Annotated in this window: 57 protein-coding genes, 4 tRNA genes and 1 riboswitch (1 of these 62 running past the window's edge); of the genes, 32 read left to right on the top strand and 29 right to left on the bottom strand. The window is 68.1% G+C overall.

From position 1 onward, the window contains the following. The 6 genes in view from IEX93_RS02430 to IEX93_RS02405 are tightly spaced (at most 28 nt apart) and all read left to right on the top strand, a layout consistent with a single transcriptional unit that may run on beyond the window. A protein-coding gene (locus tag IEX93_RS02430) for a 23S rRNA (cytosine(1962)-C(5))-methyltransferase (RefSeq protein ID WP_188846094.1) crosses the window boundary here: on the top strand, positions 1 to 486 show its final stretch. Its footprint begins 663 nt before the window's first position; only the last 486 of its 1149 coding nucleotides appear in the window; the start codon falls outside the window, past its left edge; it ends in the stop codon at positions 484 to 486. Between the two features lie 4 nt (positions 487 to 490). Continuing rightward, on the top strand, positions 491 to 700 hold the full coding sequence (locus IEX93_RS02425; protein ID WP_188846092.1) for a DUF3248 domain-containing protein: 210 nt from the start codon (positions 491 to 493) through the stop codon (positions 698 to 700). After that, complete coding sequence (locus tag IEX93_RS02420) at positions 697 to 1056, top strand: DUF3809 family protein (RefSeq protein ID WP_188846090.1); 360 nt, start codon at positions 697 to 699, stop codon at positions 1054 to 1056. Before IEX93_RS02425 ends, IEX93_RS02420 begins: the two co-directional genes overlap by 4 nt. 21 nt (positions 1057 to 1077) lie before the next feature. Next, positions 1078 to 1752, top strand: coding sequence for a metal-dependent hydrolase (locus tag IEX93_RS02415; RefSeq protein WP_188846088.1), 675 nt, complete (start codon positions 1078 to 1080; stop codon positions 1750 to 1752). A 28-nt stretch (positions 1753 to 1780) separates the two neighbouring features. Then, positions 1781 to 2569 carry a serine/threonine-protein kinase gene (locus IEX93_RS02410; protein WP_188846216.1) on the top strand — a complete coding sequence of 263 codons (789 nt, stop codon included), beginning with the start codon at positions 1781 to 1783 and terminating at the stop codon, positions 2567 to 2569. After that, positions 2569 to 4461, top strand: a complete 1893-nt coding sequence (locus IEX93_RS02405) for an AMP-binding protein (protein ID WP_188846086.1) — start codon at positions 2569 to 2571, stop codon at positions 4459 to 4461. The genes IEX93_RS02410 and IEX93_RS02405 overlap by 1 nt, the downstream gene beginning before the upstream one ends. Before the next feature lie 41 nt (positions 4462 to 4502). Here the strand turns inward: IEX93_RS02405 and murJ are convergent, their stop codons facing one another. From murJ to IEX93_RS02360, 9 genes are all read right to left on the bottom strand, one after another. Beyond that, positions 4503 to 5969, bottom strand: a complete 1467-nt coding sequence (murJ, locus tag IEX93_RS02400) for a murein biosynthesis integral membrane protein MurJ (protein ID WP_188846084.1) — start codon at positions 5967 to 5969, stop codon at positions 4503 to 4505. Next, on the bottom strand, positions 5959 to 7020 hold the full coding sequence (locus tag IEX93_RS02395; RefSeq protein WP_188846082.1) for a PDDEXK family nuclease: 1062 nt from the start codon (positions 7018 to 7020) through the stop codon (positions 5959 to 5961). Before IEX93_RS02395 ends, murJ begins: the two co-directional genes overlap by 11 nt. Positions 7021 to 7051: 31 nt before the next feature. Next, a tRNA-Leu gene (locus IEX93_RS02390) sits at positions 7052 to 7139 on the bottom strand. A 14-nt stretch (positions 7140 to 7153) separates the two neighbouring features. After that, on the bottom strand, positions 7154 to 8305 hold the full coding sequence (locus IEX93_RS02385; protein ID WP_188846080.1) for an LCP family protein: 1152 nt from the start codon (positions 8303 to 8305) through the stop codon (positions 7154 to 7156). A 35-nt stretch (positions 8306 to 8340) separates the two neighbouring features. Further along, positions 8341 to 9669 carry a S8 family peptidase gene (locus IEX93_RS02380; protein ID WP_188846078.1) on the bottom strand — a complete coding sequence of 443 codons (1329 nt, stop codon included), beginning with the start codon at positions 9667 to 9669 and terminating at the stop codon, positions 8341 to 8343. 35 nt (positions 9670 to 9704) lie between these two features. After that, the gene (locus IEX93_RS02375; RefSeq protein WP_188846077.1) at positions 9705 to 10502 is read right to left on the bottom strand and encodes an ABC transporter substrate-binding protein; all 798 of its coding nucleotides are present in this window, start codon (positions 10500 to 10502) and stop codon (positions 9705 to 9707) included. Next, entirely contained in the window at positions 10499 to 11737 is a 1239-nt protein-coding gene (gene hisD, locus IEX93_RS02370; protein WP_188846074.1) for a histidinol dehydrogenase, read from the bottom strand. Before hisD ends, IEX93_RS02375 begins: the two co-directional genes overlap by 4 nt. A gap of 7 nt (positions 11738 to 11744) precedes the next feature. Beyond that, positions 11745 to 12338, bottom strand: coding sequence for a DUF3108 domain-containing protein (locus tag IEX93_RS02365; protein WP_188846073.1), 594 nt, complete (start codon positions 12336 to 12338; stop codon positions 11745 to 11747). Positions 12339 to 12342: 4 nt separating this feature from the next. Continuing rightward, positions 12343 to 13365 (bottom strand): hypothetical protein, encoded by a 1023-nt coding sequence (locus IEX93_RS02360; protein WP_188846071.1) that lies wholly within the window; start codon positions 13363 to 13365, stop codon positions 12343 to 12345. 85 nt (positions 13366 to 13450) lie between these two features. Here IEX93_RS02360 and IEX93_RS02355 point away from each other — a divergent pair, with 85 nt between their 5' ends. The 5 genes from IEX93_RS02355 to IEX93_RS02335 all read left to right on the top strand — a co-directional run bounded on the left by IEX93_RS02355 (position 13451) and on the right by IEX93_RS02335 (position 17130). Beyond that, entirely contained in the window at positions 13451 to 13819 is a 369-nt protein-coding gene (locus IEX93_RS02355; RefSeq protein WP_188846068.1) for a hypothetical protein, read from the top strand. Further along, entirely contained in the window at positions 13816 to 14433 is a 618-nt protein-coding gene (locus IEX93_RS02350) for a uracil-DNA glycosylase (RefSeq protein WP_188846066.1), read from the top strand. Before IEX93_RS02355 ends, IEX93_RS02350 begins: the two co-directional genes overlap by 4 nt. Before the next feature lie 52 nt (positions 14434 to 14485). Continuing rightward, positions 14486 to 14610: riboswitch (molybdenum cofactor riboswitch) on the top strand. Further along, positions 14601 to 15467, top strand: coding sequence for a molybdate ABC transporter substrate-binding protein (modA, locus tag IEX93_RS02345; RefSeq protein WP_188846064.1), 867 nt, complete (start codon positions 14601 to 14603; stop codon positions 15465 to 15467). Its footprint overlaps the riboswitch before it by 10 nt. Continuing rightward, positions 15467 to 16141: a molybdate ABC transporter permease subunit gene (modB, locus tag IEX93_RS02340; protein ID WP_188846062.1), complete on the top strand. Its 675-nt coding sequence runs from the start codon at positions 15467 to 15469 to the stop codon at positions 16139 to 16141. The genes modA and modB overlap by 1 nt, the downstream gene beginning before the upstream one ends. Next, positions 16111 to 17130, top strand: coding sequence for an ABC transporter ATP-binding protein (locus IEX93_RS02335; protein WP_188846054.1), 1020 nt, complete (start codon positions 16111 to 16113; stop codon positions 17128 to 17130). The genes modB and IEX93_RS02335 overlap by 31 nt, the downstream gene beginning before the upstream one ends. A gap of 451 nt (positions 17131 to 17581) precedes the next feature. On the opposite strand, the gene IEX93_RS02330 is transcribed toward IEX93_RS02335, so the two are convergent. Continuing rightward, positions 17582 to 17902: a hypothetical protein gene (locus tag IEX93_RS02330; protein ID WP_188846053.1), complete on the bottom strand. Its 321-nt coding sequence runs from the start codon at positions 17900 to 17902 to the stop codon at positions 17582 to 17584. 47 nt (positions 17903 to 17949) lie between these two features. Between IEX93_RS02330 and hisS the strand changes: the two genes are divergently transcribed. From hisS to asnS, 5 genes are read left to right on the top strand one after another with little or no spacing between them, the layout of a single operon-like run. After that, positions 17950 to 19206: a histidine--tRNA ligase gene (gene hisS, locus IEX93_RS02325; protein ID WP_188846050.1), complete on the top strand. Its 1257-nt coding sequence runs from the start codon at positions 17950 to 17952 to the stop codon at positions 19204 to 19206. Positions 19207 to 19230: 24 nt separating this feature from the next. Continuing rightward, positions 19231 to 20976 carry an aspartate--tRNA ligase gene (gene aspS, locus IEX93_RS02320; protein WP_188846048.1) on the top strand — a complete coding sequence of 582 codons (1746 nt, stop codon included), beginning with the start codon at positions 19231 to 19233 and terminating at the stop codon, positions 20974 to 20976. Continuing rightward, complete coding sequence (locus tag IEX93_RS02315) at positions 20969 to 21862, top strand: PhzF family phenazine biosynthesis protein (RefSeq protein ID WP_188846046.1); 894 nt, start codon at positions 20969 to 20971, stop codon at positions 21860 to 21862. Before aspS ends, IEX93_RS02315 begins: the two co-directional genes overlap by 8 nt. After that, on the top strand, positions 21859 to 22677 hold the full coding sequence (locus IEX93_RS02310) for an HAD family hydrolase (protein ID WP_188846044.1): 819 nt from the start codon (positions 21859 to 21861) through the stop codon (positions 22675 to 22677). The genes IEX93_RS02315 and IEX93_RS02310 overlap by 4 nt, the downstream gene beginning before the upstream one ends. A 10-nt stretch (positions 22678 to 22687) precedes the next feature. After that, positions 22688 to 24007, top strand: a complete 1320-nt coding sequence (gene asnS, locus IEX93_RS02305) for an asparagine--tRNA ligase (protein WP_188846042.1) — start codon at positions 22688 to 22690, stop codon at positions 24005 to 24007. Here the strand turns inward: asnS and pdxT are convergent. The 7 genes from pdxT to fsa all read right to left on the bottom strand — a co-directional run bounded on the left by pdxT (position 24004) and on the right by fsa (position 31443). Beyond that, entirely contained in the window at positions 24004 to 24582 is a 579-nt protein-coding gene (gene pdxT / locus IEX93_RS02300) for a pyridoxal 5'-phosphate synthase glutaminase subunit PdxT (protein ID WP_188846040.1), read from the bottom strand. The two genes, asnS and pdxT, sit on opposite strands and share 4 nt — an antisense overlap. Positions 24583 to 24714: 132 nt before the next feature. After that, a complete protein-coding gene (locus IEX93_RS02295; RefSeq protein WP_188846038.1) occupies positions 24715 to 26772 on the bottom strand; it encodes a heavy metal translocating P-type ATPase in 2058 nt (685 codons plus the stop codon). Between the two features lie 31 nt (positions 26773 to 26803). Then, positions 26804 to 27175 carry an ArsR/SmtB family transcription factor gene (locus IEX93_RS02290; protein WP_188846036.1) on the bottom strand — a complete coding sequence of 124 codons (372 nt, stop codon included), beginning with the start codon at positions 27173 to 27175 and terminating at the stop codon, positions 26804 to 26806. Next, positions 27156 to 28037: a pyridoxal 5'-phosphate synthase lyase subunit PdxS gene (gene pdxS / locus IEX93_RS02285; protein WP_188846035.1), complete on the bottom strand. Its 882-nt coding sequence runs from the start codon at positions 28035 to 28037 to the stop codon at positions 27156 to 27158. Before pdxS ends, IEX93_RS02290 begins: the two co-directional genes overlap by 20 nt. A 95-nt stretch (positions 28038 to 28132) precedes the next feature. After that, entirely contained in the window at positions 28133 to 29257 is a 1125-nt protein-coding gene (locus IEX93_RS02280) for a M23 family metallopeptidase (protein WP_229906076.1), read from the bottom strand. Between the two features lie 237 nt (positions 29258 to 29494). Then, the gene (gene rho / locus IEX93_RS02275) at positions 29495 to 30775 is read right to left on the bottom strand and encodes a transcription termination factor Rho (RefSeq protein WP_188846031.1); all 1281 of its coding nucleotides are present in this window, start codon (positions 30773 to 30775) and stop codon (positions 29495 to 29497) included. Further along, positions 30772 to 31443 carry a fructose-6-phosphate aldolase gene (fsa, locus tag IEX93_RS02270; protein ID WP_188846029.1) on the bottom strand — a complete coding sequence of 224 codons (672 nt, stop codon included), beginning with the start codon at positions 31441 to 31443 and terminating at the stop codon, positions 30772 to 30774. The genes rho and fsa overlap by 4 nt, the downstream gene beginning before the upstream one ends. 408 nt (positions 31444 to 31851) lie before the next feature. On the opposite strand from fsa, the gene ileS reads away from it, so the two are divergent. Genes ileS through nfo form a run of 4 tightly spaced genes read left to right on the top strand, consistent with a single transcriptional unit; the run spans position 31852 to position 37351 of the window. After that, entirely contained in the window at positions 31852 to 34992 is a 3141-nt protein-coding gene (gene ileS / locus IEX93_RS02265; protein WP_188846027.1) for an isoleucine--tRNA ligase, read from the top strand. Positions 34993 to 35000: 8 nt separating this feature from the next. Further along, positions 35001 to 36038: a M24 family metallopeptidase gene (locus tag IEX93_RS02260; protein WP_188846025.1), complete on the top strand. Its 1038-nt coding sequence runs from the start codon at positions 35001 to 35003 to the stop codon at positions 36036 to 36038. After that, on the top strand, positions 36039 to 36530 hold the full coding sequence (locus tag IEX93_RS02255; RefSeq protein ID WP_188846023.1) for a septal ring lytic transglycosylase RlpA family protein: 492 nt from the start codon (positions 36039 to 36041) through the stop codon (positions 36528 to 36530). Further along, on the top strand, positions 36527 to 37351 hold the full coding sequence (gene nfo / locus IEX93_RS02250) for an endonuclease IV (RefSeq protein WP_188846021.1): 825 nt from the start codon (positions 36527 to 36529) through the stop codon (positions 37349 to 37351). Before IEX93_RS02255 ends, nfo begins: the two co-directional genes overlap by 4 nt. Here the strand turns inward: nfo and IEX93_RS02245 are convergent. From IEX93_RS02245 to IEX93_RS02230, 4 genes are read right to left on the bottom strand one after another with little or no spacing between them, the layout of a single operon-like run. Next, positions 37325 to 37543, bottom strand: a complete 219-nt coding sequence (locus tag IEX93_RS02245) for a hypothetical protein (RefSeq protein ID WP_188846019.1) — start codon at positions 37541 to 37543, stop codon at positions 37325 to 37327. The two genes, nfo and IEX93_RS02245, sit on opposite strands and share 27 nt — an antisense overlap. A gap of 9 nt (positions 37544 to 37552) precedes the next feature. Further along, positions 37553 to 38212 carry a site-2 protease family protein gene (locus tag IEX93_RS02240; protein WP_188846016.1) on the bottom strand — a complete coding sequence of 220 codons (660 nt, stop codon included), beginning with the start codon at positions 38210 to 38212 and terminating at the stop codon, positions 37553 to 37555. Continuing rightward, complete coding sequence (locus tag IEX93_RS02235; RefSeq protein WP_188846014.1) at positions 38209 to 38814, bottom strand: zinc metalloprotease; 606 nt, start codon at positions 38812 to 38814, stop codon at positions 38209 to 38211. Before IEX93_RS02235 ends, IEX93_RS02240 begins: the two co-directional genes overlap by 4 nt. Continuing rightward, positions 38789 to 41254: a CBS domain-containing protein gene (locus IEX93_RS02230; protein ID WP_188846012.1), complete on the bottom strand. Its 2466-nt coding sequence runs from the start codon at positions 41252 to 41254 to the stop codon at positions 38789 to 38791. Before IEX93_RS02230 ends, IEX93_RS02235 begins: the two co-directional genes overlap by 26 nt. A 57-nt stretch (positions 41255 to 41311) precedes the next feature. Between IEX93_RS02230 and IEX93_RS02225 the strand changes: the two genes are divergently transcribed. Further along, positions 41312 to 41405: transfer RNA gene (locus tag IEX93_RS02225), tRNA-Ser, on the top strand. On the opposite strand, the gene IEX93_RS02220 is transcribed toward IEX93_RS02225, so the two are convergent. Both IEX93_RS02220 and IEX93_RS02215 read right to left on the bottom strand, forming a co-directional pair. Beyond that, positions 41327 to 41418 (bottom strand) — tRNA-Arg (locus tag IEX93_RS02220). The two genes, IEX93_RS02225 and IEX93_RS02220, sit on opposite strands and share 79 nt — an antisense overlap. A 56-nt stretch (positions 41419 to 41474) precedes the next feature. Continuing rightward, a tRNA-Ala gene (locus tag IEX93_RS02215) sits at positions 41475 to 41549 on the bottom strand. Positions 41550 to 41714: 165 nt separating this feature from the next. Here IEX93_RS02215 and rpsB point away from each other — a divergent pair. From rpsB to IEX93_RS02175, 8 genes are read left to right on the top strand one after another with little or no spacing between them, the layout of a single operon-like run. After that, complete coding sequence (gene rpsB / locus IEX93_RS02210) at positions 41715 to 42479, top strand: 30S ribosomal protein S2 (protein WP_188846002.1); 765 nt, start codon at positions 41715 to 41717, stop codon at positions 42477 to 42479. Continuing rightward, entirely contained in the window at positions 42476 to 43066 is a 591-nt protein-coding gene (gene tsf, locus IEX93_RS02205; protein ID WP_188846000.1) for a translation elongation factor Ts, read from the top strand. Before rpsB ends, tsf begins: the two co-directional genes overlap by 4 nt. A 53-nt stretch (positions 43067 to 43119) precedes the next feature. Further along, positions 43120 to 43821 (top strand): UMP kinase, encoded by a 702-nt coding sequence (pyrH, locus tag IEX93_RS02200; protein WP_188845997.1) that lies wholly within the window; start codon positions 43120 to 43122, stop codon positions 43819 to 43821. Positions 43822 to 43833: 12 nt separating this feature from the next. After that, entirely contained in the window at positions 43834 to 44391 is a 558-nt protein-coding gene (frr, locus tag IEX93_RS02195; RefSeq protein ID WP_188845995.1) for a ribosome recycling factor, read from the top strand. A 2-nt stretch (positions 44392 to 44393) separates the two neighbouring features. Beyond that, on the top strand, positions 44394 to 45242 hold the full coding sequence (locus tag IEX93_RS02190; RefSeq protein WP_188845993.1) for a phosphatidate cytidylyltransferase: 849 nt from the start codon (positions 44394 to 44396) through the stop codon (positions 45240 to 45242). Continuing rightward, positions 45239 to 46342 carry a 1-deoxy-D-xylulose-5-phosphate reductoisomerase gene (dxr, locus tag IEX93_RS02185; protein ID WP_188845991.1) on the top strand — a complete coding sequence of 368 codons (1104 nt, stop codon included), beginning with the start codon at positions 45239 to 45241 and terminating at the stop codon, positions 46340 to 46342. The genes IEX93_RS02190 and dxr overlap by 4 nt, the downstream gene beginning before the upstream one ends. After that, positions 46339 to 47352 (top strand): M50 family metallopeptidase, encoded by a 1014-nt coding sequence (locus IEX93_RS02180; protein WP_188845989.1) that lies wholly within the window; start codon positions 46339 to 46341, stop codon positions 47350 to 47352. Before dxr ends, IEX93_RS02180 begins: the two co-directional genes overlap by 4 nt. Next, positions 47349 to 47981 carry a glycosyltransferase family 2 protein gene (locus tag IEX93_RS02175; protein ID WP_188845987.1) on the top strand — a complete coding sequence of 211 codons (633 nt, stop codon included), beginning with the start codon at positions 47349 to 47351 and terminating at the stop codon, positions 47979 to 47981. The genes IEX93_RS02180 and IEX93_RS02175 overlap by 4 nt, the downstream gene beginning before the upstream one ends. Here IEX93_RS02175 and IEX93_RS02170 read toward each other — a convergent pair. From IEX93_RS02170 to IEX93_RS02145, 6 genes are all read right to left on the bottom strand, one after another. After that, the gene (locus IEX93_RS02170; protein ID WP_188845985.1) at positions 47962 to 48489 is read right to left on the bottom strand and encodes a hypothetical protein; all 528 of its coding nucleotides are present in this window, start codon (positions 48487 to 48489) and stop codon (positions 47962 to 47964) included. The two genes, IEX93_RS02175 and IEX93_RS02170, sit on opposite strands and share 20 nt — an antisense overlap. Continuing rightward, on the bottom strand, positions 48489 to 49274 hold the full coding sequence (proC, locus tag IEX93_RS02165; RefSeq protein WP_188845983.1) for a pyrroline-5-carboxylate reductase: 786 nt from the start codon (positions 49272 to 49274) through the stop codon (positions 48489 to 48491). Before proC ends, IEX93_RS02170 begins: the two co-directional genes overlap by 1 nt. Continuing rightward, positions 49271 to 50470, bottom strand: coding sequence for an RsmB/NOP family class I SAM-dependent RNA methyltransferase (locus IEX93_RS02160; RefSeq protein WP_188845981.1), 1200 nt, complete (start codon positions 50468 to 50470; stop codon positions 49271 to 49273). The genes proC and IEX93_RS02160 overlap by 4 nt, the downstream gene beginning before the upstream one ends. Beyond that, the gene (locus tag IEX93_RS02155) at positions 50467 to 50739 is read right to left on the bottom strand and encodes a stage V sporulation protein S (RefSeq protein ID WP_188845979.1); all 273 of its coding nucleotides are present in this window, start codon (positions 50737 to 50739) and stop codon (positions 50467 to 50469) included. Before IEX93_RS02155 ends, IEX93_RS02160 begins: the two co-directional genes overlap by 4 nt. 92 nt (positions 50740 to 50831) lie before the next feature. Then, positions 50832 to 51269, bottom strand: a complete 438-nt coding sequence (locus tag IEX93_RS02150; RefSeq protein ID WP_188845977.1) for a type II toxin-antitoxin system RatA family toxin — start codon at positions 51267 to 51269, stop codon at positions 50832 to 50834. A gap of 9 nt (positions 51270 to 51278) precedes the next feature. Then, complete coding sequence (locus tag IEX93_RS02145) at positions 51279 to 51713, bottom strand: regulatory protein RecX (RefSeq protein WP_188845975.1); 435 nt, start codon at positions 51711 to 51713, stop codon at positions 51279 to 51281. A 23-nt stretch (positions 51714 to 51736) separates the two neighbouring features. Between IEX93_RS02145 and IEX93_RS02140 the strand changes: the two genes are divergently transcribed. From IEX93_RS02140 to IEX93_RS02130, 3 genes are all read left to right on the top strand, one after another. Further along, positions 51737 to 52420: a metallophosphoesterase gene (locus IEX93_RS02140; protein WP_188845973.1), complete on the top strand. Its 684-nt coding sequence runs from the start codon at positions 51737 to 51739 to the stop codon at positions 52418 to 52420. Positions 52421 to 52427: 7 nt separating this feature from the next. Further along, on the top strand, positions 52428 to 52706 hold the full coding sequence (locus IEX93_RS02135) for an Lrp/AsnC family transcriptional regulator (RefSeq protein WP_188845971.1): 279 nt from the start codon (positions 52428 to 52430) through the stop codon (positions 52704 to 52706). A gap of 65 nt (positions 52707 to 52771) precedes the next feature. Further along, complete coding sequence (locus IEX93_RS02130; RefSeq protein WP_188846214.1) at positions 52772 to 53260, top strand: CPBP family intramembrane glutamic endopeptidase; 489 nt, start codon at positions 52772 to 52774, stop codon at positions 53258 to 53260. The last annotated feature ends 190 nt before the right edge of the window (positions 53261 to 53450 follow it).

The following is a 53450-nucleotide window of genomic DNA, read 5'->3' as shown; positions in this document are numbered from 1 at the left end:
GGCTTCGGCCTCCACCTGGCCTTGGGCTTCCAGGAGGTGATCAGCGTGGACTCCTCCGCCGAGGCCCTCAAGCGGGCTGAGGAGAACGCCCGGCTCAACGGGCTTTCCCTGAAGACCCTCGAGGCCAACGCCTTTGACCTCCTGAGGGAGCTGGAAAGGGCGGGGGAGCGGTTTGACCTCATCGTCCTGGACCCCCCGGCCTTCGCCAAGGGGAAGAAGGACGTGGAACGGGCCTACCGGGCCTACAAGGAAGTGAACCTGCGGGCCATGAAGCTCCTAAAGCCGCAAGGAGTCTTGGCCACGGCTAGCTGCAGCCACCACATGACCGAGCCCCTCTTCTACCAGATGCTCCTGGAAGCGGCCCAGGACGCCCACCGCGCCTTCCGGGTCCTGGAAAAGCGGGGCCAGCCCTTTGACCACCCCGTCCTCCTCACCCACCCGGAGACCCACTACCTGAAGTTCGCCCTCCTGGAAGCCGTAGACTGAAGGGGTGGAGCGGGACCTCTTGGACACCTTAGGCCAGCACCTGGTCTGGCGGATCGGCCGGGCCGAGGAGGAGGAGGTTTTGGTGGTGCGGGTAGGCCTGGCCTCGGCCACCCCCCGCTTCGGGGAACTCCCCCGGCTTCTCAACGTCTCCGACCTGGAAGCCCGCCGCCTCCTGGAGGCGGGACGGATCCGGGTGGAGTGGGTGGAGGGATGAGGCTAAGGCTTCCCCTCACGGGCCTATCCGGCCTCCCCCTGGAGCTTGCCCTGGAAGGGGAAAGGTTAAAGGGGGTTTTGCGCCAGGAAAACCCGGTACTGGGCCTTTTGGAGCTTCCCTTCGCCTCGAGGCTGGAGGGAAACCGCCTTAAGCCCCTCCCCCTCCCACCCCCCTCCCTCCGGGTGGCGGGCCGGCTCTGGCCCGGGGAGGGGGGCGCGGTGCTGGAGCTGGAACTCAGCCTCTCCCTCCCCCCCGGGGAAAAATGGGGGGAGAGGGCCTTTGGCCGCATCCTGGAAGGCGTCTTTTTCCTCCTTTTGGAGCGCGCCCTTTCCCAAGGGGCCAGACCTCCGGTATAGTGGCCCTTAAAGGAGGTGTCCATGTTGGAAGTCCGGTATCTTGGCCACTCGGCGGTCTGGCTTTCCGACGGGAAGACCAAGGTCATCATAGATCCCTTCCTCACCGGCAACCCCCTGGCGGCGGCCTCGGTGGCGGAGGTGGAGGCCGACCTGATCCTGGTCACCCACGCCCACGGGGACCACTTCGGGGACGCCGTGGCCCTTTCCAAGAAGGGGGGCGTGGTGGTCTCCACCTTTGAGATCGCCACCTACGCCGAGAAGCACGGGGCGAAGAGCGTCTCCATGAATATCGGCGGCACCCACCGCTTTGAGGGGGGCTGGCTCAAGTGGACCCCCGCCTGGCACTCCTCTAGCTTCCCCGACGGCACCTACGGGGGGATGCCCATGGGGGTGGTGGTGGAGCTTGGGGGCAAGCGCATCTACCACGCCGGGGACACGGCCCTCTTCTCGGACATGCGCCTCATCGGCGAGGTGGGCCTGGACCTGGCCTTTTTGCCCATCGGGGACCACTTCACCATGGGCCCCGAGGATGCCCTGAAGGCCCTGGACCTCCTCAAGCCCAAGAAGGTGGTGCCCATCCACTACAACACCCTCCCCCCCATCCAGCAAGACGGGGAGGCCTTCGCCGCCAAGGCCCGGGAAAAGGGCGTGGAGGGGCACGCCCTGAAGCCGGGAGAGGTCTTGGTCCTTGAGTAGGGTAAGCCGCAAGGACTTCAAGCTGGAGATGCTCCTGGGCCTCGGGCAGACGGCCCAGGTCTACCTGGCCCTCGGGCCCAAGGGGGAGCGGGTCGCCCTGAAGATCCCCAAGAAGGAGGTGCGGGAGGACCCCAGGCTTTCCGAGCGCTTCGGGCGGGAGGTCTCCTTCTCCCTCTCCCTCCGCCACCCCCACCTGGTCCGGGGGCTTTGGGGGGTTCCCTTCGGGGAGGAAGCCTTCCTGGCCCTGGAGTACTTCCCCCAAGGGACCCTGGAGGAGAGGCTGCAAAAGGGCCCCCTCCCCCGGGAGGAGGCCCTCAAGGCCCTCCGCCAGGTGGGCGAGGCCCTGGTCTTCCTCCACGGCAAAGGGCTTCTCCACCAGGACGTGAAGCCCTCCAACGTCTTCGTGGGGGAAGGGGGGTACAAGCTCGGGGACCTGGGGACCCTGAGGGCCAAGGAGGACCCCTCCCCCGAGTACGCGGGAAGCCCCCCCTACCTGGCCCCGGAGCTTTTCTTGGGGGAGAGGCCCTCGGAGAAGAGCGACGCCTACAGCTTCGGGGTCATGGCCTACGAGCTTTTGGTGGGCCGGAGGCCCTTCCACGGAAAAACCTTGGAGGCCCTCCGCAACGCCCACCTCCTCCTCCCCCCACCCCCCACCGCCCAGCCCCCCAGGCTGGACCGGGCCCTGAGGGGCCTCCTGGCCAAAAAGCCCGGGGAGCGCCTCTCCGTGGGGGCGTTCTTGGAGCTTCTAGAGGAAAAGCCCCAGGAAACCCTCCCCGAGAAGCCCAAGGGCAGGCGGTTTTTCTTCTGGAGGAAGTGATGGAACCCGTCTGGTACCCCAAGGAGCCCGAAGGGACGCGGCTTTACCGCTTCATGGCAGCCCTGGGCTTTGAAGACTACGGGGCCTTCCACCGCTACAGCGTGGAGGCGCCCGAGGACTTTTACCGCGCCCTTTTCAACCACCTCCCCTTCCCCTGGCGCACCCCCTACGGGAAGGCCATAGAGGGGGGTTTCCCCTTCCCCAAGTTCTTCGTGGGGGGGAGGCTAAACCTGGTGGAGGCCGCCTTGGACCACCCCAAGGAGGCCTTGGCCCTCATCCACGAGACCGAGGACGGCCACCTCCGGGCCCTCACCTACGAGGAGCTCCGGCGGGAGGTGGCCCGGGTGGCGGCGGGGCTAAGGGCCCTGGGGGTGGGGCGGCAAGACCGGGTGGGGATCTGGATGCCCATGGGCCTCGAGGCCGCCACCCTTCTTCTCGCGGCAAGCTGGCTTGGGGCCATCGCCATCCCCATCTTCTCGGGCTACGCCGCCGAGGCGGCGGCGGTGCGGCTAAAGGACGCGGGGGCCAAGCTCCTTGCCGTCCAGGACGGGTTTTTCAGGCGGGGCAGGCGGGTGGAGCTCCTCCCCGAGGCACGGAAGACCCAGGCCCTTTCGGGGACGGAAAAGCTCCTGGTGGTCCAAAGGCTCGGCCTGCCCCTGGAGGCGGGGGAGGTGGCCTACGAGGCCCTTTCCGGGGAGGCCCCGCCCCCAGAGGCCATGGAGAGCATGGCCCCCTTTATGCTCATCTACACCTCGGGGACCACGGGCCGCCCCAAGGGCACGGTCCACTACCACGCGGGCTTCCCCCTGAAGGCGGCCTTGGACCTGGCCCTCTTCTTTGACCTGAGGGAGGGGGACCGGCTCTTCTGGTTCACCGATCTGGGCTGGATGATGGGGCCTTGGGCCATCCTGGGGGGGCTCATCCTTGGGGGCACGGTCTTCCTCTACGACGGGGCCCCCGACCACCCGGGCCCCGAGCGCCTTTGGCGCATGGTGGAGGCCCACCGCATCACCCACCTGGGCCTCTCCCCCACCCTGGTGCGGGCTCTGATCCCCTTCGGGGAAGAGCCCGTGCGGGCCTTTGACCGCTCCTCTCTGAGGGTCTTGGGCTCCACCGGGGAGCCTTGGAACCTCGAGGCCTACCTCTGGTTCTTCCGGGTGGTGGGGGAGGAGGCCTTGCCCATCGTCAACTACTCGGGGGGCACGGAGGTCTCGGGGGGCATCCTGGGCAACGTTTTGGTGCGGCCCATCAAGCCCATGGGCTTCAACGCCCCCGCCCCGGGGATACGGGTGGCGGTTTTGGACGAGGCGGGGAAGCCCGTGCGGGGGAAGGTGGGGGAGCTCGCCGTCCTCAACCCCTGGCCGGGGATGACCAAGGGGTTCTGGCAGGACGAGGCCCGCTACCTGGAGACCTACTTCGCCAAGGTCCCGGGGGTCTGGGTCCACGGGGACCTGGCCCTGGAGGACGAGGAGGGGCACTTCTTCATCCTAGGGCGCTCCGACGACACCCTGAAGGTGGCGGGCAAGCGGGTGGGGCCGGCGGAGGTGGAGACTGCCGCCACCCGCCACCCAGCCCTGAGGGAGGCCGCCGCCATCGGGGTGCCCCACCCGGTGAAGGGGGAGGCCATCGTCCTCTTCGCCGTGCTCCGTCCGGGCTTCGCCCCAAGCCCCGCCCTGGCGGAGGAGGTGGCGGAAAGGGTGGCCGAGGCCTTGGGGAAGCCCCTAAGGCCGGAGAAGGTCCTCTTCGTCCCCGACCTTCCCAAGACCCGAAACGCCAAGGTGATGCGCCGGGTGATCCGGGCGGCCTTTTTGGGCCAGGACCCCGGGGATCTCTCCGCCCTGGAGAACCCGGAGGCGGTGGCGGCCATCCGGGAGGCGGCCCAGGGTGGTTAGGGCGATCTCGCCGAGGTCCTAGCCCTCAGACCCCGGCCCCTCTAAAGCCCTTTGGGGAGGAGGGCCCTAAGGGGAAGGCCCAGGAAGTGCCCCGCAAGCAGGAAGGCCAAAACCCCCCCCGCCCCGCCCAGGGCCAAGGGGAGGAGGGCCTCGAGGGGAGTTGCCGCCGGGAAGCGCCCGGCGAGGGCGAGGCCGGGAAGGGCCGCAAGAAGCCCCGCCCCGTAGGCCCGGAGGAGGTAGCCCAAAAGGAAGGAAAGCCCCACCCCCTCCCGGGCAAGCCGCGCACGGTAGAGGCCAAACCCTACCCACCCCGCCAAGGCGGTGGCCAGGTTCAGGGCGAAAAGCCCGGCGTCCCGAAGGAGCCAGTAGCCCAGGGTGTTCAGGAGAAAGACAAGGGCGCTCGCCAAAACCGCCTCCCGCACCCGCCCCAGGGCGTAAAGCCCCCGGAGGAGGAGGGTGTTCACCCCCCAGGGCAGCACGGCAAGCCCCATGGCCGCCAGGACCTCCCCGCTATAGGCCCGGTTCTCCGGGGTCAAGGGGCCGAAAAGGCCGAAGAGGAGGACCACCACGTAAGGGGCAAGGCCCAGAAGGAGCCCCCCAAGGAGGGCCAAAAGGAGGGCAAGCCGCTTGAGGGGGCCTTCCAAAAAGCGGGCGAGCTTGCTTCCCCTTAGGGCGCTCATTCTGGGGAAAAGGGCGATGGCGGGGCTCGTAGCGAAGAGGCCTAAGACCATCTGGAAGACCACCTCGGCGTTGTAAAAACCGGTGACCGCGGCTGGGGGGTAGCGGGTGAGGATGTGGGTGAGGACCAGGTTCAAAAACTGCCGCAAGGAAGTGGTGAAGGCGAAGGGCCCCATGCGGAGAAGGGCCGTGGCCATGGCGGGGTGGAGGCGCCACTCCAGGCGGAAACCCCTAAGGAAGGGCACCTGCACCAAAGCCTGGAAAAGCCCCCCCAAAGCCACGGAAAGCCCCAAGAAGGTGGGGTCCCCGGGGAAGAGGGCCATGAGGAGGATGGCCACCAGGTTGAAGGCGATGGGCCCCAGGGCGTAGGGCAAAAAGCGCTCCTCCGCCTGGAGGAAGGCGGAGAAGAGGGCGGCCATGGAGATGCCGAGGAGGAAGGGAAGGAGAAGCCGCGTGAGCCAGACCACCTGGGCGAAGGCCTCAGGGGCCCTTAGGTGGCTTCCCTCCGCCACCAAAAGCCCCGCCACCCAAGGGGCGAGCAGGTAGCCCAGGCCCAGGACCAGGAGGTTCACCCCGAGGAGGAAGGCGGCGAAGCGGCGGGCGAAGGCCTGGGCCTCTTCCGGGGGGAGGTTTTTCAGGATGGGGATGAGGGCGTTTTGCACCGCCCCTTCCGCCAGGAGTTCCCGAAGGAGGTTCGGCACCCGGTAGGCCACGTTGAAGGCGTCCTTGAGGACGTCGGGGTAAAGGGCGTTGAAGACCGCCTGGCGGACGAGGCCCAGGACCCTCGAGGCCAGGGTCCCCCCCATGACCAGGAGGACCTTACGGAGCATGGGCCTCCAGGACCTCCTGGAAAGCCTCCACAAAGTTCGCCTGGTTGACCACGGTGAGGCCGTGAAGGGCGGAAAGTTCCTTGGCTCGGGCCTTGTCCATGCCCAAAAGGACCAGGAAGCTTTCCCGGGCGGAAAGGCCCAGCACCTTCTTGAGCCCGGCGTACTTGGCGATGTGGGCCTGGAAATCCCCGGTCTTGGCCTCAAACCAATAGACCCGCTCCCCCACCCGCACCAAGACGTCCAGCTCCATGGCCTCCCCGTTGGGCAGCGTCACCTGGTAGCCCTGGGCCACCTCGTGGGGAAGGTTTCTGGAGCGGAGGAGCTTCCTAAGCTTCTCCGCCACGTACCGCTCCAGCCACCCCCCGGTGAGGAAGTTCTGCACCCAGCCCTCGGTGCTGGCCTTGGCCCTAAGGAGCCGGTCCTCGCTCTTGTAGCGGTAGCTGGTGAGGAGGGCGTACTGCTTGAGGAGGGTGCAGAACTGGGTGGTGTTGGCGATCTCCTCCGGGGGGGCCTCACTCAGGGAAAGCTCAAACTGCCGCTTGGTGGAGAGGCTCTGCTTTAACCGCTCGTAAAGGCGCTCCAGGCTGGGGTAGCGGTCCCCCAGGTAAAGGGCAAGCCGGGTGAGGACCCGCTCCTTCTCCTCCTCCTCGGGCTCGGGCTTGCGCAAGAGCTGGATGCCCCGCTCCTTCAGCCACTCCTCCAGGGTGAAGGCCCGCTTGGGCTTTGCGGGCTCCTTGGCCTCGGGAAGGGGCTTGGGGGCCTCCCGCAAAAGCCGCCACATCTCCCCCGCCAGGGCGAAGAAGCGGGCCCGGACGGGGTCTTCCTGGAGCTCAAGCCCCGGGGGCACGAGCCCCGAGCGCAAGGCTTCCACCAGCCAGGCCTCCAGGGCCTCCTTGAGGGCCTCCCGGGCAGCCTCGAGGTGGGAAGCCTCCACCTTCAGGCCGAGCTCGGGGAGCTCGGCGGAAAACCGCCCCGGGCCTAAAAGGTCGTAGCGGGCCTGAGCCAGGGTCCTTTCCAGATAACGGGTGAGCACGCCCACGGGGCTAAGCATACAAAAATCCCCGGGAAAGCCCCAGGGAAAGTGGTGCCGGGGACGGGACTCGAACCCGTACGGGGGTTACCCCCCAGCGGATTTTAAGTCCGCAGCGTCTACCGTTCCGCCACCCCGGCGGACCTTCCTTATGCTAGCGGGGAAGCCCCTCCCTGCCAAGGCGGAGGGTGAGGTCCGCCCCCAAGACCGCCTCCCCCGAAACCCGGTAGGGCACCCCAAGGGCCTCCCCCAAGGCCTCGGCCAGGGCCCCGGGGCCGTTTTCCAGGACCTCGGTGCGCTCGGGAACCAGGTCCACGGGGTGAAGGAGGACCCTAAGGCCTAAGGCGCGAAGCCTCTCCTTGGCCCCCTCCACCAAAGCCTCCTGCCCAGGGCCATAGACCAGGGCCACGAGCCGGCCCTCCAAGGTGGCCTCCTCCCCCAGGGCTTCCCCTTGGAAGTAGAGGGCCAAGAGCCTCCCCAAGGCCTCCCGGTCCACCGCCCAGCCCCCACCCCCAAAGCGGCCGGGAAGGAGGAGGCTCACAAGCCCGGGCCGCTTCATGGCGAAGCCCAAAACCGCCCCTCGCTCCTCACGGGTGAGATCGGTGCGCACGTAAGGCTCCACCGCCGCCACCGCCCGGGGCAGGCGCCAGATCCCCGCCGGGGAGAGGACCTGTTCCCTTAGGGCGTGGAAGAAGGCCTGCTGCCTTTGGATGCGGCCGATATCCCCCAGGGCGTCCTTGCGGAAGCGGAGGTACCCTTCCGCCTCCTCCCCGTTTAAGACCTGGCAGCCAGGCTTTAAGTCTATGGCAAGCCCTGCCGCCCTATCCTGGTAGCGCATGGGCTTTTCCACGCAGACCCGCACGCCCCCCAGGGCGTCCACCGCCTTGCGCAAAGCCTCCGTGCTCACCACCACGTAGCGCTCGGGCCGCACCCCCACCAGCTGCTCCACCGCCTGCTTCATGAGCTCGGGGCCGCCCAAGGGGCTATAGGCGTTCACCTTGTGCCAGCCGTACCCCGGCAGGGCCACCCAGGTGTCCCGGGGGATGGAGAGGACCACCGCCCGGTTCGCCTTGGGGTCCAGGCGCACGAGGAGGATGGCATCCGCCAGGCCCCTAAAGCGCTCCGGGGCCCTTTTGTGGTAGCCGGAATACTCGGGGCTAGAGCCGTAGACGAGAAGGGTCAGGGGCTCCTTGAGGCCAAAAGGGTTGGGGAAAGCCCCCTGGCGGAGAAGGGGCCCCAAAAGAGGAAAGGCCCAGACCCCAAAAAGCAGGGCCAGGGCTAGAAGGAAAAGCGCCACCCGACGCACGAAGACCTAGTGTAGCCCCCTTTGGGTGAGGCGGATTAGGGGAAGCAGGAGGTGGTGTCGGTCATCACCCGGTCGGCCCGGACGAGGCCGAAGCCGTAGCCGGTGTCGTGCCCCGGGGGGCCCAGGTCCTCGGCGGTGGCGGTGAGGCACTGGTAGACCTGGTCCGGGCTGGGCCAGGCCTTGCGCTCGCTGGCGTACTTGCTCATGTAGAGGGCCACCACACCGGCCACCATAGGGCTGGCGAAGGAGGTGCCGCTGGCCTGGCCGTCGTCATCGTTCGGGAAAAGCACGGTCACGCCTTCCCCCGGGGCCACCAGGTCCAGCTCGGGGCCGCAGTTGGAGAACTTGGACTTGGCCTTGCTGTTGTTCACGGAGCCCACGGCGATCACCGCCGGGGAGGAAGCGGGATAAAGCACCCCGTCCACCCCATCGTTGCCCGCCGCCGCCACCAGGACCACCCCTTGGGAGCGGGCCTGCCGCAGAGACTGCTCCAACTCGGAGTCTTGCCTTAGACGTCCCAGGGAGATATTGATCACCTTTGCCCCCTGCTGGACCGCAAGGTCCACGGCGTCTTTTATGTCAGCCGTGGTAATACTTCCGTCAGCCAAGCGGGCCACCTTGAGGGGAAGAAGCCTCCCGTGCCAGGTGACCCCAGCCATGAACTGACGGTTATCGGTCTCGGCTCCCAGGACCGAGGCCACAGCCAGGCCGTGGCTAAAGGGGTTTTGCGTATCCCGGGCGCTAGGGGTGTCGTCGGTAGGGTCCGGATCCCCGTCAGCGACATCCAGGTTCACCCCGGGCGGGAGGTACCAGCGGCTGGAAAGGTCCTGGTGAAGCAGGTAGCCCGTGTCCACCACGGCCACGATGAGGTTGGCGTCGCCCGTGGAGTAATCCCAAGCCCCTTCCAGACCCACAAGGCCGTTGAGCTGGCTCTTTTGTTGCAAGCGGTACAAGGGGTCCGATGGAATCCTGAGAGGGAAGTAGAGATAGTTGGGCTGCACCCACCGGGCCCCCGCCCGCAATAAGGCCTCGGCCTTCGCCCGCTCCTCTCCTGGAGGCACCCGCACAAGGAGGGACCCCCCACGCAAGCGACGCAAGGGCTCTACCCCCTGGACCCGCACGGATAGCGCCTGAGGGGAAAGCCCTTCTCCGGCAACCAAAAGCTCCCCCGGCACATGGGGGGCGGAGAAGTCGCCGAGGCCTTGGGGAAGGGTCCAGGAGGCCTCGAGGCCTTGGGTCTTGAAGCCCTGCCCCGTGGCCGTGGGGGTGCAGGTGTCCGCTGAGGAAGGAGGGGGCGGGCTTTGCATGCAGGCCCCCAAAAGCAAGGCCAAGGCCGCGCCCAGGCCAAAGAGGTAGCGCCTCATGGGGCTTACTCTACCCCATTCCCAGGGGGGCGGCCTTAAGCCTGGGCTAAGGTTTCCTCCACCCTCTGGGCGAGCTTCTCCAGGAAGCCGAAGAACATGGGCCCGTAGTGGGCGAGCTCGTCCCCGTCCGTGGCGGCCACAAGGAGGTCCCAGCCCCTTTCTTGCGCCAGGGCCCTGGCCTTCTCCAAAGGGTTTTTGCCCCAGGGCTTGGGCTCGTAGAGGAAGAGGTCGGGCTTCCGGCGCTTGACCTCCTCCAGGTCGGGCGGGAAGTAAGCCTGGGGCACGTCCAGGAAGATGGGCTTCAGGCCCAGGTGCAAGAGGGCCTGGGCGATGTAGCTTCCCCGGCCCACGGTGATGGGCCCGCCCAGGTCCATCTCAAAGTAGACGGTGAGGTCAAAGCGGCCCCTTAGGGCGGCGTAGCGGACCGAAAGCTCCTGGGCCAGGGCCACGGCCCTTTCCTCCAGGTCCAGGAGGTGGCCCAGGGTGGAGAGGTTTTCCAGGATGCCGTAGGGGCTCGTGGGAAGGGGCACGGCGTAGACGGGGAAGCCCTCCTCCTTGAGCCTAAGGGCCTGCTCCCGCTGCACCCCCGTGGAGAGGAGGACGAGGTCGGGCTTTAGGCTCTTTAGGAGCTCGGTGCGGGTCTTGGTGTAGGAGGCCACCACGGGGAGGGAAAGCACGGGGGCCGGGCGGTGGCAAAAGGCGCTCCGGCCCACAAGCCTTTCCCCCACCCCCAGGGCGAAGAGGGCGTCGGTGAGGTTCGGGGCCAGGGAGACGATGCGCAAAAAGCGGTCGGGAAGCTCCAGGGGGCCCAAAAGCTCGTGGAAAAGCCTCATCGCCTGAGGTCCAGGGAACGGGCGTGGCCCTCCAAGCCCTCCGCCCGGGCCAAAAGCGCCCCTTTCTTGGCGAGCTCCCGGGCCGCGCCCTCGGAGAGCCCCACCACCGGGATCACCTTAAGAAAGTCCCGCACCGCCACCCCCCCCTGGAAGCGGGCGGTGCCCGAGGTGGGCATCACGTGGCTGGGCCCGGCGATGTAGTCCCCCAAGGCCTCGGGGCTTCCCTCCCCCAGGAAAACGCCGCCTGCGTTTTCCACCCGGCCGAGCCAAGGAAGGGGGTCGGCCAGGGCCAGGCAGAGGTGCTCGGGGGCGTAGAGGTTGGCGAGTTCCAAGGCCTCTTCCAGGTCCCGGGTGAGGACGAGCCCCCCCCGCTCCAGGGCCTTTTTGGCGATCTCCGCCCGGGGCAGGTCCTGAAGCTGGCGGTAAAGCTCCGCCTCCACCCGCTCCAAAAGGGGCAGGTCCGGGGAGAGGAGCCAGGGCTCGGAGTCGGGGCCGTGCTCCGCCTGGGCCAGGAGGTCGGCGGCGAGGAGCCTGGGGGAGGCGGAGCCGTCCGCCACGATGAGGGTTTCCGTGGGGCCCGCCAGGCCGTCTAGGCCCACCACCCCGTAGACCAGGCGCTTGGCCGCCACCACGTAGGCGTTCCCCGGGCCCACGATCTTGTCCACCCGGGGAACGCGCCCCGTGCCGTAGGCCAGAGCGGCGATGGCCTGGGCCCCCCCCATGGCGAAAAGCCGGTCCGCCCCCGCCACCCAGGCGGCGGCCAGGATCCCGGGGTGGACCCTGGGGGGGCTTGCCACGATGACCTCCCGCACCCCGGCCACCTTGGCGGGGACCACGGTCATGAGGAGGGTGGAAAGGAGGGGAGCGCTGCCCCCGGGGACGTAGACCCCCACCCGGGCCAGGGGCCGGACCAGCTGGCCCAAGACCCCGCCCTCCTCGGCCCTCAAAAACCCTCCCCGGGCCTCTTCTCGGTAGAAGGCCTCAATCCTCTCTTTGGCCGTCTCCAAGGCGTCCCGGAGGTCCGGGTCCAGGTCCTCGTAGGCCTCCCGCCAGGCCCTTTTGGGGATCTCCTCCACGGGGTGGCCGTCCAGGTCCAGGCTCAGGCGGTTCAAGGCGGCGTCCCCCTCCTCCCGGACCGCCTCGAGGATCCCCCGGACGATCTCCTCCACCGTGGGGTCAAAGGCGAGCCCCCGGCGGGCGAAGCGCTCCCTCACCTCCTCGGCGCGGTAGATCATGCCTCCACTATACCCAGCGGTGGCGCTTCCTAACCTCTTCCACGCCCTCCAAAACCGCTTCAAACACGTGGTCCCCCACCTGCTGGGCCACCCGCACGGGAAGCCCCTCCTCCAGCTGGACCAGGGAGAGGCCCGGGCGGAGGCGGAAGTGGGCGCGAAGCCTCCCCTCCACCTCCACGTCCGCCAGGCGCTCCACATAAGCCCGCCCCCCCGGCATGGGAAAGCGGGCCACCTCCCCCGGCGCCAAGGAAAGCCGGGGGAGGTAGAGGAAAAGGGAAAGGGGATCGTGGTAGGGGGTGAGGTAGGGCAGGGCCAGGCTCTCCTGCCCCTGGCTCACCAGGACCACCCCCTCCTCCTCCAGGCGCTCCACGGTGAAGACCCGCACCTCCCGCCCCTCCACCCGCTCGGCGAAGTAGCGGGAGTAGCCCTCGAGGTCGGTCTCCGTCTGCCAGCGGATCCGCACCTTGGGCAGGGGCAGCCGCACCTCCGCCTGCAAAACCGCCCTCACCCCCTCCCCCCAAGGGCGCACCTCCAGGCGCCCCTCCCCAGCGGCCTCCCCGGCGAAGAGGTAGCGGTAGCGGTAAAGGACGGGCCCCGTCATGCCCCTAGCGTACCTTGATGGTAAGGGGGGGGCCGGGCACCTCCAGGAGGTAGTCCACGGGCTCCCGCCCCGGGACCCGGATCCGCAGGCGGTAGACCCCCGGGCGGTCAAACTCCACCCGGCCCGGGGCGGTGAGGAGAACCCCGGGGGCCATGCGGGAGCCCTCGGGGGCTTCCAGGAGCTCCACCACCGCTTCCTCGGTGGGGGGGTCGGTGCGGAACTCCATGGTGTAGACCTCGGGGGAGGCCCCGGGCCCCGGCCAGGCCAGGAAGTAGGCGGCCACGCCCAAAAGGGCGAGGAGGAGGACCACCCCAAGGCCCATCCCCCGCCCCCTTCGCCGGGGCGGCTCCACCACCGGGTAGGGGGGCTCGGGATCCTCCTCTATCCGGATCACCTTGGGGCGGCTTTGGGGCAGGGGGGGCTCCTCGGGAAGGGCCTTCTCCTCGGGCTCCACGGGGAGGGTCTTGGGGGCCTCCGCGTGGACCTCGAGGACCTTGGGGCCCTCGGCCTCTTCCTGCAGGGCCTCCAGGGGAGCCTCCCCCCGGGCCACCCTTTCCAGGACCTCCTTTAGGGGAAACTGGGGGAACCTCTCCCCCGCCAAGGCCTCCGCCAGGCGCAAAAGGGCAGGCCCCGGCTCCCCCTCCAAGGCCTTGGCCCCCACCCCAGCCAGCCAAACCCGCTTCCCCTTGACCAAAACCAGCTCCGGGATGGGGGCGTGACGCACCCCCTTTTGGGCCAAGGAAGCGAGGGTCTTGGCCAAGGCCTGGACCCAGACCCTAAGCCGGTCCAGGTCCGCTACCCCCAGGTACTGGCTCAGGGGCACGGCCCCGATGGGCCAGTCCAAAACCCACCCCCCCTCCGTCCGTTCCACCAGGGCCAGGAGGCCTTCTCCCTCCAAAGGCTCCCCCTCGGCCCCTTTGAGCACCATCACGGGCATACCCGTGCGGGTATCCTGCCCCTCGTAGGCGATCAAGGTTGCGTGGCGCACCAGCACCCGGCGCAACCAATAGTGGCCCAAAACCTCCATCCCTCCAAGTATACGCAGCCCCCCATGAGGAGGCTTATAATCCTGCAAAGGAGCAAGGCCTGCGTGGGCCGGAAAGGAGCGGGGCATGGAGTTCAAGATCACGCTGACCACGGAGGAGATCGTTCGGGGCTTGAAGCACTACCGCCGCATCGCCAAGCAGGACATCCTTAGGGCGCCGGAGACGCCGAACCCCGAGGTCTTCCGCCGCCACGCGGAGGCGCGGCGGGAGGTCTACGCCAAGCTGGCGGAGGTGGCGGAGGCCGAGGGCCCGGAGGCCGTGGTCCGGTACGCCTTGGAGCTTTACAGGTCCCTGCCCTTCGTCACCGGCACCCCGGAGGACGCCTACCCCGAGATCAAGGGCCAGGAAAACGCCCTGGAAAACTTCTTCCTCATGATCGGCCTGGACCCCAAGACCCGCCGGGAGGCCCGCAAGGCCCGGAAGCCCTTGCAATGACCCTGGAACTCCTTCAGGCCCAGGCGCAAAACTGCACCGCCTGCCGCCTCGCAGAGGGCCGGACCCGGGTGGTCTTCGGGGAGGGGAACCCCGACGCAAGGCTCATGATCGTGGGGGAAGGCCCGGGGGAGGAGGAGGACAAGACGGGCCGCCCCTTCGTGGGCAAGGCGGGGCAGCTTTTGAACCGCATCCTCGAGGCCGCCGGCATCCCCAGGGAGACCGTCTACATCACCAACATCGTCAAGTGCCGCCCCCCCCAGAACCGCGCCCCCCTTCCCGACGAGGCCAAGATCTGCACGGACAAGTGGCTCCTCAAGCAGATTGAGCTCGTGGCCCCCCAGATCATCGTCCCCTTGGGGGCGGTGGCCGCCGAGTTCTTCCTGGGGGAGAAGGTCTCCATCACCAAGGTGCGGGGAAAGTGGTACGAGTGGCACGGGATCAAGGTCTTCCCCATGTTCCACCCCGCCTACCTCCTAAGGAACCCAAGCCGGGCCCCGGGAAGCCCCAAGCACCTCACCTGGCTGGACATCCAAGAGGTCAAGCGGGCCCTGGACGCCCTCCCGCCCAAGGAGAGGCGCCCGGTGAAGGCGGTGAGCCAGGAGCCCCTCTTCTAAGCGTCCGCACGGGGGTGGGCCCCTCCTCCCGCCCACGGGAGGGGTCTTGGTAGGATGGCCTTGCCTCCGAGCCCGGAAAGACCCCCTGGGCCTTTCGGGCCGGGCCCACGGGCCCCGGGGTGGCGGGGGCAACCCCGCCGCCTGCCGCGGTCGCAAAGGAGGTGCGCATGGGAAGACGCTTGCTGGCCCTTCTCCTCCTCTTCCTCCCCGGCCTCGCCCAAAAGGTGCGGGTGGTGGCGGCCTCGGACCTCCAGTACGCCCTCGCGGAGGTCGCCCGGGCTTTTGAAGGGGCCAACCCCGGGGCGAAGGTGGAGCTCATCTTCGGCTCCTCCGGCAAGCTCTACGCCCAGCTCATCCAGGGCCTCGAGGCCGACCTCCTCTTCTCCGCCGATAGCCTCTACCCCAGGCTCCTGGAGGAAAAGGGGCTGGCGGAGCCGGGCACCCGGCGGCTTTACGCCCTGGGGCGCCTGGTCCTCTGGTTGGACCGGAGGCTGGGTCTAAAGCCGGGGCCCGAGGCCCTCAAGGACCCCCGGGTCACCCAGCTCGCCCTGGCCAACCCCGTCCACGCCCCCTACGGGCGGGCCGCCCTTACCCTCCTGGAACGCTACGGCCTCCTCCGGCGTAAGGACCTCCGCCTGCCCGGGACGGACAAGCCCTTCCCCGCCCTAAGCTGGGCGGAGATCCCCTTTGAGCGCCTGACCGGAGGGGTGGAGGCCTACTGGGACACCACCCCCCTCCAAACGGGCAAGCCCCGTTTTGGGTTCGTCTACGGGGAGAACATCGCCCAGGCTGCCCAGCTTTCCCTCACCACGGGCGCCGGGATCCTGGCCCTGCCCCTGGCCGTCCACGAAAGCCTTTCCCGCCCCGGGGTCTACTGGGTGGCCCCTTGGGGCAGCCACCTGGCCCTGGAACAGGGCTACGTGGTGCTCAAGGGGCGGGCGAGGCCCGAGGTCCTGGCCTTCCACCGCTTCGTGGCGGCCCCGGAGGGACGGGCCATCCTCAAGCGCTACGGCTTCCTGCTGCCAGGGGAGTGATGGACCCCCTCTTCTGGGACGCCCTCTTCCTCTCCTTTCGGGTGGCCGCCCTGGCCTCGGGGATCCTCCTCCTTGGGGGCACACCCCTCGCCTGGCTCCTCGCCTTCCGCCGCTTTCCCGGGAAGGCTTTGCTGGAAGCGGTCTTCCTCCTCCCCCTCGTCCTGCCGCCCACCGTCTTGGGCTTCTACCTCCTCCTCTTCCTGGGGCCCGAGGGGCCGTGGGCGAGGCTTGTGGGCGTGTCCTGGGCCTTTCGCTTTGAGGGCCTGGTCTTCGCCAGCGTCCTCTTCAGCCTCCCCTTCGCCCTCACCGCCTACCGGGAGGCCTTCTTGAGCCTGGACCCGAACCTCCTGGAGGTGGCCCGCACCCTGGGGGTCCCCCGCCACCGGATCCTCGCCCGGGTGGTTCTCCCCCTGGTCTGGCCCGGCCTCCTCTCCGGCACCCTCCTCGCCTTCGCCCACATCCTGGGGGAGTTCGGGGTGGTCCTGATGGTGGGGGGCTCCATCCCCGGGAAGACCCAGATGGTGAGCATCTACCTCTACGACCTGGTCCAGGCCCTGCGCTTTGAGGAAGCAGCCCGGGCGAGCCTCGTCCTCCTGGGCTTAAGCCTCTTCCTCCTCGCCCTGGTGCGGGCCCTGGAAGGGAGGTGGCGCGCTTGGAGGTCCACTACCGGCTGACCCGGCCCATCCCCCTCGAGGCCCGCTTCCAGGTGCAGGGCTTCACCGTGCTCTTGGGAAGAAGCGGGGCGGGCAAGACCAGCCTCCTCAAGGCCCTGGCGGGCCTCCTCCCCGCAGAGGGCACCCCCTTCGCCGGCCTTCCCCCGGAAAGGCGCCCCGTGGGCTATCTGCCCCAGGACCTCGCCCTCTTCCCCCACATGACCGCCTGGGAGAACGTGGCCTTTCCCCTTAGGGGCAAGGACCGAAAGGCGAGGGCCCTCGCCCTCCTCGGGCGGGTGGGCCTTTTGGGGGAGGCCCACAAGCGGCCGGGGGAGCTTTCCGGGGGGCAGAGGCAACGGGTGGCCCTGGCCCGGGCCCTGGCCCGCAAGCCCGAACTCCTCCTCCTGGACGAGCCCACGAGCGCCCTGGACCCCCTCACCAAGCACCAGGTCCTGGCGGAGCTTGTGGACCTTATCCGCAAGGAGGGCCTGCCCACCCTAGCGGTGAGCCACGACCCGGAGCTTGCGAGCCTCGCCGACTGGCTCGTGGTCCTCGAGGGGGGCCGGATCCTCCAGGAAGGCCCCCCGGAGGAGGTCCTCGCCGCCCCGCGCACGGCCAGCGCGGCGCGGCTTCTGGGCTATGAGAACCTCTTCCCCGCCCGGGTGGTGGAAGGCGGGGTGGAGGCGGAAGGCGTCCGCCTCCGCCTCCCCCTTCCCCCCTGGGCCCGGCCGGGGGGGCGGGTGTACGTGGGGGTGCGGGCGGCCGAGGTCCTCGTGGTGCGGGAGGACCTCCCCCCACCCCCGGAAAACGTCCTGGAGGGCCTACTGGAAAGCCTCTATCCCCAGGGCCTGGCCTACCGGGGGCGCTTCCAGGGTCCCCTGGCCCTCACCCTCCTCCTCCCCCGGCACGTGCAGGCGCGGCTCCACCTGGCGCCCGGGAGGCGGATCAAGGTGGTCCTGAAGCCCCGCTACCTCCACCTGATGCCGGGCGAGGCGGAGGAGGTCCCCTAGGGGAAGGCCCATCTTGTTGCGGAGGCTTCGGAGGGCGAACCGGGCCTGGTCCCGGGAGGCCCCGAGGACGGAAGCCAGGGCCTTGGGGCTTGGGGCCACCCCCTGGCCCAGGGCCCATAGGAGGCGGGCCTCGAGGGGAGAAAGCCTAAGCCCCACCCGCCCCAAAAGCCCATGGGGAAGGGTCCTGGGATCGTCCCCTCGGGTGAGGAACGCAAGCTTCCCGGGGTCGTAAACCCGAAGCCCCCAAGGGGTGGGCCAGAACCAGACCCGGCCCTTCGCCCAATGCCTTAGGTCCGCCAAGGGAAAACCCGCGTCTATGTTCCAGAAAACTTCCCATCCCGCCCGGGAAAGCGCCCTATGGATGGGCGCATAAAGGGCGAGCTCCCTCGTCCAAACGCTAACCCGCATGGCCACCTCCTTTCGTCCTTGGCCCGAACCGATCCCAACGCCGCTAGGCCAAGGCGGAAGGAGGGGCCCTGGGGGCCAGGGCCCGGGGCGGGGGGGCGGGGTGGCCCGCCTCCTCCAGGGCCCGGACCTCGAGGAAGGGCAGGGGCCGGGGCGGGGCGGGCGGGGCGATGGGGGGCGCGCCCGGGGCCACCTGCAGGCCGCAGAGGGGGCTATGCTGGACCTTCTCTTGGGCGGCGCGGCAGTCGGCCTTGAGGGCCGGGTTCTGCCGCTCCATGAGGTAAAGCTGCAGGGCCACCCCGGTGGAGGCGGCGAGGGTGAGGAGGAGGTAGAGGAGAACCAAGACCCCCTTCCCCTTCCCGGCCATGAGGGAAGGATAGCACCCCAAGCCCCTAGCCCGTAAAGTGGAAGGGTATGGCCGTCCGGGGAACCAAAGACCTCTTCGGCAAGGAGCTCAGGCTCCACCAGCGCATCGTGGCCACCGCCCGCAAGGTTCTCGAGGCGGCGGGGGCCTTGGAGCTCATCACCCCCATCTTTGAGGAGACCCAGGTGTTTGAAAAGGGCGTGGGGGCCGCCACGGACATCGTGCGCAAGGAGATGTTCACCTTCCAGGACCGGGGCGGGCGCTCCCTCACCCTCCGCCCCGAGGGCACCGCCGCCATGGTGCGGGCCTACCTGGAGCACGGGATGAAGGTCTGGCCCCAGCCGGTGCGGCTTTGGATGGCGGGGCCCATGTTCCGGGCCGAGCGCCCCCAGAAGGGGCGGTACCGCCAGTTCCACCAGGTGAACTACGAGGCCTTGGGCTCGGAAAACCCCATCCTGGACGCCGAGGCCGTGGTCCTCCTCTACGAGTGCCTGAAAGAGCTTGGCCTCAGGCGCCTCAAGGTCAAGCTCTCCTCCGTGGGGGACCCCGAGGACCGGGCGCGCTACAACGCCTACCTACGGGAGGTCCTCTCCCCCCATAAGGAGGCCCTCTCCGAGGACTCCAAGGAGCGCCTGGAGCTCAACCCCATGCGCATCCTGGACTCCAAGAGCGAGAAGGACCAGGCCCTCCTCAAGGAGCTCGGGGTGAGGCCCATGCTGGACTTCCTGGGGGAGGAGGCCCGGGCCCACCTGCGCAAGGTGGAGCGCCACCTGGAAAGGCTTTCCGTCCCCTACGAGTTGGACCCCGCCTTGGTGCGGGGGCTGGACTACTACGTGCGCACCGCCTTTGAGGTGCACCACGAGGAGATCGGAGCCCAGTCCGCCCTGGGAGGCGGGGGGCGATATGACGGGCTTTCCGAGCTCCTGGGCGGGCCCAGGGTCCCCGGGGTGGGGTTCGCTTTCGGGGTGGAGCGGGTGGCCCTGGCCCTCGAGGCCGAGGGCTTTTCCCTCCCCGAGGAAAGGGGCCCCGACCTCTACCTCATCCCCCTCACGGAGGAGGCGGTGGAGGAGGCTTTCTACCTGGCCGAGGCCCTGAGGCCCCGCCTCCGGGCCGAGTACGCCCTCGCCCCCAGGAAGCCGGCCAAGGGCCTGGAGGAGGCCCTGAAGCGGGGGGCGGCCTTCGCCGGCTTCCTGGGGGAAGACGAACTCCGGGCGGGGGAGGTGACCCTAAAAAGGCTCGCCACCGGGGAGCAGGTGCGCCTAAGCCGGGAGGAGGTTTCGGGCTACCTCCTCCAGGTCCTCGGGTGAGAATCCGGTAAGCTTGGGAGGATTATGCGCCGCACCCACTACGCCGGAAGCCTGAGGGAAGAGCACGCGGGGCAGGAGGTGGTCCTGGAGGGCTGGGTCAACCGCCGCCGGGACCTCGGGGGCCTCATCTTTTTGGACCTCAGGGACCGGGAGGGCCTGGTCCAGCTCGTGGCCCACCCCCATAGCCCCGCCTACGCCACCGCCGAACGGGTGCGCCCCGAGTGGGTGGTGCGGGCCAAAGGCCTCGTCCGCCTCCGCCCCGAGCCCAACCCCCGCCTGGCCACAGGAAAGGTGGAGGTGGAGCTTACGGCCTTGGAGGTCCTGGCCGAGGCCAAGACGCCCCCCTTCCCCGTGGACGCGGGCTGGCGGGGAGAGGAGGAACAGGAGGTCTCCGAGGAACTCCGCCTCAAGTACCGCTACCTGGACCTGAGAAGGAAGCGCATGCAGGAAAACCTCCGCCTGCGCCACCGGGTCATCAAGGCCATCTGGGACTTCCTGGACCGGGAGGGCTTCGTCCAGGTGGAAACCCCCTTCCTCACCAAGAGCACCCCGGAAGGGGCCCGGGACTTTTTGGTCCCCTACCGCCACGAGCCCGGCCTCTTCTACGCCCTGCCCCAGTCCCCCCAGCTTTTCAAGCAGATGCTGATGGTGGCGGGGCTGGACCGCTACTTCCAGATCGCCCGCTGCTTCCGCGACGAGGACCTAAGGGCCGACCGCCAGCCCGACTTCACCCAGCTGGACCTGGAGATGAGCTTCGTGGAGGTGGAGGACATCCTTGTCCTCAACGAGCGCCTCATGGCCCACGTCTTCCGGGAGGCCTTGGGGGTGGAGCTTCCCCTTCCCTTCCCCAGGCTTTCCTACGAGGAGGCCATGGAGCGCTACGGCTCCGACAAGCCCGACACCCGCTTCGGCCTGGAGCTCAAGGAGGTGGGCCCCCTCTTCCGCCAGGGGGACTTCCGGGTCTTCCGGGAGGCGGAAAGCGTCAAGGCCCTGGCCGTCCCCAAGGCCTTTTCCCGCAAGGAGATCGCCGAGCTGGAGGAACTGGCCAAGCGCCACAAGGCCCAGGGCCTCGCCTGGGCCCGGGTGGAGGAGGGAGGCTTCTCGGGGGGGGTGGCCAGGTTTTTGGAGCCTGTTAGGGAAGCTCTCCTAAAGGCCACCCAAGCCCAGATGGGGGACACCCTCCTCTTCGTGGCCGGGCCCCGCAAGGTGGCGGCCACGGCCCTGGGGGCGGTGCGGCTTAGGGCGGCGGACCTCTTGGGCCTAAAGCGGGAAGGGTGGGCCTTCCTCTGGGTGGTGGACTTTCCCCTTTTGGAGTGGGACGAGGAAAGGGGGGGGTGGACCTACATGCACCACCCCTTCACAAGCCCCCACCCCGAGGACCTGGACCTTCTGGAAAAGGACCCCGGGCGGGTGCGGGCTTTGGCCTACGACCTGGTGCTCAACGGGGTGGAGGTGGGCGGAGGGTCCATCCGCATCCACGACCCCGCCCTCCAGGCCCGGATGTTCCGGATGTTGGGCATCGGGGAGGAGGAGCAAAGGGAAAAGTTCGGGTTTTTCCTCGAGGCCCTGGCCTACGGGGCCCCGCCCCACGGGGGGATCGCCTGGGGGCTGGACCGGCTCCTCGCCCTCATGACGGGAAGCCCCTCCATCCGCGAGGTCATCGCCTTCCCCAAGAACAAGGAGGGCAAGGACCCCCTGACCGGGGCCCCGAGCCCCGTGCCCGAGGAGCAGCTTAGGGAGCTGGGGCTTCAGGTGATCCGCCATGGCTAGGATCCCCTACGCGCTGGTAGACGCCTTCAGCCCTGCCCCGGGGGCGGGGAACCGGGTGGCCATCGTCTTGGACGCCCGGGGGATGGGCCCGGAGGAGATGCGTAGGATCGCCCAGCGGTTTCCCGAGTGGGAGACCGTCTTCCTCACGGAAAGAAGGGAGAACGCCTTCGGCGTGCGCTTCTTCGCCCCGGGGGGAGAGGTGGAGTTTTCCGGCCACGCCGCCATCGCCCTGGGCCTGGCCCTAGCCCGCCTGGGCCTCGTCCCCGAGGGAACGGGAAGGCTCTTCCTCCACACCCCGGGCGAGGTCCTCCCCGTGGAGCTAGAGCACGAAGGCGGCCTCCCCAAGAAGGCCTGGGTGCGGGGTCCGGTGCCCCGGTTCCGGGACCCCCCCGCCTACCGGGCGCTGGCGGAGGTCCTCGAGGCCCTGAGCACCGACGAGCGCTACCTCCACCGGGGCCTCCCCTACGGGGTGGCCTACACCGGGCTTTGGAGCCTCTTCGTGCCCCTCGTCGCCCCCGGGGTGGTGGACGCCCTGGAGCCGGAGATGGCCCTTTTGACGGAGCTTTCCCGGAGGCTGGACGTGGCCACCGTCCACGCCTACGCCCCCATGGGCCCGAGGAGCTTCTACGCCCGGGACTTCGCCCCCCTCCTCGGCATTCCCGAAGACCCGGTCACGGGCTCGGCCAACGCCGCCCTAGGAGCCCTCCTCGCCCGGGCGGGGGTGGTGCCGAGGCGGGAAGGGCGGGCGCACCTCACCATCTACCAAGGCCACCGCCTGGGCAACCCCGGCCTCGTGGAGGTGGTGGTGGAGTACAGCCCCACCGGCACCCCCTACAGCGTCCAGATCGGGGGGGAGGCGGCGATCGTCCAAACGGGGGAGCTTTGATCCGGCTGGTCTTCGTGGACGTGGACGGCACCCTGGTGGGGGAAAAGGGGGTGCCCCCTTGCGTCTGGCCCGCGGTGGAAAAGGCCCGGAGGAGGGGCCTCCGCCTTTCCCTCCTCACAGGCCGCCCGGGGCGGGGCGAGGCCTTAGCCCTAGCCCAAAGGCTTGCCCCGGAAGGGCTTCACGTCTTTGAGTCGGGAGCGGTGGTCCTGGCCCTCACCCAGGACCCCCACGAACCCCCGGTTAAGCCCCTCCGGGTGGAGGCCTTGCCCCTCGAGGCGGCCCAAGAGGCGGTGCGCCTCGCCCGCAGGCTCGGCCTACCCCTGGAGGGCTACACCGCCGAGGGCGGCTTCTATGTGGAAGGGGATAGCCCCCTCCTAAAGGCCCACCAGGCCCTTTTAGGGGTGGAGGCGGAAGGGGCGGACCTCCTCCGGCTTGGAAGCCCCCTCGTCCGCCTCCAGGTCCTGGCGGAGGCCCACGCCCCCCTGGAGGTCTTCCTGGAGGGCCTCCCTCCCGGGCTTGCCGCCCACGTGGCGGAAAGCCCCAAGATGCCCGGGGTGCGCTTCGTCTCCCTCACCAAGAAGGGCGTGGGCAAGCTCTCCGCCGCCCGCTTCGTGGCCGAGGCTTACGGCCTCTCCTTGGAGGAGTGCGCCATGGTGGGGGACGGGGAAAACGACCTGGAGGTGATCCGGGCGGTGGGCCTCGGCATCGCCATGGGGAACGCCCCCGAAAGGGTGAAGCGGGCGGCCCAGAAGGTGGTGGCCCCGGTGGAGGCCTGCGGCCTGGCGGAGGCCCTGGACCTCCTGAACCCCCCTTAGACTAGGGAGGATGCGACGGGTCTTCATTGAGGAGATCGCCCGGTACGAGGACCAGGAGGTGGAGCTAAGGGGTTGGCTCTACCAGAGGCGCTCCAAGGGCAAGATCCACTTCCTCATCCTCCGGGACGGCACCGGCTTCCTCCAGGCCACGGTGGTCAAGGGGGAGGTCCCCGAGGAGGCCTTCCAGGAGGCCGACCACCTGCCCCAGGAGACCGCCCTAAGGGTGTGGGGCCGGGTGCGGAAGGACGAACGGGCCCCAGGGGGGTTTGAGCTCGCCGTGCGGGGCCTCGAGGTGGTGAGCCTCCCCCAAGGGGAGTACCCCATCGGCCCCAAGGAGCACGGCATAGACTTCCTCATGGACCACCGCCACCTCTGGCTCCGCCACCGCCGCCCCTTCGCGGTGATGCGCATCCGGGACGAGCTGGAAAGGGCCATCCACGAGTTCTTCGGGGAAAGGGGCTTCCTCCGCTTTGACGCCCCCATCCTCACCCCAAACGCCGTGGAGGGCACCACGGAGCTCTTTGAGGTGGAGCTCTTTGACGGGGAGAAAGCCTACCTCTCCCAGTCGGGGCAGCTTTACGCCGAGGCGGGGGCCTTGGCCTTCGGCAAGGTCTACACCTTCGGCCCCATCTTCCGGGCGGAGCGCTCCAAGACGCGGCGCCACCTCCTGGAGTTCTGGATGGTGGAGCCCGAGGTGGCCTTCATGACCCACGAGGAGAACATGGCCCTCCAGGAGGAACTGGTGCGCTACCTGGTGGCCCGGGTGCTGGAACGGCGCGCCAGGGAGCTGGAGATGCTGGGGCGGGACCCCAAGGCCCTGGAGCCCGCCGCGGAAGGGAACTACCCCCGGCTCACCTACAAGGAGGCGGTGGCCCTGGTGAACCGGCTTAGCCAGGAAGACCCCGAGGTCCCCCCTCTCCCCTACGGGGAGGACTTCGGCGCCCCCCACGAGGCCGCCCTAAGCCGGCAGTTTGACCGCCCCCTCTTCGTGGAGCGCTACCCCGCCCGGATCAAGGCCTTCTACATGGAGCCGGACCCCAATGACCCCGAGCTCGTCCTAAACGACGACCTCCTCGCCCCCGAGGGCTACGGGGAGATCATCGGAGGAAGCCAGAGGATCCATGACCTGGAGCTTCTTAAGCGCAAGATCCGGGAGTTTGGCCTCCCCGAGGAGGTCTACGAATGGTACCTGGACCTCCGCCGCTTCGGCAGCGTCCCCCACTCGGGGTTCGGCCTGGGGCTTGAGCGCACCGTGGCCTGGATCTGCGGCCTAAGCCACGTGCGGGAGGCCATCCCCTTCCCGAGGATGTACACGAGGATGCGCCCCTAAAAACCGGCAAGCTCCAGGAAGTAGCGGTGGAGCCTAGGGTCCTCCGTGAGCTCGGGGTGGAAGCTGCTGGCGAGCACCTTCCCCTGCCGCACCAAAACGGGGAGGCCCCCAAGCTCGGCCAGCACCTCCACCCCCTCCCCCAGCCGGCGGAAAACGGGGGCGCGGATGAAGACCCCGTGGAAGGGCTCGGAAAAGCCCCGGATGAAGAGGTCCTCTTCAAAGCTCTCCACCTGGCGGCCAAAAGCGTTCCGCTCCACCGCCACGTCCAAGACACCCAGGCGGGGTTGCTCGGGGTAGCCTAGGATCTCCCGGGCAAGCCATATGGCCCCGGCGCAGGTGCCAAAAACCGCCAGGCTCCCCTCCGCCACCCGTTGCCGCACGGCCTCCTCGAGGCCATACTCCCGGGCCAGCTTGCCGATGGTGGTGGACTCCCCGCCAGGCACGATGAGGGCCTTGAGCCCCTCCAGGTGCTCCTTCTTCCGCACCTCCTTTGCCTCTATCCCCAGGCGCTTAAGCGCCTCCTTGTGCTCGCGGAAATCCCCCTGTAAGGCCAAAACGCCAACCACGCCCCTCATCCTGGACTTAGGCTCCCGCCCTGTCAAGGGAAGCCCCCCGCCAGAAGGGAAGCGGAGGGCACCCCCACCTTGGCCTCACTCGCAAGGAACTGCTCCAGAAGCCTGGGATACCTGCGCCTGGGCATGGGTCAACTATACTCTGCTCCTCAGGAGGCGCAAGCTGTTCGCCGTCACCAGCACCAAAGCCCCGCTGTCGGCCAAGACGGCGGGCCAAAGCCCCGTAAGCCCCAGGAGGGTGCTCAGGAGGAAAACCCCCTTAAGGCCCACCGCCAGGGCGATGTTTTGCCGCACCACGGCCATGGTCATGCGGCTTAAGCGGAAGGCTCGAGGCAGGGCGTCCAGTCCCAAGAGGCCCACATCCGCCGCCCGCAAGGCCGCCTCCGTCCCCTCCACCACCGCCAGGCCCACGGTGGCCCGGGCCAGGGCGGGGGCGTCGTTCACCCCATCCCCCACCATGGCCACCCCGCCTTCCTGGGCCAACGCCTCCACCGCCCGAAGCTTGTCCAAGGGGGAAAGCCCTGCCCTAATCTCTTCAGGCTTTAGCCCTAGGGCCTTGCCCAGGGCCAAAGCCGCCTCCTCCCGATCCCCCGTGAGGAGGTGAAGCCTTAGGCCCAGGGCGCGCAGCGCCCGTAAGGCCGCCTGGGCCTCTTCCTTAGGCGTGTCTTGGAAGGCAAAAACGGCCAAGGCCCTCGTCCCTTCCACCAGGAGGGAAAGGCTATGGCCTTCTTGGGCCAGCTCCCGCACCACCTCCGCCACCTCCTTGGGGAGGGGCACCGCCTCGGGGCGCACGAGCCCCACCTCCCTCCCCTCCACCCAGGCGAAGGCACCCAAGCCGGGCTCCGTCCGGTGTCCTTCGGCCAAGGGTGCCCTCACCTCCGGCGCGGCCTCCCGCACCGCCCGGGCCAGGGGATGGCTCGACCCCTCGGCCACCGCCTTGGCCAGGGCCAAGGCCTCCTCCTCACCTATCCCAAGGGGCACCACCCGCACCAGCCGGGGCCGGCCGAGGGTGAGGGTGCCGGTCTTGTCCAGGGCCAGGTGGCGCACCGAGGCCAGCCGCTCCAGGGCCGCCCCGCTTTTGAAGAGCACCCCTGCCCGGGCACCCCGGGCCACCCCGGCGGCGATGGCCGCGGGCACCGACACCACCAGGGCGCAGGGGCAGGCGATGAGGAGGAGGGCCAAGGCCTTGTAGAGGTGGCCCAGGAAATCCCCCTGAAAAAGGGGAAGCACCAGGGCCACAAAGCCCGCCAAGAGGAGGACGGCGGGGGTGTAGCGGCGGCTGAAGGCGTCCACCACCCGCTCCGCCTGGCTCTTCTTAAGCAAGGCCTCCTCCGCCAGGCGTTCCATCTCCGCCAGGAAGCCCTCCTCGGGATGGCGCTCCACCTTTACCACCAAGCTCCCCTCCTGCACCAGACTGCCCCCGTAAACCCGGTCCCCTATCCCCTTGGGCCTAGGCAAGGGCTCCCCGGTGAAGGCGGCCTCCTCCACGGAAGCCTGTCCAGACACCACCACCCCGTCGGCCGGTACCCGCTCCCCCGGGGGCACCCTCACCAGGTCCCCCACCCTCAAGGCCTTAAGGGGTACCTCCTCCACCCCACCCTCCTTCAGGCGGTAGGCCCGCCTGGGAAGAAGCTCGGAAAGGGCGTAAAGGGACCTGCGGGCCTGGGCCACGCTATAAGCCTCCAGCACCTCCCCCACGAGGAAGAGGAAGACCACCAGCGCCGCCTCGGCCTCCGCCCCGATGAGCATGGCTCCCAGGGTAGCCAGCGTAACCAGGGTTTGGATGCTGAAGGGGTTTTGCCGGAACGTAGCCACCGCACGACGAGCCAGGGGGAAAACCCCTATCAAGGCCGCCAGCCGATAGCCCCAAGGGGCTAGGCCGGGGAGGAAGAGCGAAGCCAAAAAGGCCGCCAGGAGAAGCCCTCCGGAAACCAAGGCCCAGCGCCAGGGCCCAGGTAACCCCCCTTTCTCCTCCCCTTCCGGACGGAGGCGGTACCCCAGAGCAGAAAGGGCCCGGGCGGCCTCCTCCTCCGCCTGGGGGACCTCCAGTTGGAGGTAGGCCTTGCCGCTTTGGAAGCTCACCTCCGCCTTGACCACCCCAGGGACCCGGTTCAGGGCATCTTCCACCTTCCGGGCGCAATCGGCGCAGTCCATGCCCTCCACCCGGAAAACGCGCACCTTAGGAGCCTCCATGCCCCTAGGGTAGCATCACTTGAGCAAATGGTCAAGTGTTTTCTTCTGCGTGCTCCAAGGCCAGCTCCAACAGGCGGGCCACATGGGCGTCGGCCAGGCGGTAGTAGACCTGCTTCCCCTCCCGGCGGAAGGCCACCAGCCGGGCCTGGCGGAGGAGCCTGAGCTGGTGGCTCACCGCAGAAAGGGAAACCCGGGCCAAAAGGGCCAGGTCGCACACGCAAAGCTCCCCCGCCCCTTTCAGGGCTAGGAGGAGGCGCATGCGGGTGGGGTCGGAAAGGGCCTTGAGGAGGAGGGCGGCCTCCTTGACCACCCGCTCCTCGGGCAGGGCGGCGCGGGCCATCTCCACCCGCTCGGGGTGGACCTCGTAAACCCCGCAGACCGCCCTACCAGCCCCGCTTGGCAAGCCGCTCCTCCTCCTTGAGCTGGTCCAGGTTGATGCCCACCATGGGCTCGCCCAGGTCCTCGCTGACCTCCGCCAGGACCTCGGGGTCGTTGTAGTGGGCCACCGCCCGCACGATGGCCCGGGCCCTCTTCCTGGGGTCCCCGGACTTGAAGATGCCGCTTCCCACGAAGACCCCGTCCATGCCCAGGTGCATCATGAGGGCGGCGTCCGCCGGGGTGGCGATCCCCCCGGCGGCGAAGTTCACCACGGGCAGGCGGCCGTGCTCGTGAACCCACTTCACGAGCTCGTAGGGTGCCCCGATCTCCTTGGCGTAGGCCATGAGCTCGTCCTCCCGGAGGGACTGGACGTAGCGGATCTCCTTCCACATGGTGCGGGCGTGGCGCACCGCCTCCACCACGTTCCCTGTGCCCGCCTCCCCCTTGGTGCGGATCATGGCCGCCCCCTCGGCGATGCGCCTCAGGGCCTCCCCCAGGTTCCTGGCCCCGCAGACGAAGGGCACCTTGAACTTCCACTTGTCAATGTGGTGCTCCTCGTCCGCGGGGGTGAGGACCTCGGACTCGTCAATGAAGTCCACCCCGATGGCCTCGAGGATCATGGCCTCCACGAAGTGGCCGATCCTTACCTTGGCCATGACGGGAATAGACACGGCCGCCATGATCTCCTTGATGATCTTGGGGTCGGACATGCGGGCCACGCCCCCCTGGGCGCGGATGTCCGCCGGCACCCTCTCCAGGGCCATCACCGCCACCGCCCCCGCCTCCTCGGCGATCACCGCCTGCTCCGGGGTGGTCACGTCCATGATCACCCCGCCCTTGAACATCTCGGCGAAGCCCGTCTTGATCTGGAAGGTTCCCTTCTCCATGCCGCCCTCCATCCTTAAGCTTACCGCCCTCAGGGTCAAGGGGCCCCATGCACAAAGCCGGGGGCCCCCAAGGCCCCCCGGGAGCGCCAAAGCCCTTAGGGGAGATAGGTCAAGGGGTTTTTGGCGACCCCATTCACCCGCACCTCAAAGTGGAGGTGGGGCCCCGTGGACCAACCCGTGGAGCCCACGTAGCCGATGACCTCCCCTGCCTCCACCCACTGCCCCGCCCGCACGGCGATGCGGGACATGTGGGCGTAGAGGGTCTCCAGGCCACCCCCGTGGTCCAGGACCACGTGGAAGCCGTAGCCAAACGAGCTCCAGCCCGCCACCTTCACCCGGCCCGCCTTGGCGGCGTAGATGGGGGTGCCCGCCGGGGCCGCGAGGTCAATCCCCGTGTGGAAGCGCTGGAAGGGGGTCCTCCCCCCGAAGTAAGTGGTGATGCGGAAGCCCGCAAGGGGCCAGCGCATCCCTCCTTCCTGGTAGCTCACCCGGCGCACCACAGGCCTGGCCGCCTGGGCTTGCCGCTGCCTTTGGGCAAGGGCCTGCTGCCGCCGCCTCTCCTCCGCCAGGCGCCTAAGCTCCTCCTGGCGGCGCCTTTCCGCCTCGAGGCGGGCCTTCCGCTCCGCCTCCTGCTTGGCGAGAAGGCGCTGGTAGGTGGTCTTGGCCTCCACCCCGGGTAGGAGGACCAAATCCCCGGGCCTAAGCTCCGTGGGGTCCTTCACCCCGTTGGCCCGGGCCACCTGGACCGGGTCCAGGCCAAAGCGCCCCGCCAGGTCCAAAAGGGTCTGCCCCTCTCCCAGGGACACCAGAAGCCCCTTGGCCTTCTTAGGAAGGTAGAGGACCGTGCCCGCCACCAGCTGGTCCAGGCTTTCCAAGGAGGGGTTGGCGGAGATCAGGTCCAGGAGGCTTAGCCCGTGGCGGCGGGCGATGCTTTCCAGGGTGTCCCCCGGGCGGACCCGGTAGGCCTCCACCCCGGGGGGGATCCGGGGAGGGCGGTCCTCCTCGGCCACGATGGGGATCTTTAGCGTCTGCCCGGGGTAAAGGGTGGGTCTCTCTAGACCACTAGACCATAGGATATGCTGGGGATCCACGCCGAAACGGGCGGCGATCCCCGCCAGGCTATCCCCGGGGCGGACGGTGTAGAGAACCCAGACCTTCCGCACCGGCGGGTCCACCTCCACCGCCCTTTCCGGGAGGGGCAAAGGGCTTAAAATCCTCACCTGGACTTGAGCCAACCCGAGGCCAGCAAGCACAAAGAACGCACAAACACCCCACTTCCTCAAAACCCACCCCCTAAACGCCCAAATTGTTGGGGAGAGTATACCAGGTAAAGCCCAGCCCCGGGCAAGGGGGAAGCCCCTAGGGCTTCCAAAACCAAGCACCCCACCGCGGCTTTGGCCACGGTGGGGGTATGCCCACGGCCTAGGGCAGGCGCTTTTGGGGTAGCCCTTAGCCTACTAGCGGGCCGCCAAGGAGGCCAGGAACTCCTTGTTGCTCTTGGTGCGGGCGAGCCGGGCGAGGAGCATCTCCATGGCTTCGGCGGGGTCCATGTCCGCCAGGACCTTCCGGAGGAGCCACATCTTGTGGGTGACCTCCTCGCCGAGAAGAAGCTCCTCCCGCCGGGTGCCGGACTTGAGGATGTCTATGGCGGGGAAGATGCGGCGCTCCTCGAGGCGGCGGGAGAGGTGGAGCTCCATGTTGCCCGTCCCCTTGAACTCCTCAAAGATCACGTCGTCCATGCGGCTTCCCGTCTCCACCAGGGCGGTGGCCAGGATGGTGAGGCTCCCCCCGCCCCGGATGTTCCGGGCGGCCCCCAGGAAACGCTTGGGGAAGTAGAGGGCGGCGGAGTCCAGCCCCCCTGAGAGGGTGCGGCCCGTGGGCGGGGTCACCAGGTTATTGGCCCGGGCCAGGCGGGTGATGGAGTCCAGGAGGATCATCACGTGCCCGCCCTCCTCCACGATGCGCTTGGCCCTCTCGTGGACGAACTCCGCCACGCGGATGTGGTTCTGGGGCGGCTCGTCAAAGGTGCTGGCGATAACCTCGGCCCCCTGGACGCTCTCCCTAAAGTCCGTCACCTCCTCGGGGCGCTCGTCAATGAGGAGGACGATGACCTTGATGTCGGGCTCGTTCTTGAGGACGGCGTTGGCGATCTTCTTGAGGAGGGTGGTCTTCCCCGCCTTGGGGGGGGCCACGATGAGCCCCCGCTGGCCCCGACCGATGGGGGCGAGGAGGTCAATGACCCGGGTGGAAAGCTCGTCCGGGGTGGTCTCCAGCCGGATCTGACGGTCAGGGAACTGGGGGATGAGCTCGTCAAAGCGGGGGCGGTTCTTGGCGGCCTCGGGGTCCAGGTCGTTCACCGCCTCCACCTTAAGGAGGGTGCCGTAGCGCTCGTTCTCCCGGGGAGGCCGGGCCCGGCCCACGATGTAGTCCCCGCTCCTCAGGGCGTACTGGCGGATGATCCCGGCGGAGACGATGGCCACCCGGGACTCCAGGTTGAAAAGGTTCTCGTTGAGGAAGCCGTACCCATCCGGGCTGATCTCCAGGTAGCCCTTGACCAGCTGCAGGCCCTCCCCCTGGGTCTGCCGCTCCAGGAGGGCCATGATGAGCTGGTCCTTCTTCATCCGCTTGTAGCCTTCTATCCCCGCCTCCTGGGCCAGGAGGTGGAGCTCGGGCAGGATCTTGGCCGCAAGCTCCTGGTAGGTGAAGGGGGTCACCTGGGTCTCCGCTTTTCTTTTCATGGCTTAACCTTCTCCCAGTCCTCCATGAAGCGCTTCAGGCCGGTCTCCGTGAGGGGATGCTTGAGAAGCTGCTTGAAAACCGCATAGGGCATGGTGGCGATGTCCGCCCCCAGAAGGGCCGCCTCGGTCACGTGCCGGGGGTGGCGGATGGAGGCGGCGATGACCTTGACGGGCAGGTCCTGGATCTGGATCATCTCCACGATCTCCCGAAGGAGCTCGCCCCCGTCCCAGGAGATATCGTCCACCCGGCCCAAGAAGGGAGAAACGTAGGCCGCCCCCGCCCGGGCCGCCAGAAGGGCCTGGTTGGCGGAAAAGATCAGGGTCATGTTGACCTTGATCCCCTCGGCGGCAAGCCGCTTGCAGGCCTTGAGGCCCTCCTCGGTGGTGGGGAGCTTGACCACGATGTTGGGGTGCAGGGCGGCAAGCCGCCTTCCCTCCTCCACCATGGCGGAGGCCTCGAGGGCCGTCACCTCCGCCGAAACGGGCCCCTGGGCGAGCTCGCAGATGGCCTTTAGGTGCTGGGCTAGCCCCTCCGGGGTAATCCGCTCACCCCGGGCGGCGAACTCCTTGGCCACCAGGGTGGGGTTGGTGGTGACCCCGGAGAGCACGCCCCAGGCGGCGATCTCCCGTATCTCCTCCAGGTTCGCGGTGTCCAAGTAAAGCTCCATGGCCACTCCTTTTTCCGGGAACTTGGGAACGGCTTAGCCTAAGTCTAGCAGGGCCTCTTGGGCCATTGTCAAGGGAGGGGAAAGGCTGCTAGCATGGCCTTAGCCGCCAGCGGGGGATTTTACCCCAGGAGGCGGCCTCTGTAAAGGCGAGGATGGGGAGAGTACCCCTGCCCAAAAGCCCAAAGCGAGCCGGGGAGGGTGAAAGCCCGGCGGTGAGGGCAGGCGGGAAGATCACCCCGGAGCCGCGGGAGGAAAGGGAGACCCCCGAGTAATGCCCGCCGGGTGGCGCCCGTGATAGCGCCTAAAGGAGGGCCTGGGGCCTTCCCCAGGAAGCGCGGTGGTACCGCGGAAGCCTTTGCGCTTTCGTCCGCGCCCATAGGCGCGGGCGTTTTGCTAGGGAGGTGGCGGATGTTCAAGGAGGTAGGCGAGCCCAACTTTCCGGCCTTGGAGGAGGAGATCCTGGCCTTCTGGAAGCGAGAAAGGATCTTTGAGAAGAGCGTGGAGAACCGCAAGGGCCGTCCCCGCTACACCGTCTACGAAGGCCCCCCCACCGCCAACGGCCTGCCCCACGTGGGCCACGCCCAGGCCCGCAGCTACAAGGACCTCTTCCCCCGCTACAAGACCATGCGGGGCTACTACGTGCCCAGGCGGGCGGGGTGGGACACCCACGGGCTTCCCGTGGAGCTGGAGGTGGAGAAGAAGCTGGGCCTCAAGAGCAAGCGGGAGATTGAGGCCTACGGCATCGCCCGCTTCAACGAGGCCTGCCGCCAGTCCGTCTTCACCTACGAGAAGGAGTGGGAGGCCTTCACCGAGCGGATCGCCTACTGGGTGGACCTGAAAGGGGCCTACGCCACCCTCGAGCCCACCTACATTGAAAGCATCTGGTGGAGCCTGAAGAACCTCTTTGACCGGGGCCTCCTCTATCGGGACCACAAGGTGGTCCCCTACTGTCCCCGGTGCGGCACCCCCCTCTCCTCCCACGAGCTCGCCTTGGGCTACAAGGAGATCACCGACCCCTCGGTCTACGTGCGCCTGCCCCTGAAGGCCCCGGGGAGGCTGGGCCTGGAAAAGGCGAGCCTCCTGGTCTGGACCACGACCCCCTGGACCCTGCCCGGCAACGTGGCGGCGGCGGTCCACCCGGAGTACACCTACGCCGCCTTCCAGGTGGGGGAGGAGGTCTTGATCCTCGAGGAGGGCCTGGGAAAGCGGCTTTTAGGGGAGGAGGTCCCGGTCCTCAAGACCTTCCTGGGCAAGGACCTGGAGGGCCTCGCCTACGAGCCCCCCTACCCCCAGGCCCTGGAGAGGGGCTACTTCGTGGTCCTGGCCGATTACGTGAGCCGGGAGGACGGCACGGGGATCGTCCACCAGGCCCCCGCCTTTGGCGCCGAGGACCTGGAGACCGCGAGGGCCTACGGGCTTCCCCTCCTGAAGACCGTGGACGAGGAGGGGAAGCTCCTCGTGGAGCCTTTCCAGGGCCTCTTCTTCCGGGAGGCCAACCGGGCGATCCTTAAGGACCTAAGGGCGCGGGGCCTCCTCTTCAAGGAGGAAAGCTACCTCCACAGCTACCCCCACTGCTGGCGGTGCTCCACCCCCCTCATGTACTACGCCACGGAGAGCTGGTTCATCAAAAACACCCTCTTCAAGGACGAGCTCATCCGCAAGAACCAGGAGATCAACTGGGTGCCTCCCCACATCAAGGAGGGTCGCTACGGGGAGTGGTTAAAAAACCTGGTGGACTGGGCCCTAAGCCGCAACCGCTACTGGGGCACCCCCTTGCCCATCTGGGTCTGCCAGGCCTGCGGCAAGGAGGAAGCCATCGGAAGCTTCCAGGAGCTTAGGGAAAGGGCCACCAAGCCCCTCCCCGAGCCCTTTGACCCCCACCGCCCCCACGTGGACCAGGTGGAGCTTTCTTGCGCCTGCGGCGGGGTGATGCGCCGGGTGCCCTACGTGATTGACGTCTGGTACGACTCGGGGGCCATGCCCTTCGCTTCCTTGCACTACCCCTTTGAGAACCAGGAGGAGTTCCGGCAAAGCTTCCCCGCCGACTTCATCTCCGAGGGGATTGACCAGACCCGGGGCTGGTTCAACTCCCTTCACCAGCTTGGGGTCATGCTCTTCGGCTCCATCGCCTTCAAGAACGTGATCTGCCACGGCCTCATCCTGGACGAGAAGGGCCAGAAGATGTCCAAGTCCAAGGGGAACGTGGTGGACCCCTGGGACATCATCCGGGAGTTCGGGGCGGACGCCCTCCGCTGGTACATCTACGTCTCCGCACCCCCCGAGGCCGACCGCCGCTTTGGCCCCAACCTGGTGCGGGAGACGGTGCGGGACTACTTCCTCACCCTCTGGAACGTTTATAGCTTCTTCGTCACCTACGCCAACCTGGACCGGCCCGACCTCAAGAACCCCCCTCCCCCCAAGGAGCGGCCGGAGATGGACCGCTGGCTTTTGGCCCGGCTCCAGGAGCTCAAGCACAAGGTGACGGAGGCCCTGGAGGCCTACGACCCCACCACCTCAAGCAGGGCCATCCGGGACTTCGTGGTGGAGGACCTTTCCCTGTGGTACGTCCGCAGGAACCGCCGCCGCTTCTGGAAAAACGAGGACGCCCTGGACCGGGAGTCCGCCTACGCCACCCTCTACGAGGCCCTCCTCACCGTGGCCCAGCTTTCCGCCCCCTTCACCCCCTATTTGGCCGAGGTCCTCTGGCAGAACCTGGCCCGAAGCGTGGACGAGAAGGCCCAAGAAAGCGTCCACCTCACCGACTGGCCCGAGGTGGAGGAGGCCCTTTGGGACCGGGAGCTGGTGGCCAAGATGCGGGCGGTGCTCAAGGTGGTGGACCTGGCCCGCTCGGCCCGGGCCAAAAGCGGGGTAAAGACCCGCACCCCCCTCCCCCTCCTCCTCGTCACCGCCCCCACGGCCTTGGAAAGGGAGGGCCTTAGGCACTTCGCCCGGGAGATCGCCGAGGAGCTCAACGTCAAGGAGGTGCGCGTCCTGGAGCCGGGGGAGGAGGTCCTAAGCTACCGGGTCCTCCCCAACCTGAAGCGCCTTGGGCCCAAGTACGGGAAGCGCGTCCCCAAGATCCGGGAGGCTCTGGAGAAGGAGGCGGAACGGGTGGCCGCCCTGGCCCTGAAGGGCGAGGCCATCCCCCTGGAGGTGGAGGGCGAGCCCCTCACCCTCCTCCCCGAGGAGGTCCTCCTCGAGGCCCAGGCCCCCGAGGGCTACGAGGCCTTGGAGAAGGAGGGGTACGTGGCCGCCCTCAAGGTGGAGGTCACCGAGGACCTGCGCCTAGAGGGCCTCGCCCGGGACCTCATCCGCCACCTGCAGCAGGCCCGCAAAGACATGGGCCTCAAGGTCTCCGACCGGATCCGGGTGGGCTACGAGGCGGAAGGCCCCTACCTCGAGGCCCTCCGGCGGCACGGGACCTGGATCGCCCAGGAGGTCCTGGCCCAGGCCTTCCAGGAAGGGACCTTCCCCGGCTTCACCACGGAGCTGGCCGACGAGGAGGGGCGGGTGCGCTTTAGCCTGGAGCGGGTGGAGGAGGTGGTATAGTACCCCCCGTGCAGGACCCGAGGAACCTTCTAAAACCCCTGGCGCTGGACGCCCTCTACATCACCCGCCCGGAGAACGTCCGCTACCTCACGGGCTTCCCCCACCCCGAGGACGCCCAGGTCCTCATCACCGAGGAGGGGGGCTTCCTCCTCACCGACCCCCGCTACCCCGAGGCGGCCGAGGAGAGCCGCCTCCCCGCCAAGGTCCTCAAGCGGGAGGAAAAGGAAGCCCTCCTCAAGACCCTGCGGGGCCGGGTGGGCTTTGAGGCGGAGCACCTCCCCTACGCCGCCCTGGAAAGGCTTAGGGAGCTGGCCCCGGCGGAGTGGGTCCCCACCCGGGGGGTGGTGGAGCGCCTCCGCCTAAAGAAAACCCCGGAGGAGGTGGCCGCCATCCGCAAGGCCCAGGCCCTGGCGGAAGAGGCCCTGGACCACGCCCTCGCCCTCCTCAAACCAGGGGTGAGGGAGCGGGAGGTGGCCCTGGAGGTGGAATACTTCCTGAAAAAACGGGGGGCGGAAGGGGCGGCCTTCCCCCCCATCGTGGCCTCGGGCAAGCGGGGGGCCTTGCCCCACGCCGGGGCCTCGGAAAAGCCCTTGGGGGAAGGGGAGCTCGTCACCTTGGACCTCGGGGCCAAGGTGGCGGGGTACCACTCGGACATGACCCGCACCGTGGCCTTGGGCCGGGTGGAGGGGGAGCTCAAGCGGGCCTACGCGGCGGTGCTTTGGGCCTTGGAGCGGGCCCTCGAGGCCTTGGGCCCGGGCCGAAGCGGCAAGGAGGTGGACGCCCTCGCCCGGGAGGCCCTCAAGGAGTTCGGCCTGGACCGCTACTTCGTCCACTCCCTGGGGCACGGGGTGGGGCTTGCCGTCCACGAGGGGCCAAGCCTCTCCCCTTACGCCGAGGACGTCCTCGAGCCCGGCATGGTGGTCACCGTGGAGCCCGGGGTCTACCTCCCCGGGCTTGGGGGGGTGCGGATTGAGGAGCTGGTCCTGATCACGGAAAGCGGCGTGGAGCTCCTCTCCCGCTTCCCCCGGGAGTGGCGGGAGGTCTAGGTGCGGCTTTTCCTCCTCGGCCTTCTCCTTTGCGCCAGCGCCTTAGCCCAGACCTACACGGTGCAAAAGGGGGACACCCTCTTCCGCATCGCCCGGGCCCACGGGCTTAGCGTGGCGGAGCTCAAGCGCCTAAACGGCCTCACCACCGACCACATCTACCCCGGCCAGGTGCTTAGGATCGGTCCCAAAGCCATGCCCCAAAAGGGGTTCCTCCAGGAAGGGCTCGCCGTCTGGTACGGCCCCGGCTTCCACGGGAAGCGCACCGCCAGCGGGGAGGTCTACGACCAGCACGCCCTCACCGCCGCCCACCCCTCCTTGCCCTTCGGCACCCGGGTCCGGGTCACCAACCTTCAAAACAGCAAGAGCGTGGTGGTGCGCATCAACGACCGGGGGCCTTTTGGGGGGAAGTACATCATTGACCTCTCCTACGCCGCCGCCAAAGCCATCGGGGCCCTTTCCGCCACGAGGGTGCGGCTGGAGGTCCTGGAATGAGGCGGTACGGGTTTCACCTTTCCATCGCCGGCAAGAAGGGCGTGGCGGGCGCGGTGGAGGAGGCCATGGCCTTGGGGCTTACCGCCTTCCAGATCTTCGCCAAAAGCCCAAGGAGCTGGCGCCCCCGCACCTACACCCCCAAGGAGGTGGAGGCCTTCCGCGCCCTTAAGGAGATGGCCGGGAATCTTCCTGCCGTGATCCACGCCTCCTACCTGGTGAACCTGGGGGCGGAGGGAGAGCTTTGGGAAAAGAGCGTGGCCAGCCTCGCCGACGACCTGGAGAAGGCCCGCCTCCTGGGGGTGGAGTACGTGGTGGTCCACCCGGGGTCCGGGGACCCCAGGCGGGTCAAGGAGGGGGCCCTTAAGGCCCTGCGCCTGGCCCAGGTGAAGGAGCGGCCTAGGCTCCTTTTGGAAAACACCGCCGGAGGCGGGGAGAAGGTGGGGGCGGACTTCGCCGAGCTGGCCTGGCTCCTGGAGGACACCCCTTTGGGGGTCTGCCTGGACACCTGCCACGCCTTCGCCGCCGGGTACGACGTGAAGGGGGACCCGGGAGGGGTCCTTGGAGAGCTGAACCGCACCGTGGGGCTTGACCGGGTCCTCGTGGTCCACCTCAACGACTCGGTGGGGGGCCTGGGAAGCCGCATAGACCACCACGCCCACCTCTTGAAGGGCGAGATCGGGGAGGCCCTCAAGGCGGTGTTCCTGGACCCTAGGCTGGAAGAGCGCCTCTTCCTCCTGGAGACCCCAAGGAGCCCCGAGGAGGACGCCTGGAACCTGCGGGTCCTCCGCTCCTGGCTAGAGGAAGCCCCCGCCCAGGAATAGGCGGAGGGCGGAGACCACCATCACCAGGATCCCCAGTTTGAAGGCCCGGTCCTCCCCGCTTAGCGCCCCAAGCCCCGCGGCGAGGAGGGCTAGGGGAAAGACCAGCCAGTTGAGCCAGCCCAAAAGGGGGAAAAGGGCCGGGAAGAGGAGGAGAAGGGCCAAGACGCCTAGGACCAAGCTCAGGGTGCGCATACGCCCAGTCTACCCAAAGAAGAAACCGAAAAAGGCCCTGCGGGCGAGGCCCAAAACCTCCTGGATGGGCCCCCTAAGCACCGTGAGGATGAGGAGGAAGGAAAGCCAGGCGTATTGCTCCAACCGCCAAAGGAAGGGCTGCCAGGAAAGGGGTAGAAGGCTTTGCAGGATCTTGAAGCCGTCCAAAGGGGGGATAGGCAGGAGGTTGAAGACGGCCAGGACCAGGTTGACGGCGCTGGCGAAGTAAAACCCCAGGGCCAAAACCCCAAGCGCCCCACCCCCCTCGCCCCGGAAGGCCAAGGCCACGGCCCAAGGGTCCAAGGCGAAAACCCCCCGGACGAGCAGGGCGAAGGCCACCGCCAAGGCCAGGTTCACCAGGATCCCCGCCACCGAAACCACGAAAAGCCCAAGCCGGTAGGCCCGAAAGGCCAAGGGGTTGATGGGCACGGGCTTGGCCCACCCGAAGCCCACCAGGAGGAGGAGCGCCGTGCCCAAGGGGTCCAGGTGCCTTAAAGGGTTTAGGGTGAGGCGGCCCATCCTTCGGGCCGTGGGGTCGCCAAAGCGGAAGGCGGCGTAGGCGTGGGCGTACTCGTGGAGGACAAGGCTAAGGAGGAGGGCCAGAAAGGCCAAAAAGAAGGCCAAAGGATCCTGGGAAAGAAGCCCGATCATAGCCCAAGCGCCCGGTAAAGGGTATCCAGAAGCCCGTAAAGCCCGCCCACCACCGCCCCCGTGACCCCGGTGAAGGAGAGGACCAGGAAGATGAGGAGGAAGCCCAAAGGCCCGTAGGCGGCAAGCTGGTCCAAAAAGCGCCGGGCCTCGTACCCGCCCACGGCGTAGAGGGCCTTAGCCCCGTCCAGAGGCGGCACGGGGAAAAGGTAGATGGCGGCGTGAAGGAGCATGAGGTGTTGCCCCTCCAAGAGGCCCTCCCCGAAGGGATAAGGGGCGAAGCGGGCCAAAAGGCCATAAAGGAAGGCCATGGCGAAGAACCCCAAGGGCCCCATCAGGGCCACGAAGGCCCCCTTACGGCCGGGAAGCTGCGAGGGGACGAAGCGGGGCCAGCCGAAGCCCAAAAGCACCAGGAGCACCAAGCCCAAGGGCTCCAGGTGGACCCTGGGGTCCAAGGAGAGAAAGCCCAGGCGCCTCGGGGCCACCTCCCCGTAGCGGTCGGCCAGCCAAGCCTGGAAGAGGTTATGCACCATAAGCCCCGAGGCCCCCAGCAAAAAGGCCAAGACGAAAACCGGCGGATCATTGAGGAGCGGAAAGAGTCCCATCCCCCACCAGTCTACGGGCTAGCTCCAGTTCCTCCTCAAAGGTCCGGACCTCCCCCCGGGCCCGGGCCTCGGCCACCCGCCGCAGGATCTCCCCGATCCTGGGCCCGGGCTTCAGGCCCATGGCCAAAAGGTCCCGCCCCATGAGGACCCGGCGCCTCTCCCAAAGCCAGCCCTCCTTCTCGGGAAAGAGGGCTAAAAAAGCGCTCCGCAAGGGCTCTTTAAGAAAGGGTTCTTTGGGCACCTCCTCCCCCGCGGCCGCCCGGAGAAGGAGGGCGAGGGCCTCCTCGAGGCGGCGGGGAAGCCCTAAGGCCCGGGCCGAGGCCAAAGGCGCCTCCTGATGGAAGAGGAGGAGGAGGAGGCGGGCCTCCGCCCGGTCCTTGGGCTCCTCGGGAAGGGAGCGCGAGAAAGCCTCCTTCGGGGGCAGGGAAAGGCCGTAAAGGGCCTTTAGGGCCGAAAGATCCCGCAAAAGGGCCAGGGCCTCGTAAAAGGTGTCCTCCCGGAGGGTAAGCCATAGCTCGTCCCGGAGGCGGCTTTGGCTTGCGGTGCGCAGGACCTCGGGAAGGAGGGCCTGGGGAAGGGCCCTTAAGGCCTCCTCGGCGAAGCGGAAGGAGAGCCGCGCGGCCAAGCGCGCCCCCCGGACGATGCGGCTCGGGTCCTCCACGAAGGAAAGGGGGTGAAGGGGGCGGAGGAGGCGGGCCTCCAGGTCTTTAAGCCCCCCATAGGGGTCCAGAAGCTCCCCCGTGGCCAGGGAGAGGGCCATGGCGTTCACCGTGTAGTCCCGCCTTTCCAGGTCCTTGGCGATGGGGGCCGGGCGCACCCGGGGCAGGGCCCCGGGGTAGGGGTAGACCTCCTCGCGGCTTTCCGCCAGGTCCACCACGAGGCCAAAGGGAAGCCGAACCCGCCCCGTGCCAAAGGCGTAGTGGAGGGAGAAACTCCCCCCGAAGCGCTCCACAAGCCCCCGGGCCACCGCCTCCACCCGCACCCCGGGCTCCAGGACCAGGTCCAGATCGGGGCCGCTCCGGCCCAGGAGGGCGTCCCGCACCGCCCCGCCCACCAAATAGACCCCCTTGGGGAAGGCCTCCCGGAGAAAGGCCACCACCCGCCGGGCCCCCTCGGGGAGGGCCTCGAGGACCCTCTCCCCCAGGGGCTTCTCCCCGGCCTGGGGCTTCCGGTAGAGGTCGGTGCGGGTGAAGATGCCGAGAAGCCGCCATCCCTCTCCCCACCTTTCCCCCACCAGGACCCGCCCTCCCCCCTCCTTTAGATGGGGTTCCAGCCGGGAAAGGGGGGTGGAGGGCGGAAGGATCACCGCCCGGGCCAGGAAGCCCTCCACCGGCCTTTGGCCGAGGCCTAACCGCTCGGCCTTCTTCAGGTCCCGCCTGCGGGCCAGGCCCAAGACCCGCACCCCCCCACCCTCCAGGGGTTCCACCACGGGCATGGCCCCGTAGCCCCGCTCCTCCAGGGTCCTCAGGGCCTCCCGCACCGTGGCGGGGCCCAGGACCTCCACCGGGGAGGTCATGCGCTCCCCCAGGGTGGGCTCGGGCTCCAGGTGGTGGGGAAGGCTTTGAAGCAGGCGCTCCAAGGGCTTCCGCACCCCCCGGGCCCGGGCGAAGGCCGCCCGGGCGTGCCCCCCGCCCCCCACCTCCGCCAGCCAGCGTCCCACGTGAAGCCTCGCCTTGCTCCGAGCGATGAAGAGGGTCTCCCGGCCCATCCGGAGGACGAGGAGGGCCCCATCCGCCTCGTGCAGGTCCAAAAGGGTGTGGGCCAAGGGGGCGAGGGCGGGCACGTACCCCTCCTCCCGGGCCTGGGCTAAAAGGAGGCGGAACCCCTCCTTTTCCACCACCCGGGCGCTTTGGAGGAGGCGCTTAAGGACCTCCCGGGCCTCCGGGGAAAGGGGGGAGCGGACCCATTCCCGCACCCGGGGGATCTCCGCCCCCGCCTCCACCAGGTAGCGGGCGGCCTCCAGGTCCAAAGGGGTGGTGGAAGGGAAGCTAAACCCCCCCGTGTCCTCCCAGATCCCGGCGTAGGCCAGGGTGGCCTCCAAGGGGGTAAGGGTGAGGCCCCGCTCCGCCACAAGGGGCACCAAAAGGCTCACCGTGGCCCCCACCTCCTGGACCCGCCCCCCCACGGCGGGCACGTCCCCCGGGGCCCTGGGGTGGTGGTCAAAGACCCAGAAGGGCACCCGGCCCACCAGGGCCTTGAAAGGCCCGATGCGCTCCGGGCGGGCGTTGTCCACCAGGACGACCTCCGAGACCTGCTCCAAGGGCACCTCTCCCGCGGGGACCAGGTCCAGCCGGTCCTCCAAGAAGGGGGCCAGGTCCTTGAGGGGCCCCTCGAGGCCCCCCACCAAGGCAAGAAGGCTCCCCGGGAAAAGCTTTCCCGCCAGGACCATGGAGCCTAGGGCATCAAAGTCCAGGTTCTCGTGGGCCACCACCACCCGCACGCCCTCAGCTTACTTGACGCTGGCGAAGGGCCCTTGGTAGACTCAGGTTCGGCGCTCGGAGAGGTGCCCGAGTGGCTGAAGGGACACGACTGGAAATCGTGTAGGCGGGCTAAACCCCGCCTCGCGGGTTCGAATCCCGCCCTCTCCGCCAACCCTACCCCCCGGGCCTAGGCCCGGGGAATTTTAAAAACCCCGCCCCTCTAGGGCGGGGTTAACCCTTTGGTGGAGCGGCGGGGATTTGAACCCCGGACCTCCCGCTTGCAAGGCGGGTGCTCTCCCTCTGAGCTACCGCCCCGCGCCCTTGGGAGTATAGCCCAAGGGAGGGGGTTACGCAAAGGGGCTTTTCCCCCTATAATCGGGAAGGTGTGCCGGACCAGCCCGCCAGGCAGGGGAAGGTCCTGCGGGAAAGAGGCCGGCACACGGGAAACGCCAAGCCCAACCTTCCCCGAACGGGAGGAATATGCCGGTTAACATCAGCGTCAAGGAGCTCCTGGAAGCTGGGGTGCACTTCGGCCACGAGAGGAAGCGCTGGAACCCCAAGTTCAGCCGCTACATCTACGCGGAGCGCAACGGCATCCACATCATTGACCTCCAGAAGACCATGGCGGAGCTGGAGCGCACCTTCCGCTTCATTGAAGACCTGGCCGTGCGCGGGGGCACCATCCTCTTCGTGGGCACCAAGAAGCAGGCCCAGGACATCGTGCGCATGGAAGCGGACCGGGCGGGTATGCCCTACGTGAACCAGCGCTGGCTGGGCGGGATGCTCACCAACTTCAAGACCATCTCCCAGCGGGTGAACCGCCTGGAAGAGCTGGAGGCCCTCTTCGCCTCCGAGGAGATCCAAGAGCGTCCCAAGAAGGAGCGGGTGCGCCTGAAGCACGAGCTGGAACGTCTGCAGAAATACCTCTCCGGCTTCCGCCGCCTTAAGCGCCTCCCCGACGCCATCTTCGTGGTGGACCCCACCAAGGAAGCCATCGCCGTGCGGGAGGCGAGGAAGCTCTTCATCCCCGTGATCGCCCTGGCGGACACCGACTCCGACCCCGACCTGGTGGACTACATCATCCCCGGCAACGACGACGCCATCCGCTCCATCCAGCTCATCCTCTCCCGGGCGGTGGACCTGATCATTGAGGCCCGGGGCGGGGTGGTGGAACCCTCCCCCTCCTACGCCCTCGTCCAGGCAGAAGAGGGCGAAGCGACCCAGGAAGGCGAGGTGGAAGCGTGAGCCAGGTGGAACTCATCAAAAAACTGCGCGAGGCCACGGGGGCCGGCATGATGGAGGTGAAGAAGGCCCTCGAGGACGCCGGCTGGAACGAGGAGAAGGCCATCCAGCTCCTCAGGGAGCGGGGGGCGATGAAGGCCGCCAAAAAGGCGGACCGGGAAGCCCGCGAGGGGATCATCGGCCACTACATCCACCACAACCAGCGGGTGGGGGTCCTGGTGGAGCTCAACTGCGAGACGGACTTCGTGGCCCGGAACGAGCTCTTCCAGAACCTGGCCAAGGATTTGGCCATGCACATCGCCATGATGAACCCCCGCTACGTCTCCGCCGAGGAGATCCCCGCCGAGGAGCTGGAGAAGGAGCGGCAGATCTACATCCAGGCCGCCCTTAATGAGGGGAAGCCCCCACAGATCGCCGAGAAGATTGCCGAGGGCCGCCTGAAGAAGTACCTGGAGGAAGTGGCCCTGCTGGAGCAGCCCTTCGTCAAGGACGACAAGGTCAAGGTGAAGGAGGTCATCCAACAGGCCATCGCCAAGATCGGCGAGAACATCGTGGTGCGCCGCTTCTGTCGTTTTGAGCTGGGGGCATAGGCCATGGAAGCCACACGGGGCCCAGACGCCAAGGGCCCCGTTTTTTTCTAGCCATGAAGTACAAGCGGGTTCTCCTGAAGCTTTCCGGCGAGTTCCTGACCCACAACGGCTTCGGCATTGAGCCCGAGGCCACCCAGGCCCTGGCCCGGGAGATCAAAGCCGCCTACGAGACCGGGGTCCAGCTGGCCGTCGTCATCGGGGCGGGCAACCTCTGGCGGGGGGCCCGCCAAGGGGTGGGGATGGACCGGGCCACCGCCGACTACATCGGCATGCTGGCCACCATCATGAACGCCCTCGCCCTCCAGGACGCCCTGGAATCCCTGGGCGTCCCCACCCGGGTCCAGACCGCCCTCACCATCCCCCAGGTGGCCGAGCCCTACATCCGTCGCCGGGCCCTAAGGCACCTGGAGAAGGAGCGGATCGTGATCTTCGGCGGGGGGACGGGCAACCCCTTCTTCTCCACGGACACCGCCGCCGCCCTAAGGGCCCTCGAGGTGGGGGCCGAGGTGGTCCTCATGGCCAAAAACAAGGTGGACGGCGTCTACTCCGACGACCCCCGCAAAAACCCCAAGGCGGTGCGCTTTGACGAGCTCACCTACCTGGAGGTCTTAAATCGGGGCCTCCAGGTGATGGACACCACCGCCATCACCCTGTGCATGGAGGCGGGGCTTCCCATCGTGGTCTTTGACATCTTCAAACCCGGCGCCCTGGTGGGTATTATCCAGGGGGAAAAAGTGGGCACCCTCATCCACTAGAAAGGAGGCGGTATGACCCTGAAGGAGCTTTACGCGGAAACCCGAAGCCACATGCAAAAGAGCCTCGAGGTCCTGGAGCACAACCTGGCGGGCCTCCGCACCGGCCGCGCCAACCCCGCCCTCCTCCTGCACCTGAAGGTGGAGTACTACGGCACCCACGTCCCCCTAAACCAGATCGCCACCGTGACCGCCCCGGACGCCAGAACCCTCGTGGTCCAGTCCTGGGACCAAAACGCCCTCAAGGCCATAGAGAAGGCCATCCGGGACTCGGACCTGGGCCTTAACCCCAGCAACAAGGGGGACGCCCTTTACATCAACATCCCGCCCCTCACCGAGGAAAGGCGGAAGGACCTGGTTAAGGCCGTGCGCCAGTACGCCGAGGAAGGGCGGGTGGCCATCCGCAACATCCGCCGCGAGGCCTTGGACAAGCTGAAGAAGCTAGCCAAGGAACTCCACCTCTCCGAGGACGAGACCAAGCGGGCGGAGGCGGAGATCCAGAAGATCACCGATGAGTTCATCGCCAAGGCCGACCAGCTGGCGGAGAAAAAGGAGCAGGAGATCCTGGGCTAGCCATGGATCCAAGGCCCACCCCGGCGGGAGGGGAGGAGCTAGCCACCCGGGTCCTCTCCGCCCTGGCCGGGCTTTTTGTCCTCTTCCTGGTCCTTTGGGCGGGCCTTCTCCTGATCCTACCCGCCCTCTTCCTGGTCTTTCTCCTGGGAACCTTGGAGCTTAAGGAGATGCTGGCCCGAAGGGGGATCGCCCTCAACCTCCCCTTCCTCCTGGGGGGCGGGGGGCTTCTTTTCCTCTTCTCCTTGCCCCCCCTTTACTGGCATTTTCCCCAGGTGCCCTGGCGGGAGGTGGCCTTGGGGCTTTTTTTAATGGGGTCCCTCAGCTACGAGCTCCTAAAGGGGGCAGACCTCACCCGCTTCGCCTTCACCCTCTTCGCCTTCCTCTACCTCCCCTGGAGCCTGGGCTACGTCCTGCTCCTCAGGGAGACCCCGGACAGCGCCCTTGGGCTTTGGACCCTTTCCTTGCCCCTGGTGGCCAGCTTCGCCACGGACATCGGGGCCTACTTCGTGGGCCGGACCTTCGGCCAGAGGAAGCTCGCCCCCGAGATCAGCCCGGGCAAGACGGTGGAGGGCTCCTTGGGAGGGATCGCCGTGAGCTTCCTGGCCCTCGCCCTCTACACCGGGCTCGTGCGGGAGGTCTTCCCCTTCGGGCTTTTGGAGCTTTGGCTTTTCAGCCTCCTCCTCTCCTTAGCGGCCCAGCTTGGGGACCTTGTGGAGTCCATGCTCAAGCGCTACTGTGGGGTGAAGGACTCGGGGCGCTTTCTCCCGGGACATGGGGGGCTTTTGGACCGGATAGATAGCCTCCTCTTCACCTTCCCCCTCACCTACTTTTTGGTGGTGCTCTTCACATGAAACGGGTCGTGGTCCTGGGTTCCACGGGCTCCATCGGGCAGCAGGCCCTGGAGGTCTGCCGCCTGAGGGGCTATCGGGTGGTGGGGCTTGCCGCATCTAAAAACCTCGAGGCCCTCTCCCAGCAGATCGCCCGGTGGCGGCCCCTTCTGGTGGCGGCGGACGAAAGCCTCCACCCCGAGCTTAAAAGGCGCTTCCCCCACCTAAGGCTCGCCCCGGCCGAGGAGGTGGCGGCCCTGGAGGCGGAGGTGGTCGTGGCCGCCATCCCGGGCCTGGCCGGGCTTCCCCCCACCCGGGTGGCGGCGCGGACCGGGAAGCGCATCGCCCTCGCCAACAAGGAGGCCATGGTGGCGGCGGGCCCTCTCCTTTGGCAGGAGGCGGAGGCCCACGGGGCCGAGATCCTCCCCGTGGACTCGGAGCACTCGGCCCTCTTCCAGGCCCTCCTCGGGGAGAGGCGGGAGGACGTGGCCGAGCTCATCCTCACGGCAAGCGGCGGCCCCTTCCTCAAGGAGCCCGAGGACCTCTCCCGGGTGACCCCAGCGATGGCCTTAAACCATCCCCGCTGGCGGATGGGGCCCAAGGTGACCGTGGACTCCGCCACCCTCTTCAACAAGGGCCTCGAGGTCCTCGAGGCCAAGGAGCTCTTCCGCTTCCCCTTGGAAAGGATCAAGGTCCTCATCCACCCCCAGGCCTACGTGCACGGCCTGGTCCGCTTCCGGGACGGAAGCCTCAAGGCCCAGCTCGGCCCCACGGACATGCGCCTTTTCATCCAGTACGCCCTCACCTACCCCGAGCGGGCGGAAACCCCCCTCAAGGACCTCCCCATCCCCGGGGTGCTGGAGTTCTTGGAGCCCGACCTAAAGCGCTTTCCCGCCCTGGCCGTGGCCTACGAGGCAGGAAGGCTAGGGGGCGTGGCCCAGGTGGCGGTCTCCGCCGCCGACGAGGTGGCGGTGGAGGCCTTCTTGGAAGGGAGAATCCCCTTCCCCCGCATCCCGGAGATCCTGGCCAAGGTCCTGGAAGCCACCCCCTCCCTCCCCCTAACATGGGAGAACCTCTTCGCCGTGGACGCCTGGGCCCGGGAAGAGGCCAAGAGGTGGACATGAGCCTCCTTTGGTTTTTGCTCATCATCGGCGTCAGCGTCTTCGTCCACGAGCTCGGCCACTACCTGGCCGCCCGCCTCCAAGGGGTGCGGGTCAAGGCCTTCAGCATCGGCTTCGGTCCCATCCTTTGGCGCAAGGAGGCCTGGGGAACCGAGTGGCGGCTTTCCGCCATCCCCTTAGGGGGGTACGCCGACATAGAAGGCCTCCTCCCCGAGGAAAAAGGCCGGGGTTACGACGCCCTTCCCTTCCTAGGGAAGCTTTTCGTCCTGGTGGCCGGGGTGGCCATGAACGTCCTTTTGGCCTGGGGCCTCCTCGCCTACCTCTTCAGCGCCCAGGGGGTGCCGGAGGCCACGGGAAGGGCCGTGGTCCTGGAGGTCCTCCCGGGAAGCCTGGCGGAAGAAGCGGGCCTAAAGCCGGGGGACGTCCTCGTGGAGGTGGACGGCATCCCCCTCGCCCATCCCCGGGAGATTGAGCGCCTGAAGACCCCGGGGGAGCACACCCTCACCCTCCTGCGCCAAGGCCAGAGGCTCACCCTAAGCCTCACCTGGGAGGCGGGGATGGAGCGGCTCGGGATCGTCTACCAGCCGGAGGTGGCCTACCGGAAGGTGGGCTTCCTGGAAGGCCTCCTCCTCGCCGCAAGCCGCACCCTAAGCTTCGGCCCCGAGATGGTCCGGGCCCTGGTGGGGGGGCTTTTGGGCGTGCTTTCCGGCAACCCCAACAGCGGGGTCATGGGCCCCATAGGCATCGTGGCCGAGACGGGCCGGGCCGCCCAGGAGGGGCTTTTCCGCCTGGTGGAGCTCGCCGCCGCCATCAACCTCTCCTTGGCCCTCTTCAACCTCCTCCCCATCCCCGCCTTAGACGGGGGGAGGATCCTCCTCCTCTTCCTCTCCCGCCTCTTTCGGATCCGGCCCGAGCAGGAGGCCATGGTCCACTACCTGGGCTTTCTCTTCCTCCTTCTCCTCCTCTTTTTGGTCACCTTCCAGGACCTGAGGCGGCTTTGGGGAAGCGGATGACGGCCACGGTCCTCATCCCCGCCTACAACGAGGAGGCCACCATCCAAAGGGTGGTGGGGGTGGCCCGGGAGGCGGGCTTTCCCGTGGTGGTGGCGGACGACGGCTCCCAAGACGGGACCGCCCAAAAAGCCCGGGAAGCCGGGGCCAAAGTGGTGCGCCTAGGGGAGAACCGGGGCAAGGGCGGGGCCATCGCCGAGGGGCTTAAGGCGGTGGAAACCCCCTTTGTCCTCCTCCTGGACGCCGACCTTTTGGGTCTTAGGCCAGAGCACCTCCACGCCCTCTTGGAACCTGTGGCCCAAGGCCAGGCGGAGATGACCGTGGGGGTCTTCCAGGGAGGAAGGCTTTCCACCGATTGGGCCATGCGCCTCACCCCCTTCCTCTCGGGGCAAAGGGCCTTGCGCACCGCGGACCTAAAAGGGGTGCCGGGCCTGGAAAGGGCCCGCTACGACCTGGAACTCCTCCTCACCCGCCACGCCAAGGCGCGGGGCTGGCGGGTCCGGTACCTCCCCTTAAAGGGGGTGAGCCAGGTGATGAAGGAGGAGAAGCGGGGCCTCCTCCCGGGCCTCGCCCACCGCCTCCGGATGTACCGGGAGATCCTCCGCTACTACCTCAAGGCCCACCTGGGGTGAAGCGCAAAAGCTCCACCCAGGCCTCCCCCGCCCGGTAGGCCACCACCCCGAGGCCTGGCACCAGGTACACCTCCTTGAGGTCCGTCCCCCCCTTCTCCGTGGTGTAGACCACCCGGAGGCGGTAGGCGTTGAAAGCCCCCGCCCGGACCCTCACCCCTTCTACCCCCTCCACCCGGGCGGAAAGGGCCACCTTTTGCCCCTGGAAGCGGGCGCTTCCTCCCCAAGAAGCCCCCACGTAGAGGCGGTGGGGGTAGAGGAGGAGGGGCGGAAAGAAGGCCGAGACCCCACCGGGAAGCCGCACGGCCTGAAGCCAAAGCCCCTCCTCGTCCTGGCCGAGCCGGTCCTCCCGAAGGACCTCCCCGGCCCGGAGGTAGCGCAGCAGAAAGCCTCCCTCCACGGGAATGAGCCGCTGCAGGGTGCCGTCGGCGTAGGCGTAGACCCCGCCTTCTGGGGGGAGGATCTGGGCCAAGCCCAAGGCCAAAAAGGGCAAGAGGAAGAAACCCCGCACTACTCCACCTCCCCAAGCTCCCGCCCCCTCCGGGTGGCCGCCTCCACCGCCTCGTAGAAGGCGGCCCGGAGGGCGCGGGCCTCGAGGGCGTGGAGGCCGTGGATGGTGGTGCCCCCGGGGCTTGCCACCTCGTCCTTGAGCTGGGCGGGGTGCTTGGTCTTGAGGAGCTCCCCCGTGGCCGCCAAAGCCTCGGCGGCCAGGCGCAGGGCCAGGGCCCGGGGCATCCCCATCTTCACCCCGGCGTCCGCCAGGGCCTCGGCCACCAGGGCCAGGTAGGCGGGGGCGGAGGCGGACATGGCGGTGAAGGGGTCAAAGAGGTGCTCGGGGATCTCGTACACGTCCCCCACGGTGGCGAAAAGGGACTGGGCGAAGGCCAGGTCCCCCGCCTCCTTGGCCTCGGGAAGGGCGGTGAGGGCGGTGGAGCTTTCCCCAATGGCCGCCGCCACGTTGGGCATGGCCCGCACCACCCGGCGGTTGTCCAGCCTGCGGGCGAGGACCGCCGTGGAAACCCCCGCCATGATGGAGATGTAGCCCAGGTGGGGCCGGGCGACCTCGGGGGCCAGGTGGGGAAAGTCCCGGGGCTGGACGGCGATGAGGACCCGCTCCGCCCGGGCCAGGTCCTCGAGGACCAAAGGCCGCACGCCAAAAGGCTGGGCGAGCTCCCGGGCCCTCTCCAGGCTCCGCCCCACCACCCCCACCTCCTCGGGCCGCAACACCCCCCTCTCCAGGGCCCCCTTGAGGATGCTTCGCCCCATCTTGCCCAGGCCCAGGAAGACCAGCTTCATGCCTTAGAGTCTACCCGCCGGAGGCGGAGGTAATAAAACCCGTCCAAGCCCCCTTCTGGGGCCACGTAGACCCCAAGCCCCTCCTTAAGGACGGGCAAAGGACAGGCGAAAGGCTCTGGACGGAACTCCGGGTGCCTCTGGAGGAAGGCCCGGGCCACCCCCTCCCCCTCCTCCTCGGTGAGGGAGCAGACGGCGTAGACCAAGACCCCGCCCGGCTCCGTGGCCTTTGCGGCGGTCTCCAGAAGCCTCAGCTGGAGGGCGGCCATCCGGGCCGGGTCCTCCGCCTTTAGGCGGTAGCGAAGCTCGGGGTGGCCCCGGAAGGTGCCCGTCCCCGTGCAAGGGGCGTCCAAAAGGACCTTGGCCGCCCGCTCGGAAAGGGGGTTCCGCAGGTCCTGGGTGCGGTAGGCCACCGAGAGGCCCAGCTTCCGGGCCGTGCGCCTCCCCGCCTCCTGGCGCTTGGCGTTCAGGTCGTAGGAGACCACCTCCGCCCCCTGGGCGGCCAGGTAGAAGGCCTTAAGCCCCGCCCCCCCGCAGAGGTCCAAGACCCGCTCCCCGGGGCGGGCCTGAAGGAGCTGGGCGGCGAAAAGGGAGGCGGGGTTTTGCGGCTGGAGGCCCAGGGCGGAAAAGTCCGCCTTGGGACCCTCCCAAAGGTAGCTATGGGGGAGGGGGCCGGGCCTTAGGCCCTCCACGGGGCGCAGGGCGGTGACGAAGAGAGGTGCGGGCGCGTTAAAGCCTTGGGCGAAGGCCAGATCCCCGAAAAAGGCTCGCCAGGCCTGGCAAAGCCAGTCGGGCAGGGAAAGCCGCACGCACTCGGGGGCTTCCTGGGGAATGAGGCGGCGGAGCACGGCATTCACGAGCCCGGCAAGCCCGGGGTAGATCCCCTTGACCTCCTCCACCCAGGGGCTCACCCGGGCGTGGTCGGGCTTGCCCGAAAGCCACTCCCAAGCCCCAAGGCGCAAGGCCCAGCGCACCTCCGGGGGAAGCCCTTCGGGGCGGGGAAGCCAGGGCTTTAGGTGGAAGTCCAGAAGCCTTAGGTGGCGAAGGGCCCCGTAGACCAGATGGGTCACGTAGGCCCGGTCCCGCTCCGGCCAGTCCAGTCGGGAAAGGGCCCGGTCCAAAAGAAGCTGGGCCCGCCCCCCGCGCTCCACCTCCAGGAGGAGGCGGAGGGCTAGGCCTCGAGGCGTCCTCGCCCTCAAGGCTCCAGGGGATGGGCCTTGATGCTGAACTTCAGGGCGGTCCTCTCCTCGTTTTCCAGTTCCAGCTTCACGAAGGCGGGCTTCACCACCAGGTCCAGGTTGTCGGGGGCGATATAACCCCGGGCAATGGCGATGGCCTTCACCGCCTGGTTCACCGCCTGGGGCCCGATGGCCTGGACCTCCACCTCCCCCTTGGTGCGCAGAAGCGCCGCGATGGCACCGGCCACGGAGTTGGGGCGGGACTTGGAAGAGACGCGCAACGTTTCCACTTTGACCTCCTGAAAACCCTTGAGCCACCCCGTTCGGTAAAAACATGGGCGGCTTCAGGGCCTATGCTAGAACAAAAGGGCGGCCTGTGCAACTAGGCGGACTGGACCCGGTCCTCCAAACCCTTGAGGAGGCTTTCCACGTTCTCCTGCATCAGCCGTTGCACCAGCTTCTGCAAGAGCCCACCGAAGATGGGGATGGTGAGTTCGTAGGTGAGGGTGAGGACCACCCGGGTACCCTCCCCCTCGGGGAGGAAGACCCAGGTGCCCTCGTAGCGGTCAAAATCCCCCTCGGGGGAGAAGAAGCGGTTTTTGAGATGGGCGTCGTCCCACTCCTCCTCCTCCAACCAACGCACCTTCTTCCCCATGGCCACCGCCACCCATTCGCTTTTCGTGCGGGAGCCCTCCCGGGCCAGGACCTTAAGGCTTTCCACCTCCTTGAGGTAGGGCTTAAGGCCCTCCAGGTCCTTGGCCAGGGCGTAGACCTTCTCTGGGGGAGCAGCGATGTAGCGCTCGGCACGCACCTCGGGCATGGGCTCTTTTTACTCCCTCTCCTCCTCCTTGACAAGCCGGTAGGCCTCCCAGGCCACGCCAAGGGGAAACCCCCGGCCCCTGAGAAAGCGCACCGCCTTGGCCGGGTCCTGGCGGTGGCGGTAGCGCCTTAACACCCGCAAAGCCGCCTCCAGGACCTCCGCTTCCCCCAGGCCCTGAAGGACCTCCTCCACCACCTCCTCTGCCACCCCCTGGACCCAGAGAAGGTGCCGGAGCTTCTTAGGACCGTACTGGCGCCGGACAGCCACAAAGGTCTCGGCGAAAGCCCGGTCGTCCAGGTAGCCCAGGGCCTTTAGCCTCGCCAAGGCGCTATCCACCTCCTCCGGGGGAAAACGGCCGAGGAGCTTCTCCTTAAGGCGCGCCTCGCTCATACCCCGGCGGGCCAAAAGCTTCACGGCCCAGGCCAAAGCTTCGGAGCCTCCCATCCCTTTAGGGTACGCTATGGCCCATGCGGGTCTATGCCATCGCCGACCCCCACCTCTCCCGCGTCCACCCCAAGCCTATGACCGTGTTCGGCCCCGGCTGGCAGGGCCACCCTGAGGCCTTCTTCCGGGGCTGGCGGGCGGTGGTGGAGGAAGGGGACCTGGTCCTGGTCCCGGGGGATATCTCCTGGGCCATGCGCCTCCCCGAGGCCATCCCCGACCTCCTGGACCTGGCGGCCCTGCCCGGGCGGAAGGTGCTCTTGAAAGGCAACCACGACTACTGGTGGCCCTCCATCAGCCGCCTTCGGGCGGTCCTCCCTCCGGGAATGTACGCCCTGCAAAACGACGCCCTGGTCCTGGACGGGGTGGCGGTAGCGGGCACCCGGGGCTGGCAGTACCCACCCCCTACCCCGGAAGACGAGAAGGTCTTCGCCCGGGAGGTGGAGCGGCTCAGGCTCTCCCTGAAGGACCTCGAGGGCAAGGCCTTTCAATACCTGGTGGTGGCCTTCCACTTCCCTCCCTTTGGCCCGGGTGGGGAGGCCACACCCCTTCTGGAGATGGCGGCGGAGGCCAGGCCCCAGGCCATCGTCTACGGCCACCTCCACGGGGTAGACCCCGCCAAGCTCCCGCAAAGCTACCAGGGGATCCCCCTCCACCTGGTGGCGGCGGACGCCTTGGGCTTTCGGCCCAAGCGCATCCTGGACGTATGATGGGGGCGTGATCACCGCCTTCGTCCTCATCCGCGCCAAGGGAGACCGGATCGCCGCCTTGGGGGAGCTTATCGCTGAGCTGCCCCAAGTGGCCGAGGTCTACTCCGTCACCGGGCCCTTTGACCTGGTGGCCCTCCTACGCCTGAAAGACATAGAGGAGCTAGACGAGGTCGTGACCCAAGGCATTCTGGGTCTTCCCGGGGTGGAGCGCACCGAGACCCTCCTGGCCTTCCGCGCCTATCCGCGAAAGCTTCTGGACCAGGGCTTTTCCCTGGGCGAGGGCTAGGGTCCGTGCCCCTCCGGTGGCTCCTCCTCCTTCAGGGAGGGCTCCTCTTGGTGGGGGCCTCGGGGATGCTTCTCTTGGGGCTCCCCTTCGGAGAGGCCAGGCCGGAGCGGGACCTAGGGGTGGCTTTGGCGCTTCTCCTTCTGCTTTGGGCCATCGAGGCCCTCTTCCACCGCCTCTTCCCCGCTTCCTTTCAGGAGGTGGAAAGCCTTCACAAGGCCCTCGGGAAGGCCCTAAAGCCCTTGGGAAAGGGACCCCTCCTTCTCCTCGCCCTCCTTTCGGGGCTTGGGGAGGAGGTCTTCTTCCGGGGGTTCTTGCAAAGCCTCCTGGTGGACCGGTTCGGGGGGTACGGGGTCCTCCTCCAGGCCCTCCTCTTCGCCCTCCTCCACCCCGCCCCCTTAAGGGCCTGGGCCTACCCCCTGTACACGGGGGTGGCGGGGCTCCTCTTCGGCCTCGCCTACCTCCTCACGGGAAGCCTCCTCCCGGGGATCCTGGCCCACACCCTTCACAACGCCCGTGGGTTCTACGAGGCGACCCGGGACGAGGAGGCTGTCTAGAACCGAGGCCACAATCTCCTTCCCCGCTCTGCTACAATAAAGGACAAGTTATCCCCGAGAACCTCCGTCCAAGGCGCCGTATGAAGGGGAGGTCCAGATGAACGGGCTAGCATGGATCCGCAGACTTGACCACTATGTCGCATAAAGCCCCAGGAAGCGCAGAGCGGAGAGGGGGTTGAAGGAGAAGGCC

It is taken from the genome of Thermus composti (genome assembly GCF_014647535.1).
In the GTDB taxonomy this organism is placed as follows: Bacteria; Deinococcota; Deinococci; order Deinococcales; family Thermaceae; genus Thermus; species Thermus composti.
The sequence above is the reverse complement of the archived record's forward strand: the minus strand, read 5'-3'. Positions and strand labels throughout refer to the sequence as shown.

What these genes read in the sequence shown, in the direction of transcription:
- IEX93_RS02410 (WP_188846216.1), top strand. Translation starts at nt 1,781, where the DNA reads ATGCTCCTGGGCCTCGGGCAGACGGCCCAGGTCTACCTGGCCCTCGGG.
- IEX93_RS02190 (WP_188845993.1), top strand. Translation starts at nt 44,394, where the DNA reads ATGGATCCAAGGCCCACCCCGGCGGGAGGGGAGGAGCTAGCCACCCGG.
- murJ (WP_188846084.1), bottom strand. Translation starts at nt 5,969, where the DNA reads ATGCTCCGTAAGGTCCTCCTGGTCATGGGGGGGACCCTGGCCTCGAGG.
- IEX93_RS02375 (WP_188846077.1), bottom strand. Translation starts at nt 10,502, where the DNA reads ATGAGGCTTTTCCACGAGCTTTTGGGCCCCCTGGAGCTTCCCGACCGC.
- proC (WP_188845983.1), bottom strand. Translation starts at nt 49,274, where the DNA reads ATGAAGCTGGTCTTCCTGGGCCTGGGCAAGATGGGGCGAAGCATCCTC.
- IEX93_RS02180 (WP_188845989.1), top strand. Translation starts at nt 46,339, where the DNA reads ATGAGCCTCCTTTGGTTTTTGCTCATCATCGGCGTCAGCGTCTTCGTC.
- pdxT (WP_188846040.1), bottom strand. Translation starts at nt 24,582, where the DNA reads ATGAGGGGCGTGGTTGGCGTTTTGGCCTTACAGGGGGATTTCCGCGAG.
- dxr (WP_188845991.1), top strand. Translation starts at nt 45,239, where the DNA reads ATGAAACGGGTCGTGGTCCTGGGTTCCACGGGCTCCATCGGGCAGCAG.
- IEX93_RS02130 (WP_188846214.1), top strand. Translation starts at nt 52,772, where the DNA reads ATGCTTCTCTTGGGGCTCCCCTTCGGAGAGGCCAGGCCGGAGCGGGAC.
- IEX93_RS02365 (WP_188846073.1), bottom strand. Translation starts at nt 12,338, where the DNA reads ATGACGGGGCCCGTCCTTTACCGCTACCGCTACCTCTTCGCCGGGGAG.
- asnS (WP_188846042.1), top strand. Translation starts at nt 22,688, where the DNA reads ATGCGACGGGTCTTCATTGAGGAGATCGCCCGGTACGAGGACCAGGAG.
- IEX93_RS02380 (WP_188846078.1), bottom strand. Translation starts at nt 9,669, where the DNA reads ATGAGGCGCTACCTCTTTGGCCTGGGCGCGGCCTTGGCCTTGCTTTTG.
- IEX93_RS02240 (WP_188846016.1), bottom strand. Translation starts at nt 38,212, where the DNA reads ATGATCGGGCTTCTTTCCCAGGATCCTTTGGCCTTCTTTTTGGCCTTT.
- rho (WP_188846031.1), bottom strand. Translation starts at nt 30,775, where the DNA reads ATGAAAAGAAAAGCGGAGACCCAGGTGACCCCCTTCACCTACCAGGAG.
- IEX93_RS02330 (WP_188846053.1), bottom strand. Translation starts at nt 17,902, where the DNA reads ATGGCCGGGAAGGGGAAGGGGGTCTTGGTTCTCCTCTACCTCCTCCTC.
- IEX93_RS02405 (WP_188846086.1), top strand. Translation starts at nt 2,569, where the DNA reads ATGGAACCCGTCTGGTACCCCAAGGAGCCCGAAGGGACGCGGCTTTAC.
- IEX93_RS02395 (WP_188846082.1), bottom strand. Translation starts at nt 7,020, where the DNA reads ATGCTTAGCCCCGTGGGCGTGCTCACCCGTTATCTGGAAAGGACCCTG.
- ileS (WP_188846027.1), top strand. Translation starts at nt 31,852, where the DNA reads ATGTTCAAGGAGGTAGGCGAGCCCAACTTTCCGGCCTTGGAGGAGGAG.
- IEX93_RS02140 (WP_188845973.1), top strand. Translation starts at nt 51,737, where the DNA reads ATGCGGGTCTATGCCATCGCCGACCCCCACCTCTCCCGCGTCCACCCC.
- hisD (WP_188846074.1), bottom strand. Translation starts at nt 11,737, where the DNA reads ATGATCTACCGCGCCGAGGAGGTGAGGGAGCGCTTCGCCCGCCGGGGG.
- rpsB (WP_188846002.1), top strand. Translation starts at nt 41,715, where the DNA reads ATGCCGGTTAACATCAGCGTCAAGGAGCTCCTGGAAGCTGGGGTGCAC.
- IEX93_RS02175 (WP_188845987.1), top strand. Translation starts at nt 47,349, where the DNA reads ATGACGGCCACGGTCCTCATCCCCGCCTACAACGAGGAGGCCACCATC.
- IEX93_RS02360 (WP_188846071.1), bottom strand. Translation starts at nt 13,365, where the DNA reads ATGGAGGTTTTGGGCCACTATTGGTTGCGCCGGGTGCTGGTGCGCCAC.
- IEX93_RS02355 (WP_188846068.1), top strand. Translation starts at nt 13,451, where the DNA reads ATGGAGTTCAAGATCACGCTGACCACGGAGGAGATCGTTCGGGGCTTG.
- frr (WP_188845995.1), top strand. Translation starts at nt 43,834, where the DNA reads ATGACCCTGAAGGAGCTTTACGCGGAAACCCGAAGCCACATGCAAAAG.
- pdxS (WP_188846035.1), bottom strand. Translation starts at nt 28,037, where the DNA reads ATGGAGAAGGGAACCTTCCAGATCAAGACGGGCTTCGCCGAGATGTTC.
- aspS (WP_188846048.1), top strand. Translation starts at nt 19,231, where the DNA reads ATGCGCCGCACCCACTACGCCGGAAGCCTGAGGGAAGAGCACGCGGGG.
- fsa (WP_188846029.1), bottom strand. Translation starts at nt 31,443, where the DNA reads ATGGAGCTTTACTTGGACACCGCGAACCTGGAGGAGATACGGGAGATC.
- pyrH (WP_188845997.1), top strand. Translation starts at nt 43,120, where the DNA reads ATGAAGTACAAGCGGGTTCTCCTGAAGCTTTCCGGCGAGTTCCTGACC.
- IEX93_RS02420 (WP_188846090.1), top strand. Translation starts at nt 697, where the DNA reads ATGAGGCTAAGGCTTCCCCTCACGGGCCTATCCGGCCTCCCCCTGGAG.
- hisS (WP_188846050.1), top strand. Translation starts at nt 17,950, where the DNA reads ATGGCCGTCCGGGGAACCAAAGACCTCTTCGGCAAGGAGCTCAGGCTC.
- modB (WP_188846062.1), top strand. Translation starts at nt 15,467, where the DNA reads ATGGACCCCCTCTTCTGGGACGCCCTCTTCCTCTCCTTTCGGGTGGCC.
- IEX93_RS02350 (WP_188846066.1), top strand. Translation starts at nt 13,816, where the DNA reads ATGACCCTGGAACTCCTTCAGGCCCAGGCGCAAAACTGCACCGCCTGC.
- IEX93_RS02235 (WP_188846014.1), bottom strand. Translation starts at nt 38,814, where the DNA reads ATGGGACTCTTTCCGCTCCTCAATGATCCGCCGGTTTTCGTCTTGGCC.
- nfo (WP_188846021.1), top strand. Translation starts at nt 36,527, where the DNA reads ATGAGGCGGTACGGGTTTCACCTTTCCATCGCCGGCAAGAAGGGCGTG.
- IEX93_RS02150 (WP_188845977.1), bottom strand. Translation starts at nt 51,269, where the DNA reads ATGCCCGAGGTGCGTGCCGAGCGCTACATCGCTGCTCCCCCAGAGAAG.
- IEX93_RS02295 (WP_188846038.1), bottom strand. Translation starts at nt 26,772, where the DNA reads ATGGAGGCTCCTAAGGTGCGCGTTTTCCGGGTGGAGGGCATGGACTGC.
- IEX93_RS02245 (WP_188846019.1), bottom strand. Translation starts at nt 37,543, where the DNA reads ATGCGCACCCTGAGCTTGGTCCTAGGCGTCTTGGCCCTTCTCCTCCTC.
- IEX93_RS02145 (WP_188845975.1), bottom strand. Translation starts at nt 51,713, where the DNA reads ATGGGAGGCTCCGAAGCTTTGGCCTGGGCCGTGAAGCTTTTGGCCCGC.
- IEX93_RS02415 (WP_188846088.1), top strand. Translation starts at nt 1,078, where the DNA reads ATGTTGGAAGTCCGGTATCTTGGCCACTCGGCGGTCTGGCTTTCCGAC.
- IEX93_RS02315 (WP_188846046.1), top strand. Translation starts at nt 20,969, where the DNA reads ATGGCTAGGATCCCCTACGCGCTGGTAGACGCCTTCAGCCCTGCCCCG.
- modA (WP_188846064.1), top strand. Translation starts at nt 14,601, where the DNA reads ATGGGAAGACGCTTGCTGGCCCTTCTCCTCCTCTTCCTCCCCGGCCTC.